This window comes from Planotetraspora thailandica (genome assembly GCF_016863335.1).
GTDB lineage: Bacteria > Actinomycetota > Actinomycetes > Streptosporangiales > Streptosporangiaceae > Planotetraspora > Planotetraspora thailandica.
The window spans coordinates 1-57,671 of the sequence record NZ_BOOR01000033.1; the positions used below are offsets into that span (position 1 = coordinate 1).

40 protein-coding genes (1 of these 40 running past the window's edge) are annotated in these 57,671 nt (G+C 65.9%); 18 read left to right on the forward strand and 22 right to left on the reverse strand.

What is annotated here, in order from left to right:
• The 5 genes from Pth03_RS22120 to Pth03_RS22140 form a co-directional block, all read left to right on the forward strand.
• Positions 1-318, forward strand: a 318-nt coding sequence (locus Pth03_RS22120) for a UTRA domain-containing protein (protein WP_203946262.1), incomplete at its 5' end; no start/stop codon positions are given.
• A gap of 6 nt (positions 319-324) precedes the next feature.
• Positions 325-1,050 carry a PP2C family protein-serine/threonine phosphatase gene (locus Pth03_RS22125; RefSeq protein WP_203946263.1) on the forward strand — a complete coding sequence of 242 codons (726 nt, stop codon included), beginning with the start codon at positions 325-327 and terminating at the stop codon, positions 1,048-1,050.
• Between the two features lie 157 nt (positions 1,051-1,207).
• Positions 1,208-1,759 carry an NUDIX domain-containing protein gene (locus Pth03_RS22130; RefSeq protein ID WP_203946264.1) on the forward strand — a complete coding sequence of 184 codons (552 nt, stop codon included), beginning with the start codon at positions 1,208-1,210 and terminating at the stop codon, positions 1,757-1,759.
• A gap of 849 nt (positions 1,760-2,608) precedes the next feature.
• Positions 2,609-4,462, forward strand: a complete 1,854-nt coding sequence (locus tag Pth03_RS22135) for an ATP-dependent nuclease (RefSeq protein WP_239119261.1) — start codon at positions 2,609-2,611, stop codon at positions 4,460-4,462.
• Positions 4,459-6,306 (forward strand): UvrD-helicase domain-containing protein, encoded by a 1,848-nt coding sequence (locus Pth03_RS22140; RefSeq protein ID WP_203946266.1) that lies wholly within the window; start codon positions 4,459-4,461, stop codon positions 6,304-6,306. Before Pth03_RS22135 ends, Pth03_RS22140 begins: the two co-directional genes overlap by 4 nt.
• 248 nt (positions 6,307-6,554) lie before the next feature.
• On the opposite strand, the gene Pth03_RS22145 is transcribed toward Pth03_RS22140, so the two are convergent.
• The 5 genes from Pth03_RS22145 to Pth03_RS22165 all read right to left on the reverse strand — a co-directional run bounded on the left by Pth03_RS22145 (position 6,555) and on the right by Pth03_RS22165 (position 11,192).
• Positions 6,555-7,103 (reverse strand): NUDIX domain-containing protein, encoded by a 549-nt coding sequence (locus tag Pth03_RS22145; protein ID WP_203946267.1) that lies wholly within the window; start codon positions 7,101-7,103, stop codon positions 6,555-6,557.
• A gap of 64 nt (positions 7,104-7,167) precedes the next feature.
• A complete protein-coding gene (locus Pth03_RS22150) occupies positions 7,168-8,613 on the reverse strand; it encodes a hypothetical protein (protein WP_203946268.1) in 1,446 nt (481 codons plus the stop codon).
• Positions 8,614-8,654: 41 nt separating this feature from the next.
• Positions 8,655-9,050 carry a hypothetical protein gene (locus Pth03_RS22155; RefSeq protein ID WP_203946269.1) on the reverse strand — a complete coding sequence of 132 codons (396 nt, stop codon included), beginning with the start codon at positions 9,048-9,050 and terminating at the stop codon, positions 8,655-8,657.
• A 43-nt stretch (positions 9,051-9,093) separates the two neighbouring features.
• Positions 9,094-9,456, reverse strand: a complete 363-nt coding sequence (locus Pth03_RS22160; RefSeq protein WP_203946270.1) for a DUF4913 domain-containing protein — start codon at positions 9,454-9,456, stop codon at positions 9,094-9,096.
• Complete coding sequence (locus Pth03_RS22165) at positions 9,453-11,192, reverse strand: type IV secretory system conjugative DNA transfer family protein (RefSeq protein ID WP_203946271.1); 1,740 nt, start codon at positions 11,190-11,192, stop codon at positions 9,453-9,455. The genes Pth03_RS22160 and Pth03_RS22165 overlap by 4 nt, the downstream gene beginning before the upstream one ends.
• 140 nt (positions 11,193-11,332) lie before the next feature.
• Between Pth03_RS22165 and Pth03_RS22170 the strand changes: the two genes are divergently transcribed.
• On the forward strand, positions 11,333-11,950 hold the full coding sequence (locus Pth03_RS22170) for a DUF6000 family protein (RefSeq protein WP_203946272.1): 618 nt from the start codon (positions 11,333-11,335) through the stop codon (positions 11,948-11,950).
• Between the two features lie 8 nt (positions 11,951-11,958).
• Here Pth03_RS22170 and Pth03_RS22175 read toward each other — a convergent pair whose 3' ends face one another.
• The 5 genes from Pth03_RS22175 to Pth03_RS22195 are packed head-to-tail and all read right to left on the reverse strand — an operon-like array spanning position 11,959 to position 16,938.
• The gene (locus Pth03_RS22175; RefSeq protein ID WP_239119263.1) at positions 11,959-13,377 is read right to left on the reverse strand and encodes a putative type IV secretion/conjugal transfer ATPase; all 1,419 of its coding nucleotides are present in this window, start codon (positions 13,375-13,377) and stop codon (positions 11,959-11,961) included.
• Positions 13,374-14,822: an SCO6880 family protein gene (locus tag Pth03_RS22180; RefSeq protein WP_203946273.1), complete on the reverse strand. Its 1,449-nt coding sequence runs from the start codon at positions 14,820-14,822 to the stop codon at positions 13,374-13,376. Before Pth03_RS22180 ends, Pth03_RS22175 begins: the two co-directional genes overlap by 4 nt.
• Entirely contained in the window at positions 14,819-16,027 is a 1,209-nt protein-coding gene (locus tag Pth03_RS22185; RefSeq protein ID WP_203946274.1) for a hypothetical protein, read from the reverse strand. The genes Pth03_RS22180 and Pth03_RS22185 overlap by 4 nt, the downstream gene beginning before the upstream one ends.
• A 6-nt stretch (positions 16,028-16,033) precedes the next feature.
• Positions 16,034-16,651 carry a DUF8175 domain-containg protein gene (locus Pth03_RS22190; protein WP_203946275.1) on the reverse strand — a complete coding sequence of 206 codons (618 nt, stop codon included), beginning with the start codon at positions 16,649-16,651 and terminating at the stop codon, positions 16,034-16,036.
• A complete protein-coding gene (locus Pth03_RS22195) occupies positions 16,648-16,938 on the reverse strand; it encodes a hypothetical protein (RefSeq protein ID WP_203946276.1) in 291 nt (96 codons plus the stop codon). Before Pth03_RS22195 ends, Pth03_RS22190 begins: the two co-directional genes overlap by 4 nt.
• Before the next feature lie 191 nt (positions 16,939-17,129).
• On the opposite strand from Pth03_RS22195, the gene Pth03_RS22200 reads away from it, so the two are divergent.
• From Pth03_RS22200 to Pth03_RS22210, 3 genes are read left to right on the forward strand one after another with little or no spacing between them, the layout of a single operon-like run.
• Entirely contained in the window at positions 17,130-17,408 is a 279-nt protein-coding gene (locus tag Pth03_RS22200; protein ID WP_203946277.1) for a helix-turn-helix domain-containing protein, read from the forward strand.
• A 15-nt stretch (positions 17,409-17,423) separates the two neighbouring features.
• Positions 17,424-18,344, forward strand: a complete 921-nt coding sequence (locus Pth03_RS22205; RefSeq protein WP_203946278.1) for a C40 family peptidase — start codon at positions 17,424-17,426, stop codon at positions 18,342-18,344.
• Positions 18,341-18,562, forward strand: coding sequence for a helix-turn-helix domain-containing protein (locus Pth03_RS22210; protein WP_203946279.1), 222 nt, complete (start codon positions 18,341-18,343; stop codon positions 18,560-18,562). Before Pth03_RS22205 ends, Pth03_RS22210 begins: the two co-directional genes overlap by 4 nt.
• A 54-nt stretch (positions 18,563-18,616) precedes the next feature.
• On the opposite strand, the gene Pth03_RS22215 is transcribed toward Pth03_RS22210, so the two are convergent.
• The 12 genes from Pth03_RS22215 to Pth03_RS22270 all read right to left on the reverse strand — a co-directional run bounded on the left by Pth03_RS22215 (position 18,617) and on the right by Pth03_RS22270 (position 33,009).
• Complete coding sequence (locus Pth03_RS22215) at positions 18,617-19,558, reverse strand: hypothetical protein (RefSeq protein ID WP_203946280.1); 942 nt, start codon at positions 19,556-19,558, stop codon at positions 18,617-18,619.
• A gap of 146 nt (positions 19,559-19,704) precedes the next feature.
• On the reverse strand, positions 19,705-24,444 hold the full coding sequence (locus Pth03_RS22220; RefSeq protein ID WP_203946281.1) for a PDDEXK-like endonuclease domain-containing protein: 4,740 nt from the start codon (positions 24,442-24,444) through the stop codon (positions 19,705-19,707).
• Between the two features lie 835 nt (positions 24,445-25,279).
• Positions 25,280-26,689: a hypothetical protein gene (locus Pth03_RS22225; protein WP_203946282.1), complete on the reverse strand. Its 1,410-nt coding sequence runs from the start codon at positions 26,687-26,689 to the stop codon at positions 25,280-25,282.
• 29 nt (positions 26,690-26,718) lie between these two features.
• On the reverse strand, positions 26,719-28,038 hold the full coding sequence (locus Pth03_RS22230) for a hypothetical protein (protein ID WP_203946283.1): 1,320 nt from the start codon (positions 28,036-28,038) through the stop codon (positions 26,719-26,721).
• Positions 28,039-28,662: 624 nt separating this feature from the next.
• On the reverse strand, positions 28,663-28,941 hold the full coding sequence (locus Pth03_RS42180; RefSeq protein ID WP_203946284.1) for a DUF3293 domain-containing protein: 279 nt from the start codon (positions 28,939-28,941) through the stop codon (positions 28,663-28,665).
• Positions 28,887-29,336, reverse strand: a complete 450-nt coding sequence (locus Pth03_RS22240) for a hypothetical protein (RefSeq protein ID WP_203946285.1) — start codon at positions 29,334-29,336, stop codon at positions 28,887-28,889. The genes Pth03_RS42180 and Pth03_RS22240 overlap by 55 nt, the downstream gene beginning before the upstream one ends.
• Positions 29,333-29,629: a hypothetical protein gene (locus Pth03_RS22245; RefSeq protein ID WP_203946286.1), complete on the reverse strand. Its 297-nt coding sequence runs from the start codon at positions 29,627-29,629 to the stop codon at positions 29,333-29,335. The genes Pth03_RS22240 and Pth03_RS22245 overlap by 4 nt, the downstream gene beginning before the upstream one ends.
• A gap of 169 nt (positions 29,630-29,798) precedes the next feature.
• Positions 29,799-30,194, reverse strand: coding sequence for a PASTA domain-containing protein (locus Pth03_RS22250; RefSeq protein WP_203946287.1), 396 nt, complete (start codon positions 30,192-30,194; stop codon positions 29,799-29,801).
• 161 nt (positions 30,195-30,355) lie between these two features.
• The gene (locus tag Pth03_RS22255) at positions 30,356-30,949 is read right to left on the reverse strand and encodes a hypothetical protein (protein ID WP_203946288.1); all 594 of its coding nucleotides are present in this window, start codon (positions 30,947-30,949) and stop codon (positions 30,356-30,358) included.
• 220 nt (positions 30,950-31,169) lie between these two features.
• Entirely contained in the window at positions 31,170-31,529 is a 360-nt protein-coding gene (locus Pth03_RS22260) for a beta/alpha barrel domain-containing protein (protein WP_203946289.1), read from the reverse strand.
• Positions 31,530-31,535: 6 nt separating this feature from the next.
• Positions 31,536-31,862, reverse strand: coding sequence for a DUF4190 domain-containing protein (locus Pth03_RS22265; protein WP_203946290.1), 327 nt, complete (start codon positions 31,860-31,862; stop codon positions 31,536-31,538).
• Positions 31,863-32,283: 421 nt separating this feature from the next.
• Positions 32,284-33,009: a hypothetical protein gene (locus Pth03_RS22270; protein WP_203946291.1), complete on the reverse strand. Its 726-nt coding sequence runs from the start codon at positions 33,007-33,009 to the stop codon at positions 32,284-32,286.
• Positions 33,010-33,514: 505 nt separating this feature from the next.
• Between Pth03_RS22270 and Pth03_RS22275 the strand changes: the two genes are divergently transcribed.
• From Pth03_RS22275 to Pth03_RS22315, 9 genes are all read left to right on the forward strand, one after another.
• Positions 33,515-35,464: an N-6 DNA methylase gene (locus Pth03_RS22275; protein WP_203946292.1), complete on the forward strand. Its 1,950-nt coding sequence runs from the start codon at positions 33,515-33,517 to the stop codon at positions 35,462-35,464.
• A gap of 130 nt (positions 35,465-35,594) precedes the next feature.
• Positions 35,595-37,145 (forward strand): serine/threonine-protein kinase, encoded by a 1,551-nt coding sequence (locus tag Pth03_RS22280; RefSeq protein ID WP_239119266.1) that lies wholly within the window; start codon positions 35,595-35,597, stop codon positions 37,143-37,145.
• Between the two features lie 336 nt (positions 37,146-37,481).
• Positions 37,482-40,991, forward strand: coding sequence for a helicase-related protein (locus Pth03_RS22285; protein WP_203946294.1), 3,510 nt, complete (start codon positions 37,482-37,484; stop codon positions 40,989-40,991).
• On the forward strand, positions 40,988-43,765 hold the full coding sequence (locus Pth03_RS22290; RefSeq protein ID WP_203946295.1) for a DUF1156 domain-containing protein: 2,778 nt from the start codon (positions 40,988-40,990) through the stop codon (positions 43,763-43,765). Before Pth03_RS22285 ends, Pth03_RS22290 begins: the two co-directional genes overlap by 4 nt.
• A 5-nt stretch (positions 43,766-43,770) precedes the next feature.
• Positions 43,771-47,160 (forward strand): Swt1 family HEPN domain-containing protein, encoded by a 3,390-nt coding sequence (locus tag Pth03_RS22295; RefSeq protein ID WP_203946296.1) that lies wholly within the window; start codon positions 43,771-43,773, stop codon positions 47,158-47,160.
• Positions 47,161-47,272: 112 nt separating this feature from the next.
• Positions 47,273-49,567, forward strand: a complete 2,295-nt coding sequence (locus Pth03_RS22300) for a hypothetical protein (RefSeq protein ID WP_203946297.1) — start codon at positions 47,273-47,275, stop codon at positions 49,565-49,567.
• Between the two features lie 213 nt (positions 49,568-49,780).
• Complete coding sequence (locus tag Pth03_RS22305; RefSeq protein WP_203946298.1) at positions 49,781-51,778, forward strand: GmrSD restriction endonuclease domain-containing protein; 1,998 nt, start codon at positions 49,781-49,783, stop codon at positions 51,776-51,778.
• 29 nt (positions 51,779-51,807) lie between these two features.
• Positions 51,808-55,170 (forward strand): hypothetical protein, encoded by a 3,363-nt coding sequence (locus Pth03_RS22310; protein ID WP_203946299.1) that lies wholly within the window; start codon positions 51,808-51,810, stop codon positions 55,168-55,170.
• Positions 55,167-57,671, forward strand: the 5' portion of a protein-coding gene (locus tag Pth03_RS22315) for a DEAD/DEAH box helicase family protein (protein ID WP_203946300.1). 2,157 nt of this gene lie beyond the right edge of the window; only the first 2,505 of its 4,662 coding nucleotides appear in the window; it begins with the start codon at positions 55,167-55,169; its stop codon lies off the right edge, out of view. The genes Pth03_RS22310 and Pth03_RS22315 overlap by 4 nt, the downstream gene beginning before the upstream one ends.

Genomic DNA, 57,671 nt, shown 5'->3' on the forward strand with positions numbered 1-57,671 from the left:
GCTCCTGAGGTCTCCTCCCAAGCCCTGGGCCCAGGAGACTGGCTGGTGCGGTTGGAGAAGGCCGGACACTGGCCTATCAGTTGGCTGGAGATTCACCGGGCGCGCATGCCCACCAAAGACGAGGCCGCTCTGCTGGAGATCCCGACCAGCCTCCCCGTTCTGGAGATCGTGCGTGTGGGCACGTCCGGTGGAGATGGGCAGCCGATTGAGGTGACGGAGTACATCGTGGCCAGCGACCGAGTCGAAACCGTTCACATCCTGCACCGCGACGAATCCGCACAAGCCCCGTGGCCTGACGACACCGAGACGGGCAGGTGACCGAAGATGACCATCGTCGTCGAGGCCGCAGCACGCACGCATGTCGGACTCGTGCGCAAGCGCAACGAGGACTGCCTCTACGCGGGTCGATCGCTGTTCGCGGTCGCCGATGGTCTGGGCGGCCATGTCTCAGGCGACACCGCCAGCGCCACCGTGATCGAAACCCTTGAACCGTACGATCGGCAGTTCGTTCCCGAGGACCTCCCCGACGTCTTGGGGCGGATGGTCAGCGTGGCCAACACAGCTCTACGCCGCCAAATCGAAACCGCCCCGGAACTGGCGGGCATGGCCACCACCTTGGTAGCCATGCTGCGGTCCGGAACGACGGCGGTCGTGGCGAACGTGGGCGACTCCCGCGCTTACCTACTGCGTGGTAGCCGCGACAGAGCATCCCGTCTCAACCAGATCACCGAGGATCACATCTACGGGAACCTGGTGGCTGCCGCGGGCAACGTACCGAACCTGCCCGCACGCCTGTCCCGCTTCCTCGACGGTCGAATTGATGGTCGATCCCCCGACCTGACCGCCTGCGACCTCCGCCCCGAGGACCGTTTCCTGTTGTGTTCGGATGGACTGAGCGCGGTTGTGCCCATTGAACTCATCCACGAGGCCATGAGAGCACCTACCGGTCCGGAAGAAACGGCTGATCGCCTCATCACTCTCGCCAACGATCGTGGGGGCCCGGACAACATCAGCGTGATCGTCATCGACGTACGAGCCAAGCCGATCTAGTCCTCGTGTCCCGCTCCGGGGACGCCATGCAGGCGTGAAATCGGATAGGCAGCGCCCGTACGTTGTCCGATGCCGATCGGGCCTCGATACGCGATCACCTGAAGCACCTGATGGCTGCAGGCGCTGTAGTGTTCGGAGGCGCCGATGAAGGAGACAGATGGCCTTCGATCCGCAGCTCAACCCGGCGGACGCTACCGCTGAGCTACCGTTCGCCCGCATCAGGTACAGAACCGCGTGTCTGCTCTTTTGCGGATCCGAGGTGGCGCTCATTCGTCGGCCCCGCCCTAGCGGTGATCACTACTCGATTCCCGGCGGGAACGTTGGCCATGGGGAGAACATCCATGACGCTCTCCAGCGGGAACTGGCCGAGGAACTGCACCTCGACCTTGATGACGCGGATGGCCTGCACCTCGCCTGGCTTCAGGACCAGATGGTCCACAGACCGGGGAACACCGCGGCCCCTCGCAAACTCCACCTGGTCTTCCGAGCGTTCATCAGTGAAGCGGTCCGGGGAGGCCTGGCCACCGTCGAACAAGATGACATCGAGGACGGCGACATCATCTGGCTCCACTACCGGGAACTCGCCGGCATCCACCTGTATCCCGATGTCGGTGTGAAGGCCGCGTCCCTTGCTTCGCCCCGGGCTGTCATTTTCGCGGCAGACGTCCTGCTTCCACCCCTCAACGACGACACGTTTCAGTGGAAGTAAGCCCAGAGACGTGCTGTAGCCCATCTGGGTTGCGGTGCACGACAGCCACGGTGCAGGGGCATCGACAAGGGGGTTGAGGAGTACGGCGCGGACCGGCTCCTTGGCGAGTTAGCCGACGAGGTGAAAGAGCGGCGGTATCGCCCCTGCCGGTGATTCCTGCGTGTGAAGCTCCGGGCCGCGAACCGCTGTCAAGCGCAGGCTGACTGCCGACCAACCGCCACAGTCCCCCACCAGTGGGAACGCTGGTGGCTGCAGGTCGTCCGCAAGGCGATCGCCGCTGACAACCTCGTCCACCACGGCCGACCTTGCCCATCCGGCGATGACCACACCCGTCTCGTGCACACAACACGCGCACGCAGGCTCCATGCCCGTCAACGCAACCCAGCACAGCAATCCCGCTCGCCCTCGCGGCTTGCTTGAGCCGGATGCCCGGAAACGGGCACGTCCGGTTCTGAGGGGGCCGTGGCGCAGCAATGCGCTCCGGCTACCCGGCGGATGGACGGGCGCAGCGCCCGACTACCGCTTACCGCTGATAACGGCGATCCGATGGCGGTTCAGGGCATCGGCGCTGACCACAACCTGAAATCAACCCTCAGCCGAACCACTCAGCCGACCAATCGAAGCTTGCGAAAGATCGAGGTTAAGGATGCCCTTTATATGAAAAGGTCGGGCACGAGATGGCCGAAATGAGCAATGAGCGAATGAAGGGAGTAAAGTTGCTCAGATGCGCCGTGGGGGAATTCCGACTGAATGTGCGGTCGTGAGGGGTGTGACGGCTTGTACTTGGGGCGTATAGAGGCTGCCGGGTTTCGATCGTTGCGCAGTGCAGAGCTTGACCTCCGGCCCGCTGTGACCGTCCTGGTGGGGGAGAACAACGGCGGCAAGAGCAACACGATCGATGTGCTGCGGCTGCTCACCGAACCACTCGAAGACGGACGGCCCCGGCGCTGGTGGACGTCGCGGGATGCGGCCGATGACCATGACGACCAGGTGAAGCTCACCGCTACCTACCGCGCCTTGACACCGGCGGAGGCCGGAACTTACCTTCAAGCACGCGTTCCCAGTCCCTTCGGGCCAGCAGATGAGTCGTGCGCACGATACGCCGTTGCCTACACCCCTCCCCCACCCGGATCTCGGTCAGGCCGTACGACATGGTCGGCCGGAGGTAAGGACGGCGATCCGGAACCGGAAGTGCGCCGGGGCATTCGGCACGTGTACCTGCCTCCGCTACGCGATGCCCAGCAGGAGCTCGCGTCGGGCTCGGGCCAGAGTCTGAGGCTGATTTTGGCCGCCACCCTCGGCGGAGACCCTGAGAAGATCGAGAAGTTCGAGATCGATTACCTCCAGTCCCTGCGCGAATTCGAGAAGCAGCAGGACGCAATTGCTGATGCCGAGAAGCGCATCAACCGCCCGCTTCAGCAGCTCACCGAAGGAGCACGGGCGCAGGGTATGAAGCTGCGGTTCGCCGAGCCGAAGCTGGAGGCGATCGCGCGAGCGTTGCGCGCCCGGATGAGCGACGCGGGCATGGCCCCGGAGGACGTCGCCAGATCCGGGCTCGGCTACGCCAACCTGCTCTACATCGCGACGGTGCTGACTGAGCTAGAGGCGGCGAAAGAGGCTGATCTGACCCTGCTCCTGGTGGAGGAGCCGGAGGCGCACCTTCATCCTCAGCTGCAGACGCTGCTGCTCAGGCTGCTCTACGACCGCGCGTATGCCTCTGCCAAGGGGCCGGAAGACCCAGGACAGCCGAGCGGAAGGATCCAGGTCGTCATCACGACGCATTCCCCCGTTCTGGCCTCAGTCGCACCAGTGGATGATCTGGTGATCCTTCGTGTCCACGAGACCGAAGTGGCTGCCGGGTCAGCGGACACCGGCACCCGTCGGCGGGAGACCGCCATCGTGCCCGTCTCCCGATTGGGGCTTTCGTCCTCCGAGTCCGCGAAGCTGAGCAGGTACCTCGACGTCACCAAGAGCACCATGTTGTTCGGCGACAGGGTGATTCTCGTGGAGGGCATCGCCGAAGCTCTCCTGCTGCCACCGTTCGCTGGCCGCGTGGTCGACGATTTGGGCCAGCGTCTTGTCGACCTCGACGAGGCCCAGGTTACGTCCCTGACCAGCGCCGCCACGTCCCGCTTTCGCGGAACCCCGATCGTGACCGTCGACGGAGTCGACTTCAAGCCGTTCCTGAAGATCCTTCTAGCTGGTCCCGACGGTCACCGCGTGGCCGACAAAGTGCTCGTGATCACTGACCAGGACCCCACGCGCCGACCTCGCGACGAAGACGATCCGGAGGAGACCAGAACCGGCTACAACCGCAAGGAGAGTTTGCTGCGGTACCTGAAAACTGATCTCAAGGTCCCTGACCGGCACTTCAAAATCGTCGAAGCCGTTCCCACCCTCGAGCCCCAGCTCTTCAGTGAGACTAACGCTCCGCTGCTCCGAGAGATCTTCCTCGGAATCAGGAAGCAATCCGGGAAGGTGTGGGACGACACCATCACGAGCCTTCCACCCGACGAGAGACCTGAAGAGTTCAACAAACTGTTCGCCCCGTATGCGAAGGGCGGCAAGAACCTGGCGAAGGGCGAATACAGCTATCGCCTGAGCGCGCGCCTCGCCGATCCGTCAGCACGCTTCGAGGTGCCGCCTTATCTGAGCGAAGGCCTGATCTGGCTCATGGACATCGATGGGCAGGTACGTGTATGACGTCCGCTCATCCCGTACTTAGTGACGAGCAGAAGGCTGCCGTCCAGGCCGAGGCCCCGTTCTTCCTGTATGCCTGCCCCGGCGCGGGCAAGACCCGAGTACTCGTGGCTCGCCACATGCGCACACCCGCAGGCTTTCAGCGTCGCGGACGAGCGTTGATCTCTTTCACCAACCGGGCGGCCGACGAGATCAAGGACCGCTGCGAGCGGCGTGAACTCCTGGCTCCCCCGCATTTCGTGGGCACGCTCGACGTGTTTCTCTGGCGCTTCTTGGTCCGGCCTTTCCTGCCCTGCGGCGACGATGAATGGCGGCGCCTCAACGACTGGTCCGAACTCGCCAGCCCTCCCAAGGTCTATCAGCGAGCCAGCCTAGGGGCATACGACTTCAGGTACGATCCAGCGACTCGTGGTGTGCGCGCATCCCTCCCCGACGCGGCACGACTCCTGAAGAACAGCCCGTACTCGCCAGACGCACACTGCATCGAGGCCGAGCGAGTGCGTCAACTGATGGTCGACAAGTACCGGGTGGTGACTGGGCTTGAGGTGCGTCTCATGGCGCTGGCCAACTCCAACGACGCGGCCGTCTCCGAGCTGCTGCGGAGCAGGTTTCACGAGATCGCCATCGACGAAGCCCAGGACTGTGATCAACTCGAACTCGAAATCCTCGGCAACCTGCATGACTACGGCGTCCCTCTCGTCGTCGTCGCGGACTCGCACCAGAGCATCTATGAGTACAAGGGCTGCGAGCCGGCTGACTTCGACGCCTTCACGCGGAAGTTTCCCGAGCCCCTGACTCTCACCGGCAACTTCCGCTCCAGCGGAGCGATCTGCCAGGCCGCTTCGACGATGCGGCGCCCGGATACACCGGCAGATCGCCCTCTAGGACCTTGGAGCGACGACCGTCACCCGGTGTTGCTCATTCCCTTCTCCAGCAGACAGGCCGACAAGCGTGCGACCGAGATCGGCGGTGCTGCCGACGCCCTATCGGTATTCCTGCAGCACGCCGGTCAGCTTCAGCCCCCCGCTGTCAGCAGTCTGTCCCTTGCCTATGTCGGTAAGGATGTTGCCCGCCACGGACGCCCCGCACCCCAGATTTCGAAGTCGAAAAGCTCCGGCATCCGCCTCGCATGGGCATGCGCGACGTTCCGCGAGCCAAGCGGGGACGCGCGTCAACTCGACGTCGCCGTCCGGATCGCTCTCCATTTGCTGTGCCAGCAGTGGTTTCCCGACGAGGCAGGGACCCTTGAAACCGTCCTGGGCAATCACGACATGCGCTTGCCCGATGCTCGCCGGCACGCCACGACCTTGCTATGCCAGCTCCCCGCCATCGACGACCGAATGGCCGCTGACTGGCTTCGTGAAGCCAAGAAGCTGATGAGCGAGTTGCCTCGGCCTACCGGCTCAGCCGCCGGCCAACCCTCTCAGCTCAAGCTCAAGTCCGATGAGCACCAGCAGCCCATCCGCGACCTCATCGACCCGCCTGCCGCTCTCGTCGAGGAGGACACGTCAGCTGTGGATGTGATCGCGTCGACCGTGCACAAGGCGAAGGGAGCAGAAGCCGACGCGGTCCTCATTACCCTTCCTGCGCCGAAAGCCGTCAACGAACTGATCGAGGCTTGGTCGGCCACGAGTACGTCGGAAACCCTCAGGACCTATTACGTGGCCTTCACTCGTGCCCGCCGTCTCGTGGGCTTCACCTACCCCTACGGATCCCATCAGAGCTTCACCGCACACCTTTCCAGCCTAGAAATACCATTCACCGAGTTGGGACTCACCGACCCGCTCGCGTCCCAGCCCAAGCGTGGACAGCGTCTGCTGGATCACGGACAGCAAGAGATCTTCTAGCGCGGAGGACTGCGTGACAGGTTGATCACGAAGGGCGCGTCTTCGGGAATAACGACAGCGAGGCCCCGTAGCACAGGCGACGTCAGCACCGCGCTCGGCCGTACGGCTGAGGTGGGGGAATTGCCGGTAATGGACAAACGACACACGACGGTGATCGTCCACATGGCCTGATCAGCGGACGTCACACCGTGTTGATCGGGCAAGGCGTGTGCACGGGAGGGCCGCGGCGGCCGCGATTGCGCACGCGATCAACCTTGAAGACGAGGAGTGGGATGCGACTTGTGCGAGCGCTCGGCTGCTAGCCGGTGCACGTGCGCCTGGATGCGCGCGCGTTCCTCGGGGAAGACGCTCTCCCATTCGTCGCTGAGCCCAAACCACCGCGGCGGCTGACCGCTCTCCCCCCTCAGTGGGACATTTCGGTCCATGATGGCGGCGTATGACAGGCCCAGCGTCTGCGCCCAATCGGAGCGGTAGGAGCGGATGGATACCGCCGCCGGGATGGGAAGCAGTTCGGCCCGCAGCCCGGTTTCTTCGACGAGTTCACGGCCTGCGGCGGCCCGCGGCGTCTCACCTGGCTCGACCTTGCCGCCAGGGGGTACCCATCCGCGCCAGCGATGCCTGACAAGCAGGACATTGCTGAAGTCGGGGTCCGTCACCCAGACCTCAGCCGCAAGGGGATCCATCGGTCCGCGACGTGCGTGCTCCAACCAGGCCCGAGCATCATCGAACTCCAGCGCAGCAAGATGAGCGTCAGCGACTGCCGCGTCCAAGGTCACATGCCTACGCACATCGTGCATAACTCGCCACTCCCTATGCCGCGGAGACACCCGCTATCGACGTCGTGGGGGATGCAGAACATCGTCATCGAGTTTTTCGGTGTTCTTTTGGACCTGATGTCTGCGCTGGCCCGCTCAGCCGAGAAGGCATGGTTGGCGTGGCCGGCAGGCCGAATCGGGCGTCGGACACGGCGGAGCGCGTAGCGGTCCAGTCCAGCCATCGTTCGGTTTTTGGTCGTTCGCGGACGATCTCACGGGTGGTTGGTGGGCGCCGTAGCTGCATTGAGTGAATTTCCGGCCACAGTTGGAGCCTCTGCTCGGAATCGGAGCTCAGAAAGATCGCCTCGCTGAGTGCCCACGACGTACGCGCTGTGGGTGCGGCGAGATCGAGGTAGGCGATCCGTAGCAGCTCTGTGTCGCCTCTACTCAGGCCGCCGCGCATGATGGCGCGGAGTGCCCCTGTTCGATCCTGCTCGGCTATGGTGCCGAGGGCCTCGGACGCGTGCAGGAGCGATCGGAGCATGGGAACCATGTGCGAGGTGTTCTGGGCGATCTCGGCGGGCTTCCTGATTGGGGAGGCGTGCTGCGGCACTGGGGTCCACAGCGGGTTGGTGTGCAGTAGACGGCCGAGGCGAACGATTACCTGTTCAAGGTGTTGTTGACGAACCGAGGAGGCGAAGCGGCCGGGGGAGAGGTGGCGGTGCCAGGCGTGACGTACGCCCTTCCATGCCGCGTGAGCCTGTTCGAATCCATCGGTCGCGTGCTGCAGGAGCATGCTGAGATCGTGTCGGCGGTCGGAGTTCAGTTCGTAGGCGCGGCGGGTGAGCTGGTTAAGGAGTCTGGCGCCGATGTGGGTGGTGATCGTGGCCGCCAGAGCCGTACGGGGCCATTCGGACGGTCCGTTCTCCAAATATTGGTAGCTCAGGGAGCGAAGAGCGTCCGTGCCGCTGATGATTCCTTGGCACAGCTCATCTGGGCTCTGCGGCAGGTGCGGGGTCGCCAGGGGCTGGGCGAGTTGATTGAGAGGTACGGCTCCCAGGGCGGCTGATCCGTCGAGTTGCGACGCCTCGATGATGGCGGGCGACGCCAGGAGGTGCGGAACGGCCTGGATGCCGAGGATGTGAATGGGACGGGTCCGCCTCAGGATCGCGGACAGCATCAAGGCGGTGTCTGCGACGTCCTTGAGTAGTTGATCACGTACGTGCTGGTCGGAGATGACGCTCGACCAGTCGGACCGGGCATGGGTCCTGCGGGGGGCGAAGTGCGTGGCGAGCAGGTCATCGGCCGCACCCCAGGCTGTCGCGGCGGCGGACAGATGCATCGGGATCGGGTGCTCATGCCGCCTGCCGGCGGATTCCACCAGGCTGAGCAGATGACTGGCATCGTGAAGTGGCCGGGCGAGTTGGGATGAGCCTCCGAAACCGCTTGCGCATCTGGCCAACGTGGCGGTGAGTGACGCGCCGGCCTGGTAGATCGCTGCCGAGTCGTGATCACGGTCTCCACTGTGAGTGTGTGCTGCGGCGATCTCCATATGGGCACGGGCGCCGTCGACGAAGTCCCCGAAGGTCGCGGTCATGATGCCAGCAGGTCCCGGAGACGTGCCGCACGCGCGGCGGCGTTCAGCAGGTTGAGCTGCGCGTCGCTGTCCGCGCCTTGTGTTGCGATGTTCAGGAGGACGTCGCAGATCAGCCCGCCCAGTTTGCTGACATCGGCAAGGTCGGGCACTGTCCCTACAGCGCGACGTCCGAGGCCGAGTTCTGGTTCGTACCACGAGCGGAGTTCGGCCAGGCCCTCCAGAGCTTCTTGATGGAGGCGAGCGTAAGAGGCGTACATGGCATGGTGGCCGCTCTCCTCGCCTTCCTGCATCGTTATGGCGATCGCTTCGAGCGCCTCGGCCGCCGCTGCGATTGCTTCCTCGGGCTCCTTGTAGCGCTGTTGGCTGAGTCGTTCGTAGGCGTAGTCGATCATCTTGCCCACTCCTTTCCTCGGCTGCGCTGCGTCGGTACGGATCTCACTGCGTTGCGAGGGGGCTTGCGTCGGAGACCACCCACCATCCCGGTGGGGCGGGCTCGACGGTGGCCAGGTGGGGTTCGAGGTGCTCGTCTTCGCTGCACTGGTAGAAAGGGCCGCGGGGGCCGAGCAGGATCGGCAGCTGGTGGTCGAGATGGTCGCGGTACCAGACGCCCATCCCGGTGCCGGCTTCCAGGCGCAATGCCTCCCAGGCGTGCCAGAGCGCGGTGAGCCGGGAGATCGCCTCCGCGTGCTTCCACCATTGGGCGCACCAGCGGAACTCGCCGCCGAGCGTCCGCCGGTACATAGGCACGAACCGATCGGTCACCCATTCTTCGACCGTCGCGTACACCGGGTCTGTCATCGTGCCGCCCCTTCCGCGATGAGCCCTTCGAGCTGGTCGCGGCAGGCCTGAATGCGGTCGGCGTCGCGGCTGCGGTACCAGGGGAGCAGCGAGATCAGGGCGGGGCGCCCGCCGGTGGCCAGCAGCAGCGCGGTTCCCGGCGGCAGGGCGCGGATGGCAGCCGGCTCCATGATGTCCTGCCGGCGCAGCGAGATCTGCTCCGATGCCCGGCCGTCCGCGTACGACACTGAGCGGACGGGCACGTCATGCTGGCCGACGAGTGTGGCGAGGTCGCGTGCGAGGCGTGGGGAGTCGACGCCGGCGCCGATGACCTTGCGGGTGGCCGCGCCCCACAGGGCGGCCATGCCCGCCTCGCCCCACACGGTCACGCCCTGCTCGTAGGACTGCAGGATCGTCACGGGGACGATGCCGCGTGAGCCGAAGTGGCTGTAGAGCTCGGGTAGGTCGGCGATGCGGCAGATGTTGGCGGCCTCGTCCAAGCAGACCACCATCGGCGGGTCGAGCCGGCCGCCGGCGCGCTCGGCTCGGCGTTCGGCGGCGCGCATCGCGGTGTCGGTGAGCGCGGCGATCAGCGGCGAGGCAGCCGATCGTGACTTGGACAGCAGGTAGAGGGCGTCGGTTCCGGCGGCGAAGGCTCTCGGGTCGAAGACCGGAAGTGTTGATGGCGTGACCCACGAGACGATGGCTTCGTCGCGCAGCGCCTTGGCCGCGGTTCTGGCTGTCTGGTAGATGCCGTCCCGTGTCTCGACCGCGCCGTTTTGCGCCCCACGCAGGGACGAGGCGAGCAGTGAGAACTCCGCGTCCTCCAGCAGCTCGGCCGGCGTCGGTACGGCCGGCGCGTCGAGCCATTTGGCGACGTCGCGCAAGGTGCGGCCGGAGTAGGCGGCGGCGAGGAACAGTGCGCAGAGCAGGTCTTGGGCGGCAGGTCCCCACAGGTCGCGCTTGGTGCCGTCGTCGACGGTGAGGACGAAGTGCCCGGCCAGGCGATGGGCCTCTTCCACAGTGGCCAGGCCCCGCAGCGGATCCCACCACCAAGACTGCGGCTGATAGGTGATGCGCTGCGGGTCGAACAGCCACACCGCGCCCTCCGCCGCGCGTAGTGCGGCGGTAGCCGCCCACAGGTCGGCCTTGTTGGAGGTGGCGATGACCGGTCCGGGCGCTGACAGCACGTACGGGATGCTCAAGCAGGTCGTCTTGCCCGAGCGGGGTGCCATGAACGCCACGATGGTGTCTTCCCAGGAGGCGTACAGCGTGGGCCCGCTGTGCATCAGGTCGCCGAGCGCCAGCCCGACGTCGCACGGCATCAGCGGCCCCTTGATATAGGGGCGCAGCTCAAGGGCCTTTCTCTCGGCTGCGTCCGGCTTCAGCGCGGCGAGCCCGGGGTTGTCCGCCAGCGCTGCCACCGGGTCCACTGGATCAGGGAGCCGGCCGACGACGAACCCCCACGCGCCCACGACGACCGTCAGCGCCCCGGTGATAAGGAGTGAGGCCACGACCACTACGGCGAGCGTGGGGGTGCCGGGCCATGCGGCAGCCGTACGGCCCTCGACCACCTCCAGCACGAAATCCGTGCCGAACTGGCCCACGTTGCCGCCGAACAGGCCGGCCGCGATCCGGGCGGCGACCCAGATCAAGCCGAAGAACGCCACGACACCCCATCCGGCCAGCAGCGCCACCCATGCCCCGGTCGCGCCGTGCGTCGTGAACCCGGGGCGCGGTCCCACGGCCCTGGTCATCGCGCGCTCCACCGGATGGCCTGGTCGGTTGCAGGAACATCCGCGTCCTGACCGACCTGTTCGGCCTGTCGCTCGTCAGAGCTGACTGACGCCGCAAAACCAGTTCGCACGCCTCCCATGCCGGCGGCGAAGATGTAATCATGACCACGGACCCGGACGAGGACCCCGAGATCAGGCGAGCCATCCAGCGCTATGTGGTCTGGGACCGTGACGAGCCCCGCTACCTCAAGCTCCTTGGCGGAAAGCTCCCGAAGCTCGACGATCGGTTCAAGATCGCCCTCGCCGATGACTCGCGTCAGATCAGCGACGGAGACCTCGACAAATTCCTGTGCAGTGACTGGCGACCTCGTCTCACCGCCGCTTGGCTGATCGGCCTCGACCGCCGCATCCGCTACCGCCAGGCCATTGGCAAGCTTCTTCTGGACAGCGAGGTCGTCTACGCGGGCCGGGGCTACTGTTTCGCCCTCGCTAACTTCGGACAACCCGAAGATGCTGAGATCCTCACCGCCTACCTCGAGCGCTACCTTCCGAGAACGGACTGCCACTACGACCAGCACTGGGCCATCGGCGCGCTCCTTCACCTTGACGACCAACTCGGCACTTACCGGGCCCACCGATTCCTCGCCACCGGCCTGTGGGAAGCGTCTGCGTTCTCCCGCCTGGACCCGGCCACTCACCACCGAGTGATGACCGAACTTTGCGATACCGCCAGCACGCTCGCTCAGGACAGGCCCGGTTCCGAAACCTTCCGTCCATGAATGCCGCCTCACCGGCCATCGCCCCTTGGGCTCAGAACCCACTGCCCAGCAACTGAGTCGAACTTCGGATCTGTGTTGTATAGCTGGTGCTCGACGCCGACGAGGGAGAGCTCGACCGGGATGCCGAGCCGATCGCCGGTCTTGATGAGGTACTTGCCCCGGCCCGGGTGCCGCGCGCCCGGCTGCCAGGAGTCCGGAGCGGACCAGGAGGCGACCAGCTCCTGCTCCGGCACGGTCAGGCGGGTGATCTCGCTGACGCGGACCAGCTCGCGCGGTGGCAGCCCGGCCAGCACGGTGATGGCGCTGCGGTCGATGAACCCGCGGGCCTTGGCCCGATCCTCCTCGGTCGGCAGCGCCTCCAGGTCGGCGAGCGAGTGGGTGATCATGATGGAGGCCATGCCTTTGGCGCGGTTGAGCCGGGTCAGGCTGTCGGCGTATTCGACCAAACCGGGCGCTCCGCGTAGCGCCCGCCACAGCTCGTCCATCACCGCCAGGTAGGAGTGTCCGGTGGTGCCGTCGGCCATGGCGAAGCCGTACGCCCAGGTGCACAGCATCGCGGCGGTCAGCAGTTTGTCGCCGGCCGCGCCGACCCGGGAGATGTCCACGGAGACGGCGGGTGCGGTCAGGTCGATGGGCCGGGTGGTCGGCCCGTCGAAGACGCCGGCGAGCGACCCGGTGCAGAGCAGTTCGAGGGTGAAAACAAGGTCGCGGACACGCTCCCGGTATCGCTCCGGGTGGTGGGTGCGGGCGGCCGATCGCAGCGCCTCGGGACCTTCTTCGAGTACGGCGAGGACGTCGGGCATGGTCGGCGCGGCGAGGCGTTCGTCGAGCAGGTCGATGGTCCGACCGAGGATGACCTCTTCGGCGTTGCTGATGGGGGCTTCGCGGATGAGCGTGCACAGCGCCATCAGCAGGGACAGCCGTCGTCCGCGCATCTCCCAGCGCATCCGCTCGGCCTCGGCACCATGAAGGCCGCGTACGGCAGAGCCGAGCGGGCCCGCGTCGAGCGGGTTGATCCGGTCCAGACCCCGGCCGACGTGGATGACCTGCCCGCCGATGTGCTCGACGAGCATGGTGTAGTCGGGTTTGGTGTCGCCGAGGATGAGCGCGGTCGAGCCGAACGCGATGGCGCCGATGATGAGCCGCTTGACCAGCGTGGATTTGCCGGTTCCCGGCTGGCCCAGGACGAACACGCCCGGGTTGGTGACGAGCCCGGCGCGCAGCCAGGCCAGCGGGTCGAGGCAAACGACCTCGCCGAAGAGTTGGTGACGGCCGATCGGCGTGCCGATGGCGGGAGAGCCCGAGCCGGCCACGAACGGGAACAGGCCGCACACCTGTGCGGTGGTCGCCTGGAACTCCGCGCCGGCCTCGATGTGCACCGCGCACCCGCCGTACGGCTCGCGCCAGCCGCGTGTGGGTGTCTTCACCAGGACCTCCTCGTGTGCTCGGCGGGGCACACGCCGCAGGGCAGGGTGGTGGCGAAGGCAGCTGCTTGACTGCCCCACAGGCGGCGCAGCCGGATGCGGGAGGCTTCGGCGGCGGCCTCGGTTACGGCGACCGCTCGGGGCAGGTCGTCTTCGTGCGTGACCGTGGTCGTGACGTACAGCGTCACCAGTGTGACCCCGGCCCCCGTGGCTTCTTCGGCGGCGGCTTGCCGGGCGCGGGCCTGGTCGTAGGCGTCGCGGGCGGTCTCGTCCCGGCCGGTGCGGCGGCGGTAGTGCTCGCGGAACGCTGCCGCGTTGACCTCGTCCTCGAGCACCCGCATGGCCTCGGCTGCGGGCAGCGGTCGGTACTGGAGGCTGACCCGCTTGGGGAATGGTCCTGGGGCGACCAGGCGGCTGAGCACGTCGGCGGGGACGTTCTGACGCGGTGCCTCGTGCCAGGCCCAGTTCACGCTGATACCGCTGTCATGCCGGTAGCGATCGGGGTGCTCCTCGGCCCCGATCGGACCGGCGTCCGCCCACGTGAGGTCGTCGGCTCGGGTGGTGTCGGCGCGCGCCGCGGGGTCGTACGCGGCGCGGACGATACCGGCCAGCTCACTCGCGGTTGCCGGGCCGGTAATGGTGACGCCGCACGAGCCGAGCGCCGAGGCCAAGGCTTCCATGGTGCGGCCGAGTTCGCCGATCGCCGTGCTCATGTCGCCCTGACCGGCGGGGGAGCGGGCCGGGTCGAAGGTCACGCTGACGTAGGTGTCCACGCGGGCGGCCGTACGCGGAGCCGTACCGACCAGCTGCCGCATGAGCAGCGATGCCGCCTCAGGGGCGTCGGAGGACAGCGCGCGGTCGATGGTGTCGGCCAGGGCGGAGCCCGGCTCGGGGGCGGTGTCGACGGTGACGGTGACCCAGCGGACAGCCGGCATGTGCCCGAGCGAGGCCAGCCATGTGCCCCAGTTGGCCACCCAGGTGTCGGCGTCCGAGCGCTCGGCGAGCCACGTGGAGGTCGGCGACACCTTCAGCGTCGCGGTGAACAGCCCGCTGCGCCGGTCCCACACGATCCCGTACGGCCGGCCGAAGGCATCCTCGGCCGACAGCAGGCGGGTCCCGGCCAGCACGCCGGGAAGCTGGAACGCGCGGGGATGCGCGACGACCACTCCCGCCCTGTAGCGGGTGTGGCCGCGAGCCTTGCCGTACGACCAGCGCACCCGGCGCATTATCAGGTGTGCGACGGGGACGCCGCTGACCCGGATCAGCACCAGCGCCCCGGCCACGGCGGCGGGTGGACCGGTATAAAGCGCCGCACGGGCGTTGATCGAGGTGGCAAGGACCAGTGTGGTGAGCGCGGCCAGCGCGACGAACGTCCCGGTCGTGCCCAGGCCGAGCAGGCCGAGGCCGCGCCGCCTGCGCCAGCCCCCGTAGGTGCGCACGTCGGTCATCGCTGGTGGTCCTCTCGCATCGAGTTGGCCGCGGTCTTCGCTCCGGACGCCAGGCCGCTTGCCACGGTCGCGGCTGCTGCCCCGGCCGGTCCCGCCGCGGTACCGGCCGCTGAGGCCGGCGACGCCGTAGGGGACGCCGTGGTTCCGTTTGCCGCTGATGAGCCTGCATTTGCGGCTGTCGCGGGGGCGGCGCCTGGCGGAGGAGCGGGTGGGGTGCCGCCTGCGGGTTTCCTGTCGCCCAGCTGTGACGACAGGAAACTCGCATGGCTGCTTGCGCCTGCGGGGGATGAGGCCGGGGCCGAGTTGCGGAATGCGCTGAAGGCGACCGCTCCGGCGATACCCGCGCCGAGGATGCCGCCGCCCCCGCCGGACGCTACGAGCGAGCCCGTGGTCCAAGTGAAGAACTTCATCAGCACCGGAAGCGCGATCAGCGACAGCAGCAGCATCGCGAAGCCCATGAGGGTCGTCCGCGTATCAGTGCCCTCGCCGATCATTGTGAACGTCGTCGCGTAGACGGCCGCCGCGGCAGGCTTGTAGAAGATGAGGGCGAGCATCCAGCCGGTCAGCTTGCGGAACCAGGGCTTGGTCAGCGTGGTCATGGACCCTGCGGCGGCCAGGGGGAGCAGGCCGGCGAGGATGACCAGCGCCGCCTGGCGGAAGAGCATGAGCACGGCCTGGACGGTGCCGACCAGGATCGCGATGATCCCCAGCACGATGACCGCCCCTGGTGCCGCGCCGCTCATGGTGAGGATCTTCGTCAAGCGTCTGCCGAAGTCGCCGTGGGAGGCAGCGTCGAGGACCCAGGCAGACCAGGCGTCGCCGGCTTTGACGAGCATCGAAGTGGTCAGCACCCCGATCGTCGAGGTCGCCGCGATGATGACCAAGCCCGAGCCGACGTCGACCAGGGGGCTTCCCTTGCGGGTCAGCGCCATTTTGCCGCCTGCGCTCAGAACGCCCAGCACGGCGATGGCGACCGCGATCGGCAGGGTCCACTGCCGCAGCCGGTCCACCGCGGACTCGGCGGCCAGATCGGGCGAGGGCACCTTGACCCACCAGGAGATGCTGTTGCCGACTACCCAGGCCACACCGTCCTGGATGGCCTTGGCGATTTCGCCGAGCACCCCGTTGGCGGCGCCTTCGGCCACCTTGCCCACGACATATTCGGTGAATGAGCAGGTAGGAGACAGCAAGCTTTCGCACGGCATGGCAGCTCACTCCTCGAAGAGCGTGTAGCCGTCGAGGGATGTGAGCGGGGCCGCCATCTTGCCCCAGTCGCCGTCCAACGGAGCCACCACGCGCCAGTCACCGTCGCGCCAGACGACCTGCACCCGGGTGCGGGCACGGACGGTGGTTCCGCGCGGGTCCGGGCCGGCGCTGACGAGGTCCACCGTGGCGGCGTCAGGCGTGTAGCTTTGCCAGCGGTAGGCCTCTTCGTCTACGTAGGCCTTGCCGAGCGGGCTGCCCGGAGGAAGGCCTGCCTCCTGCCTGTTCTGCTCGTATGTGGTCCGCGCCTGCTCCAGGAGTCGGTCGGCGTCCGGGCCGGTCACCTGTTCGGTGATGGTGGGCTCGAACACGGCTGGGCCCCATTGCGAGTTCGCCCGTACGGCAATGTGCAGGGCGGCGAGCAGGGCGCCTTGCTGGGTGTGGGAGAAACCCTGCGCGCGATCGTGGTCGAGTACGCGCGGGCCGTCGATGTCCGACAGCGGCAGCCGCACACCATGGAAGTCCTGCCAGGTGATATGAGCCTGCCGGGGCGAGGTGGTCGGGGTTGCCGGCGTACTGCAGGCGCAGGCGGTGAGCAGCGTCAGTACGAGGATCGGCGCCTTCATCGCAGGAACATTCCGACGATTCCGGACGCGGTCGCGGCCAGGCTGAGCCCGCCGAGCACCCAGGGGATGCCGGAGGCGCCGTCGGCGGCGAAGGAGGAGCGGTTCTTGCGGCCGATCGCCATCTGCGCACCGCAGATCAGCAGGCCCGCGACCCCGGCGACGATCACTCCCCACTTGCCCCAGCCGAGGATCGTCGTGATCGGCTTGTCCAGGCCCGGCGGTGCGATCGGGGCCGGATTCGGCACCGCCACAGCCGCGAGCATGTCGGCACCTGCGCTGACCAGCATGGATTGCCCTCCCTTTGCTGACGGGACATCGATCGATTGTCGCAATCTGTAGCGTGATCGTCACGCTAAGTGGGTATTCCAGAGCGCAAGCAGTCTCAAACAGCTGCATCCGTCTTCAGGCATTCACAATGCGTGCTGTCGCAGTCGCGTGGGGGAAACTGAACGGTGACCGCTGGCTACAAGGAGTGATGATGACCGAGCCGCTTGGCCGAGACCCCGACGTGCTGACCACCAAGGAACTGGCCGCCAAGCTCGGGCTCTCAGCCCAGACCGTCCGCCGCATGGCCAACGCCGGCCAGATCCCGGCGCTGCGGACCGGCAAGGACTACCGGTACTCCTGGAACGCGGTCCTCGACGTACTGCGACAGCCCCATCCGATAACGGGGGGTACCAACTATGACCAGAGCAAGCCGGGCGCCGGACGCCTGGCCACCCAGCACGCTCGCGACCAAGCTGGACAGGAGCTGTAACCACGGCCGGGCGCGGTGACCACGCGGCTGCTCGCAGCGGCCGCATGCCTGGTCATCGCGTTGCCTCTCGGGCTCGTCCTCGCGTTCACCGCGTTGCGCGGCTCCTTCGGCTGCGGCGCGAGCTCGGCGGGTGATATCCCGCCGGACTACCTGCGGCTGTATCAGCAGGCCGGACAGGAGTACGGCATTCCCTGGCAGGTGCTCGCCGGCATCAGCAAGGCCGAAAGCGATCACGGCCGGGGCGCGAGCGTCGGCATTCGTGACGGGGCGAACGAGGCCGGCGCGATGGGGCCGATGCAGTTCCTCGGCTCGACCTGGGCGACGTACGGCGTGGACGGTAACGGCGACGGGCGGATGGACGTCTACGATCCGGCCGATGCGATCCCATCGGCGGCTCGTTATCTCAAGGCGAGCGGTGCGCCGGGGGAGATGTATCGGGCGATCTGGCGCTACAACCACGCCGACTGGTACGTGCGCCGTGTCCTCGACTTCGCTCGCGGCTACTCCGGCTCTCCGGGAGTGGGGGAGGAGCTGTGTGCGCTTCCAGCCGCTCCGAATGCTGTCGCCTGGCGTGTCATCGCGTACACGCGGATGCAGCTCGGCAAGCCGTACGCGTGGGGCGCGGAGGGGCCGGGGGCGTTCGACTGTTCAGGGCTGACCATGCGCGCCTACCAGTACGCCGGGATTCTGCTTCCGCGCGTCGCCGCCGACCAGTGGCGCCAGGGGCCGGTGATTGGTCGCGGTCAGGAGCAGCCGGGCGACCTGGTCTTCATGCACCCGGGTCTGGCCGGTCCCGGGCATGTCGGGATCGTCGTCGCGGCCGGTCAGATGATCCACGCGCCGCGCACCGGAGACGTCGTGCGCTACGCGTCCTATTCCGCTCGTTCTGACGTGGTCGGGTTCACCCGGCCGGCTATCACATTGGAGAAGAGATGAAGACCCTCACCTTGGGAGAACTGCAGCAACTTCCAGCGACCGTCGACCTGCTGACAGCGGCACGAGCGCTTGGGGTCGGCCGCACCAAGGCGTATGAGCTCGCGAAGAAGGGCGAATTTCCCTGCCGCATCATCCGCGTCGGCGTCGCCTACCTGGTTCCAACAGCGGAACTGCTGAAGCTTCTCGGCATGGATGTCCCATGGTCAAATCGAGACTAAGCACCCGTACTTATCGTCCGAATCGACGGCCGGAGAGGGGCGTCGACCGCATGATCAGCAGACGGGTTTCCGGTATCGGGAGAGGCGCAGCTCGTACCCGGAGTCCTGGCCCGAGATGGTGAGTGCGGTGCCGCCGCTGGTCGTCGCGTTCCACAGCCAGGGCAGCACATGGCGGGTAGGGGATCCGTCTGGCAGGGCGCAGATGGCCTCGCGTAGCGACAGGCGGAGTTGCTGTAGGTCTTCCAGGGTGGTCGCCGAGTGGTTTAGCACGCGTTGCTGCGTGTCGCGGCCAGTTGCTTCGGCCAGTGCCATCGCCTCACTGAACGGATCGGCGGTCGTCTGGTTGTCGGCGGTTACGACGCTGGCTTCGACGCCTGGTAGTTGGTGATCGAGTTGTGTAGCGCGCCAAGCGGGCCAATCGGTTCCGATGCTGTCCAGCCCCGCCAGCAGGCCCTCGACGGTCCGCCGCTCGGTGTCATCGCCGTTCCCCCATACGTCGACGATCAAAGCGGAGACTTGAGCCCACGTGAGGTGAGCGAATCGCATCCGCTCCAGGGCGGCTGGTGCCGTGAGCGGCATCGGCGGAGTCAGGTAGGTGAGATCGATGCGGTTGGAGGCGTAGTGGTGGTCGGCGAGCATGAAGTAGCCGGACAGCTGTCCTCGGCGATGGCTTGAGATTTCGGTTTTCAGCTCGATCATCCATAACCGATGGTTCCAGAGCACGGCGTAGTCAGGGGCTCCGCCCTGCTCATTGTCATGCCGTCGTGGCAGGTCGAACTCGTCGACGAATATCGGCTGTGTGCCCCATCCCCCAGCGCCGAACGACAGCGCGTCCAACTCCTGGAGAAACCGGCCACCCCTCTCCGAAGGGCTGTTGCGGCTATTCCATCGCGGATAGGGGCCGCCGAGGATCAGCATCGTCAGCAGCCGCTGGCAGTATTCCTCCCGGCCAAGCCGCAGACGCCCCAACAGATGCAGAGGATCTTCGATCGTCACGACTGCAACGCTCTCATGGCCACTGCCCCGGTGCACAGCCACCGGTGCGCGTTGCGAAGTGCCCGCTCAAGCGTCGGTGAGCCTGGTCGAGCTGCGGTGCGCCAGACGATCGCACCGCAGCGCCGCTAGTCATTTGTGATGTTTCTTCAGTTCATCCGATGTGCTTGGTGGTATGCCTCTACCACGTCCTCCGGGAGACGGCCTCGCTCGCCGACGTTGTAGCCGTTTCGGCGGGCCCAGGTGCGGATCTGCGCATTCGGCGCGGTCATCGTCGTTGACCGCACCTTCACGACCTGCTCTTCGTGAGCGGCTTGCCTTGTGGTGCTTCGCCATGCCAGGGGCGGCGTGGTGGTTTCTTCCAAGTCGTGTGAATCGCCGTCTTCCAGACCGTCCCACCCGTCCTTTGCCGAGAGGGTCACCGCGCTCCAGGAGTTATCCGTTTCAGCCTCGCTTGCCTGTGTGACCTCGCCGGGCTGGATGCCGCGCCGAGCGAGTTCGGTCCACAGTGGCTCGAGCGCCGCCTCCGGGTCGAAGTAGAACTCGCTTTCTCGCACACGCCAGAACCGCCAGCCCGCCCGTTTGAGCTCCCGCTCGCGGTCGAGGTCGGCCTCGCGCTGCTCGGGTGTGCCGTGCCAGTTGTCGCCGTCGCATTCCACCGCGAGGCGTCCCTGCGCCCCGCTGACGACGAGGTCGATTCGGCGGCCGTTGACTTCGACTTGCGGAACCGCGTGGTATCCACGCTCACGGATGCGCAGAAATACCCGCTGCTCGAAGAGCGAGTCGAAATCGCGGTGCGGTTCGTCGGGGGTGACGTCAGACAGCGGTTGCGGCCCCAGGGCCGCCGGCGGGTTCAGCATGTAGGCGAGCAGCGAACGCCGCAGGCAGACGGGGGAAAGCAGGTCAGGACTGACCGAGTGGAACAGCCACATCTGATCCTTGGCCCGGCTGGCCGCGACGTTGAATCGACGCTGCCACTCCGTGCTAGTCACCGCCGACCGCTTTTCAGCGATCACCATGGAAAGGAAGACGACGTCGCGCTCGTCACCCTGGAAGTCGGGTGGTGTGCCCACCCGCAGCCGTCGCTTTTCCCAGTCCTTCGGGTCGAGCTGGTCGAGCAGCATGCCATGGATGAGTTGCACTTGTCCTGTGCCCTGCAGTACGACGACGCCAAAGGTCTTGTCGTCGTAGGTCGGGTCGGCCATGCATTCCTTGATCTGCTCGACGATGGCCTCGGCCTCCACGGCGTTCCGCAGACGGGTGGTCGTTCCCTCGGTGCTGGCACCAAGAACGCGCTCGACCTTGAGCGGTGGGAGCCTATCGGCGCCGAACTGCCGCAGCGGCACCAGCGGCTCGTCGGCGTAGAACTGCCGGGAGGAGAAGTCGATGATCTCCGGCATGCACCGGAAATGCTCCTTGAGGCGCAGCACCGATCCAAACCGTGTGGCCAGCAGGTCGAACATGCTCGACTTCGGGGTGAAGGCGTCCCGCAGGTAGGCCGGCATGTCAGGCATGTAAGTCGCGAGCTTGGCGAAGATGGGCTCGAGCTCCCCGTGACTGACGATTGAGGGCGCGCATTGTTTGTCGTCGCCGACGACGATCACGCGTGGTGCCAGCCACAGAAGGAACAGAGCTTCGATACTTGCCTGGCTTGCTTCGTCCACGATGACGACGTCGAAGGAGTCGCGGGCCGCCGGAATCGTCTCCAGCACCTGCTGGATCGGCATGATCCATGCTGGTACGGCATCGCGGGCGTGTGCCATTGCCTCTCGCGCGAGTCCCTGATACTTGGCGGCGTACCGCCCTGTTCCCTTGCCCAGCTTGGAGATGTGGTCCTGGTAGGCGCGCAGCGCCGTCGTCTGCCGGGAGTTCATCCGGCTCAGCGCCGCATCCCACGCCTGTTCGGCGGCGAGTTCGGCGGTGAGCCGCATCTGACGGGCGGTCGCCGCCTCGAGCTCGGACTCCAGCCGCTGCTCCAGGCCGGGCTGCCTCTGCTCCGTGAAGAACGTCTGCGCTTTCGCCCAAGCCCAGGCGCGCTCCCACGCCGAGAACTGCGGCTGCCACGTCTTGGCCTCGGCCAGCACCTTGAGCAGGGCCGGGTGGACAGCCCGGACCCGGGCCGCCAGCTCATCGCAGCGTCTCTGCTCAGTGAGCTCCCGGTGGGCGGTTGCCAGTGCGGCCTGGCAGAGCTGGTAGGTGTCGCCCTCGCGGACGGCCACCGCTCGGACGGCCTCGGTCAGTTCGGGAGCGGGGGTACCGAGCCGGGCCTGGTAGTCGAGGGTGGCGTGCAATTCCTCAAGAGTTGCGGTCGCCTTCTCTGCGTCGAGGCGGAGCCGTACGGCGCGCAGGGCGGACGTGTAGGACCACCAGTCGGTGGGCGTGCGGAGATTGATGTGCACCCCCGACCCGGCGAGCAGACGGACCGTTTCGGTGACAGCGACCGTGATATGTCGCACCACCGCGAGCCTGTCGAAGGCGTCGCCCAGCTGTGCCGCGATGACCTCCAACGGCTGATCCGGCGGAAATTCGACGCCCACCAGCAGCCAGCCACGCCGCAGTGTGTCCGAGACTTGCCGTCCTTCCACGTCGGCTATGACGATTTCCAGCAGTTCGGCATTGGTGGGGGAGATGCCGTCGACCGACACGGCGTCCAGGAATGGCTCTGCCGCCTTCTGCGCGGATGGCCGGAACGGGCCCCGCTTGAGCCGGTTCCCTGCAGCGAGGTGGTCACGCAGCGTCCGAATGGCCTCCCGGTACGCGCTCACCGTGGCGGGGTCGTCTAGAGGCGGATGGGTGACCGCCCGGAAGGCGATGCGCTCGATGGTCTCCCGCAGCACGGTGAGCCGGGTGGCGTGGGCGGCGATCTGCTCCCAAAGGGCGGCCCCCCGGCCGGCGAGGCCGTCGGCGAGAGCGCGCACGGCCCAGTCGTCGGGGGACCAGTCGCCGGCGTTCTCGGGGAGGCCGAGCCGGTGAAGGTTTGCCGCGACAGCGGACGCGATCTCCTCCAGCTGTGCGACGAGCGTGGGCTGAAGGTGGTCGAGCCGCGTGGAGATGTCGGTCTGTGCCTGCCGAGCCAGGGACTGCGCAGCGATCTCATCCGCGATCAGTGCCTTGACCTGCTCAGCGGTGGGTAGCGTGGCGACATCAGGGATGCGTTGGGCGGGCCGGGCCCTCCGCTGCGGCGTTTCGCCGGCGAGTAACTCGACGAGCTCCGCCGCATCACCGACCGTAATAGGCGGCGTGGGAGGCGCCGTGTTCGGCATCGGCACCGGCATCCACGAACACTTGGGCTCGTTACGTCTCAGGCGGCGGGCGATCTCGGAGAGTGTGCCCTGGTAGCCAGGGGCGATCTCGGGGTGGGAGTAAGTCTCCGACTCACGCAGCGCACGAATCCGCTCGGTCAGCTCGACGGTCGTACGGCGCGCCGATTCCAGCTCATTTCGCTTGTCGTTGATGCGCCTGCTCTGCAGTCTCGAGTCATACGAGGAGAACCTGTTGGACAGAGCCTTGACGCCGCCCTCCAACTCGGTGGAACCGCCACGACCCAGGTCGGTCATCGACACGCAGAGGCCGGTGATTTCCTGGGGCAATTTATCGCGGAGCACCCGCAGCGCCTGGGCCTTCTGGCTGGTGACCAGGACACGCTGGCCTTGTGCGAGCAGCGCCGACAGCAGGTTGGCGATGCTGTGCGTCTTGCCGGTGCCCGGCGGGCCCTGCACGACGACGCCGTTGTCCTTGCCCAATCGGGTCATGATCTGGCGCTGTTCGGGGTTGGCCGGCAGCGGGAATAGAGGGTCCTGCCCGAGCGCGTCTTCGCGGGCCCCACCCTGTTCGCGCAGAAACGCCATGCGCTCGGCCTGCTCCAGCGGCTGGACGAGCTGAGCGAGCCCGAGGGGCGCCTGGCCGTCCTGCCCGGTCAGCGTCTCCAGCATCTTGTCGTAGTAGGCGATCAGTGCTCCCTGGTCCCGCTTGCGCAGCACCAGCGCCGGAGCGAGCCGTATCTCCGCGAGCTTGCCGGTCTTTTCCGCGGGGGCCCAGTCGTGCCGGTAGACGGTCTGTGATTCCAGCCCCCGGTCGCACCAGGCCTGCAGCAAGTCGGCGACGGAGTTCTGCAGGGCAACACCCTCGCCCTCCCGGGCACGTTGGCGAAGCCGATCGGTGCGCTTGGGCGAGAATTCGGGCAGATCGGCGAGGAGTTCGCGATCCTGCAGGACGGCGGAGGTGTCACCCAGCACCACATCCACGCGCTCGGAGTCGGCGTCCACGTACAGGTGCACGCGGGTAACGAGCAGATGGTTGCGGACCCGCGTGCCATCGGCAGCAGTCCAGGAAAGCAGTCCAGTCGCGAGCACCAGCTCCCACTCGTCGTCCATCTGCGCCAACTGGTTGGCGATGGAGTAGAGATCGCGGTGCCAGCGTCGCTGGCGGACGCGCTCGCGCTCCAGATCGGCCCAAGCCTGCCAGCCGGGCAGCCACCTGTCGTACGCCTTCACGATTTCGGGCCGGTCGTCCGTGGTCTCTGGCCGCCACGACACGGTGCCGTCCTCGCGGGTCTCCTGAACGCGATCCGGGCCGGTCTGCGACAGCTCCGGAGCCAGCCGCTCAGCATCGGCGACCTCCTGTGGCTTCAACCAATCGTTCAGTTCGTTGGGTGGAGCAGGCGGTGGGATGGGCCGGACGTATTCGACGGTGAGAAGCACCTCGCCCAGACCTGCCTCGGCTCGCGCCGCAACCTCTTTAGGCAGGTCGGCCAGCCAGAGCACCTGTCCGTGCCTGTCGACCTCCCGTACGGGCGTGCGCCGCGCGGAGGCCAGGTTGCGGAGGAACTCGACCAAACGGGTCGTGGAACCGATCAGCTGGGGGTCGCGCGCACGCGATGCCACGCTCATGAAGGGTGGTCCTCCTTCGACGGCAGGGGGAGTGGGGGCTCTCGCCGTTGGGGGTGCGAGGATTGTCTGTGAACAGAGCTTACAACAAGAAGTTCCGTTGACTCATATCAATGCCTGCCTGTGCGCGATCGGCGATTATGCGGCGAGAGCTGGTGCGCTGTCCTTCCAACCGCGCAGCCTCATGCGGATGCCGATTTCGCGCCTTCGCGGTGAGGGGCCGCGACGTTGACATCGCATCAATTAGTGCAGCCTTGGGCCGGTGCCGAGTTCGGTAGGTCGGCAATCAGGGCGAGGACGCCGGTGGCAGGGTCATGGACCCAGCGGCCGCCGAGCGAGCCGAACTGCGGCAGGTTGTTTAGATAGTCGCAAAACTCCCATGTGGCGGGGCCGTCGGGTACGTGGTGTGCCAGGCGGGTCTCGACGCGTAGCACCGATTCCCAGGCTTTGGTGTCTCGGAGCGTCAGCCACACGCCGAGTTCACCGGCGACGGAGCCGATGCCGCCGGGCTACTCAACTGTCCACTCGGGCTCGACCCCCCAACGCGGTGACGACACGCCGTGGCAGGTCGCAAGAGCGTCGGATCCGGGCATGACAAGCACCTCCGGGGTGTCTTGGACCCCGGTATGCCACACCCCGGTGATCCGCGGTTCCCCGCGCATCTCGCGCGGGGCTGGCGTCACCCGGGGCACCCGCAGCGGGCGGGATGCCGTCGTGCAACGCCTCCGGATGCCGGTCGGCGCGCCGTACCCGGAATTGGGGTACGGCTGACGCCGTTGGTCGGTGGCATCGCGTGGTCGACGCATGTGCGGTCCCTTCCTGGCGAGGCTCTCGTCGTTCAGCCGCACGAGTTTGGCTCGGTTGGGGTCGGTGGTGACTCATCGTGTCCATCAGGGTGCGGTCGCCCCAGGGCAGCCAGGAAGCGGACGCCTTCGGCGTCGTGGAGGTCAAAGTTGATCTCTGGAGTGTTGACGTCGTACCACTTCTCGTCGTCCCCCAGATTGGTCGCGATCTCGGGATCTTCGCCCCAGGCGTGGCCGGCGAACCGGTCCTCTTCACCGCGGACGGCGGCCAGGATGCGGTCGCGGAACCTGTACGGGAGATGTGAGGCAGCGAATTCGGGGAGGGGAGTGCGGGAGAGGGTCATCTCCCGATCCCATGCCTCGTCGGAGTAGTCCTCCCACGCGATGTTGAGCCCGGGCCGGATCTCCGCGATGGCCTCGAAACCCCTTCCGCTGGAGTAGCCGCCGCCGTCGTAGTCGTAGGACACGGAGATGAATGTGCGGTTGGTGACAGGGGAGGGGACGCGGTAACGGCGTTCCACCGGAACGAGCGCCCAGTCATCGTCAACCTGGGCGGCGAAGTGGGGGACCCCGTTGATCCGGAACATCACAGGAACCAGGTTGCTGTCCAGCGGGCCGAGTAGATTCTGCTCCTCGTCGGTGAAGAAATCCTCGTTCAGCCAGCCGGCCAGATCGCGGTCGACATCGGCACTGAATCGGATCGCGTCGGCGACCGCGAACGGGGCATCGGTGGTGATGTCCACCGCCGCGTGCGGGTCGAACGTGAACAGGTCGGGGACAGCGCGGACGGCGAGGGCCAGCGGGTCGTCGCCCGCACCGAGCCGACCCAGCGCGGTGACGGTCTGCGTGCCGTCCTCCCCAATCTTGATCAGCTTCAGTTTCTCGTCGCGGACGCGTAGAGCGCACTCGCCGGCGCCTGCGACGTGGATGGTGAGGAACGAGTCGAGCGGCAGGGCGGAGACCTGCTCATTCCAGTTCTCCTCGAACAGTTCCGGGCCGTGGTAGGTCGCGATCAGCTGCCACGGCTCACCTTGTCCTTCTTCAAAAACTTCTGGCGGTACGGCGGCCAGCGCGTGGGGCTTGGGGCGGCCGTACTGGCGGCACATGAACGCTCGCTGGCCGTCATCGAGGCGGGTGTAGAAGGCCAGGCCGTGTTGACGGCCCCCGAGGCGGTCGTAGAGGGTCTCGGCGTGCCAGTTTCCGGCGTGCAGGGAGGCGATCAGCAGGAACAGCCGCGCGCGCCGCCTGTTGAGAGTCTGCACGGCAGGCCAGGGAAACTCTCTGTTCCACCTCACGTTGTAGGCGTGGACGAGACCGTCGAAGTCGTACGTGTCCTTGGGCTCGAGTTCCTCGTCATCGTCCTCGGCACCCTCGACCAGGTCATCTGGGTCTTCTGGCAGTTCTTCCGGTGCATCAGGGACGTGATTCGCCTCGGTGATGTCCATCGTGCTTTGCCCTTTGCCTTCAGAATCCGTCATTCCTCGATCACGCCCTCGTCCGGGCGGTCCAGGTAACCCCAGGCCGCCACGCGGCGGTCGAACTCCTCCGTGCTGCAGCGGGCGATGAGGACTTCGCCGCCTTCGTCCCAGGCGGCCCATGCGATGTGCAGGTCGCCGCGGATGTTTCCCGAGCCGGTCCACCAGTGGCTGTTGGAGATCGGGGAGCCGCCGTCGAAGCCGTAGGAATCCTCGGTGAAGTAGTTGCCGGGCATGGGCAATGGAGGGAACTCCTGGTGGGGATCCATCGGGACGAGGATCCAGCGACCGTCCACCTCTGCGGCCAGGTGCAGGATGTCGTTGATGTGGATCCGGACCGTGGTCAGCCCGTCGTACCAGCGGTAGGTGCGCTCGTCCTCGCGCGGCTCGGCACGCTTATGTCCGGCCTTGTAGTCATCCCAGTCCTCCTCGTCCCACTCCTCGTCATCCCAGTCATCGTCGTAGTCGTACAACTCCTCCACGCTGTAGAAGTCATCGACAACCGGTGTGATGAGGTCGGCGACGCGCTCGGCATCTCCGGCGGGGCACTTGATCTCCACCGCCGCCTCGGACGGAAAGGTCAGGAGATCCGGCACGTGGTCGAGGGCGACGGCCAGGGGGTCGGTGGGGACCGGGCCGAGATCGATGACCTCCACGGGGTCCTTCCCGCGCCGGCTGAGTAGTTCCAGGCGGCCGTCCCGGACATGCAGGACCCGCGAAATCCTCCTACCGAACATGCGCCAGGCGCGAACGCTGAGGAGAACCTGTTCGGTCTCACCGAGGGGGCGGCTGGGATACAGGCAGTCCGCGGCGAGCCGTTCCCGCTTCGGCGGAGCAGGAGGCCGGGGAGCGGGAGCCAGTACGGTAGGGGACGGGAGAGGCGGCGCGGCCGCCGGTGGCTTCTCGGATTCCCGTACAGCCGGCGTCACCGGTTCCCCTTCCCGTCCGGCGAATGCCGTGGGTTCCTGCCCGGCAGGCTGTTCAGCGGAGGTGTCCGACCGCCAGCCCGTCAGTGAGCAGGAGCCGTCGACGCAGGAGAACACGGCCAGGCAGTCGTAACTCCAGGCGTAGATCACGTCCTGGCCGGACCGGCGGCCCAGTTCGCAGGCCTCCTCGTGGGTCAGGCCGGTGACCGCGAATGCCGGGGTCATGTCGCCCGGCTTGCCGTACTCTGCCGGCCAAGAGCCGTCCGTGCCGATACCACCGACGATGTGGATGGGAGCTTCGCCGGGTGTGGGCCGTGCCCCCGAGGCGGTGCCGATGTCGGCCGATGTCACCGTGATCCAGTGGTCGTCGATGCGGATACGAATGGTCGTCATCGTTTTCCTTGTGAGAGGGGTCCGGGATCACGGACGAACGACGGTGCTGCTGCTCGGTGTACGAGCAGCAGGTGCCGCTGCGGAGGGTCGTGGCGTCCGTTGTGGCAGTACGTGCGGGTTCCGTAGCCGTATCCCCATGTCCTGCGCCTTGCTTTGAGATCGTGACGAGCGTATCGGTGCGAATCAGGCAACACAAGCAAATTTAATGTGAACGTCGTACACGTACGACTTGCTGCTAGGCGCAACGGCTCGACTGCGGTACGGCCTTCACGCCGTTGGTGATACCGGCGGAGGGATATCAGGGCGGCGGCCGAGGCCGTACCGGCTGGGCACGGTTTGCCGGACGCGCAGGGCACCTGCGGGTGCGCCCATCGGTCCATCGGCTCGGCCGCCGTGGCAGGTGTCGCAGCCGAGGGCGGCGTACAGGCAGGTGCGCTGGTCGTTCCAGTCATTGGCGTAACGCATCGCTCGGCCGGTCCACGGTCCGCCACCGTTTCGGCAGACGTCGCGGACTTCGCCCGTCATCACGCATGGACGCTGCGGCAGGTGGGTCACGGCGACCGTATCGCCAGCGGTGAGAGGTGTGCCCGTGGTGGTGCTCAGCGGCGTCAGCAGCCCGGGGGTTCAGCGCAGTACGGCCGACTGGTGGAACTGGCGGGCGAGACGGAGCACGCAGTTCTCCTCGGCTCCGACGATGATGACCACCTGCTCGGTCCAGGCGAGGTCGGGGTGGTGGCACGCGGCGTCGGTCAGGGCGTGCCAGCCGTGCTCGCGCAGGCGGGCCAGCAAATCCTGGTGCGCGGCCAGGTTGCGATCCAGGCGCCCAGGCCGCTGATCAGGCTGTCCTACTAGGGCGTCGAGATCCCGTCGGTAAAGCCAGCCGCGCGAGCGGCGGCCTTGCATGCCTCATCCAGGCACACGAGGTCCCACATCGGCAAGGAGTAATCGTCCGGCTTCCGCACCGCGTGGAATCCAACCCCGCCGTACGTAGTCAACGTGGCGTAGAGCCGCCCCCAGCCTTTCGCCTCATCGCTCTGGGCCTGGTCGGTGTCCCAGATGGTGTAGGCCACAGCGTTACACCAGGAGTAGGACACCTTGGGTTCGCCGTTGTACATACCGGCCATCACCGGGTTGGTTTGATCGCACTCATAACCGGCGTCTCGAAGCTTTTGGATGACGTCCACGGCGGACTGCGGTCGGCCGTACTGGTTGACGCCCGCAACGATCAGGATGCCCGTAATGATAATGGTGGCGACGAGGACGATAACGAAAAACGGCTTGTTCTTGATGTCGTTCACTTGTGCACGACCCTGCCGTCATCGGTCACGGTATGCGCGTTCAAGCAGCCCTGAACGGTGCCGTTCCACGCTCCAGACGTGCACCACTTCAGCAGGTAGTCGTTCTTCTCGGCGATGGTGAGCCCAGGCTGTTCGGTCACGGCCCAGACCGGGGTCGTCGTGCTGTAGTACATGGCGTTCGCCTTCTGAAGCTCCTCGTAGTTGTGGAGGGCGATGACGGTAGCCACGACGGCCCAGAGCGAGGCGAGCGCCAGGCCAACGGCCAGGGGGGAAGTTTTGGTCTTGCTGTTCACGTGTGGTGCCTTACGTGTTGTGCCGATGAGTCAGTTGTGAATCCGGTTGCGGCTAATGACCTGGCACCCGCTTGGATCGGTCCAACGGGTGAGCGGAGGCTTCCTTGAGTCCTGGGTGCGTCGACCGCAAGCCCGTCATCGAGTAAGAGGTGGGACCGGGTCCCTACGGCTATTCGCCATACTTCTTGGCGTAGAGCGTGATGAGCGTGTCCGTCGAGATCTTCCGGCCCGCGGCCGGCGTCTGCTTGGTGACGACCCAGTCGCGGTCAAGCACCTGGAAGCGGTTCTGGCCGGTCGCGTCCTTGTCGTTGAGGACGTAGAACCCGGCGGCCTGCAGTTCGTCCTGGGCGGCCTGCAGGTTCTTGCCGACCATGTCGGGGAGCGTCTTCTTCTCTGCTGCTGCGGGCTCGGCCGTCGGTGTCTCTGTTACGGCCTCGGTGACGGTGACCGCCGGAGCTGGCGGGGTCGCCGTGACTGTCACGACCGGTGCGGCAGTGCCGCTATTACCACCACATCCGGTAAGTGCGGCGGCGAGGACGGCGACGAGCAGATAATGGGCCCGCATGGGGGATCGCTCCTAGGTTGAGGATGGGCTGATGATGAGAGGGCTGACGAATACTACGGGCGCTCAGGGAATGACGTTCGGTTCGGCAACATCGCCCGTCAGTCGACGATTCGTCGCTGTCCACGGTGGCCTGAGTGAGCAGAAGCCCTGATCAGCCGCCATCACGGCACGATCTTGTTGAGGGCCGCCTGGTAGGCCTTGGCGTCCGATGGCGCTATCTCCTTCGACACGCGGACGACGACGTTGCCCTTGGCGTAGTCATACTCGGCAAACATGGGGCTGGACTTGGCAATCGACTGGATGTAGTCCGCGCGGGCCTTCGCTCCGGCGGCGTCAGGGAACACCTCGACCCCGCCGCCGAGGTCGACCGACCCCTTGTCGGCTCCGAGCACGTCAGAGGGCTTGATGCGCTTGTCGGTGAACGCGGCCTTGGCGATGTAACCGCCCGGACGCCCGAGCAGCTTGTTCGGGTCGTTGCGCTCGTTGTAGGTGACCGTGAGCTTGATCGGCAGCCCCTCGCCCGCGAGTGCCTTGATGACGGCAGCGGCATTCGTCGGCGCGGCCGTGGTGGTAACAGCGGCATTCGTCGGCGCGGCCGTGGTGGTAACAGCGGCATCCGTCGGCGCGGCCGTGGTGGTGGCAGCGGCGGGGACAGCGGCGGAGGCCGCAGTGCTGGCGGAGTTGGACTGCCCGCTGCTGCAGGCGGTGACTGCAGCAGCGGCGAGGGCGGCCGTCAGCAGAGGACGGGTACGCATCGGGGCGACTCCTGAGGTGGGGGATATGTAGTGGGACTGATCTTAAGAGGGAATAGCTGACGATGGACCGTTCCGTGAGGATCATCCTGAAGGCCCCGTATGTGGACTGCCTGCGCGAACACTTCCCCGGGCTGAGGAGGCTCGGCGAGGCCGGTCTCCTCCTCGGTCTGTCATGCCGCCAACGGACGGGCCGCGCCGGGCCATTCCTCACGAACCCGCCTCAACGCATGCCTGCGTGGGAACTGACCCGAGCAAGAGCAAGTACTTGCTGTGCGGCCCAAACGGCTGCGGGCCCTTTCACGGAAAACGCTCTGCTCAGAGTAGGCATGACCCAGCCGTAAACGTGGAACGTCACCCCAACTTTGGCGTCCGCGTTCTGCACCCACAACGAAACCGTGGTCGCATCGTCGCCGACGGATACCGTATTGGAGTCGGGAAGCGGGAGACGGGCCTCCTGCTTGATATCGAGATCCACGTTGTAGGTGACGTTCGTGGCGTTCTTCGCGCCGCCTGTACCGGTCGCCTCGAACGTCACCTTGCGGGCGCCGGACGCGGGATCGCAGGTGGTGAGTTGGCCCACGTCCGATCACAAAACTGCGGCGCTAGAGCTGCTCCCGCCGACCCCGGCCACAACACCGGCGAACATGAGGATCCAGTAGAGGATCCAGATGCCAGTGAGGAGCCATCCGAGGATCACGCCGGCGATTGCCATGCCGTGGCCGTCGGTGCGGTCACGCCGGATCTGCCCGAGCGCGACGTGGCCGAATACCACCGCAAGGATTGAGGTGAATCCGCAGGTGATGAATCCGGTCAAGCCGAGGATGAGACTGGCGATGGCCAGACCGTTGTTCCGATTCGGCGCAGGTGGAGCGTAGCCGTACTGCGGCTGGCCGTAAGGGGGCTGGGTAGTCATGTCGTGACTCCGGCGGAGAGCTAATGGGGGATAAGCGGTCTGTGAGGCGAATGATGCGTTTCAGTGGAGTGCCCGCCGTAGCGGGCGCTGATCAGATCGCTAAGTGCGCCTCTCGCTAGGGTGGCGCGCTACCGTGTGCTACTTCACCGTCCACTCAATCGGTGCGGAATCGAACGGGCCGTAGGTCACGTACTCGGGCTTCGAACCCTTTCGGGTCCCGAACGGGATCCAGCCACAGACGCACCGGTCGTTCTCCACTACGTGGCCGTTCGGGTATAGCGGGACATCAAACCACTCCGGAGACCAACTGCTCATCTCTTCGACGACGGTGTCATCGGCGTAGGAGAGGGGCCACGGATACCAGCTGACCTCGACCAGCGCGGGCGCATGCCTTGGAGGAGCGGGCCGATCGACCCATGGGTCATATACCGGTGCGCTCAAGCGTCCACCGTCCGTCGCCTTCGATCGTGACCAGGAAGGTGCTATCCGGAAGCGTGGTTTCGGCCTCCGACTTATCGATTTCGTTGGCCAGGAGGCTCTCGTTCCCGTCGCCGTCGTAGCCGTAGACGACGAAGTTGCCCTCGCCGGCGAACTTCGACGTGATCGTCTGAAACCCTGAACTGTTCGGGTCCAGGTAGACCACGTCGTCACCGGCACCGGCCAGACGTGGCTTGGTCCAGCGTCGCGCCGATGTAACTGGCTTGACGGCGATCGTCCAGGTGCCTTCCGCTTCGACCTTGAGCGCGACGGTTTCCTCCCCGTCGAGGTTCATCAGCCGCGTACCGCGGTGGTTGCCGATGTCGTTTGCGAGAAGGTCCCGCTCCTCGCCATCGGGACCGACGCCGTAGACGATGAAGTTGCTGGAGCCCCGCGCAGTGGAGGTGACCAGGCGGATGTCGCTGGTCGGTTGTATGCGGACGACCTTGCTGCCGGAGCCTTTGTACGTCTTCGCCTTGGGTTCCGGCTTTGGGGGTGATGAGGGTTCGGCTGTTTCTGTCGTCTGTTCGGGCGTCGGGGCTGCATCCTCGGTGGCCTGCGATCCGCTGCTCATCGTCGGCGCCGCCGTCGGTGTGGAAGGCGTGTCGACGATGGCGGCCACGGTGGCGATGCAACCGGCGAGTAGCACGAAAGGCATGCCGATCACCAACAGCCAAATTGCCGGCCCGCGCCTCTTCTTGGCGGATGGTCGGAACGTTCCAGGAGCTATGTTCGCGTGAGGTAGTGGTGGCTCGCCTACCTGGAAGTGCTGGTTTTGGGGGCCTGGCGACTGGGGGGATGTCATCGGTACTCCGGAGGGGCTGGCGGGGAACGTTCAAGGTCTGCCATTAGAGCACGTGTGAATCTAGTGCACAAGCAAGGTGTAGATATCATCCTCTATCGATCAACGAGGCGTTCCATGTGAATCGCCCTCGACGTAGCGCCACGCCCTCGACAGCTGCGGCTTCACATCCAAATCGCGCGGATCTTTCATGGTCTCGTGAGGGCGATGGTCATATAGTGAGTCGGATACACAGTGAATACGTCTAGACCACGGCATGGAGCTGTGAGGTAGCGCTCATGGCACGACGAACGGAGTCGGACTTGCCTTCCGAGCTGGAATCCTGGGTGCGTATGAGGTGTCCGCATATGGTCGGCGTATCCGGGGAGGATGCATGACCCGGAACGATGCGATGGTGGCCGCGAGTGACATCGCCCGGCTGGCCGACGTCGGACGTGCGGCGGTGAGCAACTGGCGCCGGCGCTATGAGGACTTTCCCACGCCCGCAGGCGGAACTGCGACCAGTCCTCTCTTCCTGTTGTCCGAGGTCGAGACCTGGCTGGCCCGTCATGGCAAGGGGTTCGACGTCTCTCTTGGCGATCGCATCTGGCAACGTCTGCGAGCGACGGGCGACGACCTCCGGCTTGGGGAAACAGTTGGCTCCATCGGAGCGTTCTTGCTCTACCTCCAGCGCGACCCCACTGGCTGGAGCTCGCTGACCGGTCAGGGTGACGAGACCCTCGCGGAGAAGATGCAGTCTGCGATCACTGCCGCGGTCCCCGAGCTACCCGGCGTTTTTTTCGCTGACATTGATCCTGTGATCATCCGGCAAGTGGCCGAGTTCGGTGCGGAACAGGGTCACTGCGCGGCATTCGACTTCATCTGCGACCGCTATGTCGATGCGCACTCCCGGCGTCTACTCGTCACCCCCCAGGATGTTGCCGACCTCATGATCGAGCTTGCAGACGTGGCAGGAGGCAGTGTGCTCGACCCCGCATGCGGCCTGGGCACGTTGCTGACCACTGTCGGCGATAGTGAGTTGCTCCTGGGCCAGGAGATCGGTCAGGCTCCGGCGCGGATCACAGCGGCCCGTCTGCTGCTACGCGGCCATGCAGTGGAGATCTCCGCCGCCGACTCGCTCCGCTCTGACGCGTTCCCGGGACGGCTGGTGGATGCGGTGGTGTGCAACCCCCCGTTCAGTGAGCGTGCATGGGGATATGAGGAGCTCGTCAGTGATCCGCGCTGGGAGTACGGCCTGCCGCCGCGTGGTGAGCCCGAACTCGCGTGGTTGCAGCACTGCCTGGCTCACGTTCACCCCGGCAGGCGTGTCGTGATCATGATGCCGGCAGTCGCCGCCAGCCGTCGGTCGGGCCGAAGGATACGAGCTAATCTTCTACGCTCTGGAGCGCTCAGGGCGGTGATCACCGTGACCGCCGGAGCCGGCGCCTCCAGTCAGGCGCCCGACCTATGGGTGCTCAGGCGGCCCGTCCCCAGCGAACGCCCGCCGTTCCACGTGCTCATGGTGGATGCTTCGACAGAATTGTCCATAGCGGCTCCGGCTTGGGCCGCATTCTCGAAGGATTCCGAAGGAACGCCAGACCTTCCGGAGCGATGCCGCGCCCTACCGCTTCTTGACCTGCTTGACGACGATGTCGACATAAGCCCGTCCCGCCACGTCGGACCAACCACCGGCCACGGGGAGGCATTCACGTCGATCAAGGAACGCGCGTTGTCTGTGTTGGGTCGTGTCGGGAAGATCGTGCCTGATCTCGCCCCGGCCACGGCACATAGAGATGTCCCGATGACGACGATCGGCGAGCTGGTCAAGACGGGAGCGATCACCCTGCACCAGGCTCCCTTGAAGACCGACACCAGCAGCGGTGATCTTCCCGCGCTGACCGCCAAGGACGTCCGGGTCGGCCGGCCGCCTACTGGCAGGGGGGCTGCGGGGCCGGGAGCGATCACCACACGTCCGGGCGACGTGGTGGTTCCCGCTCTGGTCAGTGAGACCGTAGCCCGTGTACTAGAGGAAGGGGGCGCAGTGCTCGGTCCCCAGCTCTACCTGTTCCGCGTCGATCGGACGCGGGTCGATCCCTACTTCCTGGCCGGGTTCATCCGCACTGCGGGGAGTGCCGGCACCGCTCGCGCGTCATCTGCCTCGACCCGGATCGATCCGCGGCGTGCCCCCATTCCTCGCGTGCCTCTTGAGGATCAGCAACGGTACGGCGAGGCGTTCCGGAGGCTGGGAGCACTGGAGGATGCGCTTCGAGAGGTCCGTAGCCTGGGGGAGAGCCTGGTACGGCTCGGTTTCGACAGCCTGGCCGACGGATCCCTACAACCCTAGGAGCGGATGTCCGGGCTCGTCGAAGGACACAACCGCAGGCCTCCTGCTCCGCGTCACCCGTACAAACACGATCATCTCGTCTGCGCTTCAGGTGTACCTTTGCCCCATAACCGGCTCGCTGGAGGGGCGCGTGTCTACGGAGCGGACGATCATCTGCGGCCGTTACGAGTTGGACGCCCTTCCCATCGGCCAGGGCGGCATGGGCGCCGTCTACGCGGGCTACGACCAGAAACTCGACCGCAGGGTCGCCGTCAAGCTGATCCGCTTCCCCCTTGGGGTGCAGGACGAGGCCTTGGAGCAGCGTTTCCGCCACGAGGCACGGATCATGGCGAAGTTGGAACATCCCGGAACGCCGGCCATCTACGACGCCGACGTGTACGAGGATGCCGGCGGCGTACTGCGACCGTTCATGGTGATGCAGTACATCGAGGGCGCCACCGTGGACGACATCGTGGCCGAGCATGGTCCGCTCCCCGTGCCGTGGGCCGTCGCCATCGCCGCCCAGGTCGCCGCCGTACTGCAGGCGGCACACCACCGGGGCGTTTTCCATCGCGACCTCAAGCCGTCCAACCTGATGCTCGGCTCTGACGGTGGCGTCAAGGTGCTCGACTTCGGCCTGGCCATGTTCCATGATCCGGAGCTGGCCAAGCTCACCCGTACCGGGACTGTGCTCGGGACGCCCGCTTACATGTCCCCTGAGCAGATCCGGGCGGCCACCGTGGGGCCGCAGAGCGACTTCTATGCCCTTGGCCTGGTCCTGCATGAGATCCTCACCGGGCGTCGGCTCTTCGACGGTCCGACCGAGTTCGCCATCTTCGAGCGACAGGTGAACGAGGCTCCCCGCTCGATCCGAGAGGTGCGTCCCGACGTGCCGGAGGAGCTCGACCGGGTGGTCCTCCGGTTGCTGGCCAAGCGGGCGGAAGACCGGCCTGCGCATGCCGAGGAGATCTATTCGGCGCTGGTGGCGTTCGCGCCCCGGCTTGTTCCGATGCCCGGATACGTGACGCCGACGCTGAGTTCGCTGCGCATGTACGCGGGTGTGATCGGGCGAATCATCGACGATGTGCCGAGCCCTGTATCACCGGTGTCGGCTCCTGAGCCGCCCCAGCCCCATGATGTGGAGTTCAGCCGCGGCGACATCGCCCGGGCCCGTGATGAGGCCGCCTCTCTGGCTGGACAGTCCCGGTACGGCCAGGCGATTGAGGTGCTCAGCGCCGTCGTCGCGCCCGCGAGCCGTGTGCTGGGCCGGGTCGACGACGACGTGACCGCGCTCCGGTTGCACCTGGCCGAAGTGCTGTTCGAGGGCAACGATTACCGCCGGGCGGCCACGGTTTTCGGCGAGCTCTACCGGGACCTGGCTATCAGGTACGGCCCGCGCGACGAGCGGGTCCTGCACTGCCGTCGGCAGGAGGCCACATGTCAGGCCCTTCTGGGGGAGACCACTGAGGCATTGGCTGGCTTGCGCCGCCTGCTGGACGACGAGGAAGACCTCTACGGCAGCCTGGACCCTCGACCGCTGGAGCTTCGGCGACAGATCGGCCTGCTGGAGCTGGGCATGGGCGACACCGGACGTGCCCGTGAAACACTCTCCGGCCTCCTGGAAGACCTCACTCGGGTGTACGGCGCCGAGCATCAGGAAGCGAGTCGGGTGCGGGCTAGCCTCTCGCGACTGTCCATGTGATGCGCGCGGCGGACTCGGTGAACTGAGTACACGCCAAGAAGTCTTGTGTGTAAGGCAAAGTCGGAGTAAAGTGATCGCGGGCTGAGGGGATTTAACCCCTAAATCCAGACGTACCGCTGTTCATTCCTGCTACTGGCTGCGCTGTGTCGGACGATCGTTGGCGTCGATTACTCACCGATTCCTCTTGGTCGCACATTGCTGCGGAATGGTCGGAATGTCAGTATTCCATGGGCTCTTCAGCCAAAATCAACGCTTCATTCACTGACTTGAGGTTGATCAGGAAGGATCATCGCAAACTGTGATAAATCGGCATCGCTTGCTTCCCGGTTGCGCCCGATGAGCGGCGTCAGGCTCGAAGACCTGACGCCGGGCGCCGTCGTGGGCGGAGTGACGCCGAGCGGTGACGTGTCTGTCGTCGCGGTCAAGTGGTACGGCTCGAACGCGGTCAACCTCACCTACCGGACCGACAGCGGCGTGGCCGACCAGCTTCTCTACCGCGATCACGAGTCCCGGCTAGTCCTGCGCAAGAAATCGGCTGCCTACGCCTTTGACGGCGAGGGCGCGCTCTTCAAGCTGGCCGCCGAGGCACTGCGCATCCGCATGGCCGCGCGTTTGGACCCGATGCTCGCCGTCACCACGAGCGACCTCGAGCCGCTGCCGCACCAGATCCAGGCGGTCTATGGCGAGCTGCTCGACCGGTCCCCGCTGCGCTTCGTTCTGGCCGACGACCCGGGCGCCGGGAAGACCATCATGGCCGGGCTCTACATCAAAGAGCTGATGCTCCGGGGCGACCTGGAACGTTGCATGATCGTCGCCCCCGGTGGCCTGGTCGAGCAGTGGCAGGAGGAATTGCTCGAAAAGTTCGGCCTGCGCTTCACCCTGCTCACCCGCCAGCTCGTCGAGGAGCAGCTCGACCAGACCGCGTTCGAGCGCCATCCGCTGCTGATCGCCCGGATGGACCAGCTCTCCCGGAGCGACGAGTTGCAGGAGCAGCTCAGCCAGAGCGACTGGGACCTCGTCGTGGTCGACGAGGCGCACCGCATGTCCGCCCGATACTTCGGCGAGGAGCTGAAGAAGACCAAGCGCTACCAGCTCGGGGAACTTCTCGGCCGCCATGCCCGGCACCTGCTGCTGATGACCGCGACCCCGCACGCTGGCAGTGAGGCCGACTTCCAGCTCTTCATGGGCCTGCTCGACTCCGACCGGTTCGAGGGTAAATACCGCGAGGGCATCAGCTCCAACGACACCGACGGTCTCATGCGGCGCATGGTGAAGGAAGACCTGCTCACCTTCGAAGGCAAGCCGCTGTTTCCCGAGCGCCGCGCCTACACCGTCCCCTACGAGCTCTCCGACGCTGAGCGCGAGCTCTACGAGGTCGTCACCGAGTATGTCCGTGAGCAGATGGGCAAGGCCCAGCAGCTCGCCGCGCAGGGGGAGGGGCGCCGCGGCAATACGGTCGGCTTCGCGCTCACGGTCCTCCAGCGCCGCCTCGCCTCCAGCCCCGAGGCGATCCTCAAATCGCTCGAACGCCGCCACAAGCGCCTCCAGCAGCTGCGCCACGAGCTGTCCACCGGCGGCCACGAGCCGGATGGTCGCCTGAAGCTGCGCCTGGCCGTACTGCTCGGCAAGGACGTCACCGACCTGGACACCGAGCTTGACGACATGCCCAGCACCGAGGTCGAGGAGCTCGAAGACGACGTCGTCGACGCCGCGACCACGGCCCAGACCGTCGCCGAGCTCGACAAGGAGATCGGCATCCTCGCCGACCTGGTCGAGGTCGCCCGCCGCGTGCGAAACCTCGGCACCGACCGCAAGTGGACCGAGCTGTCGGAGCTGCTGCAAAGCCATGCTCTGATCCGCGACACTGACGGTGGCCCACGTAAGCTGATCGTCTTCACCGAGCACAAGGACACGCTCGAATACCTGGTCGACCGCATTCGGGGTCTCATCGGCCGCGATGAAGCCGTGGTCGCGATCCACGGCGGCGTCTCCCGCGACCAGCGACGCCGCATCAAGGAGCTGTTCACCCAGGACAAGGACTGTCAGGTCCTGGTCGCCACGGACGCGGCGGGGGAGGGCCTCAACCTCCAGCGCGCCCATCTCATGGTGAACTACGACCTCCCCTGGAACCCGAACCGGATCGAGCAGCGCTTCGGCCGCATCCACCGCATCGGCCAGACCGAGGTCTGCCACCTGTGGAACCTCGTCGCCGTCGACACCCGAGAGGGCGCTGTATTCGTCCGCCTCCTCGACAAAATCGACGAGCAGCGCCGCGCGTACAAGGGGAAGGTCTTCGACGTCCTCGGCGAGGCGTTCCAGGGTGAGCCGCTGCGCAAGCTCCTCATGGAGGCCATCCAGTACGGCGACCGGCCGGAAGTCCGCGACCGGCTCAACCAGGTCATCGACGCCTCCGTCGGTGAGGGCCTCGACAAGCTGATGGCCGAGCGGTCGCTGGCGCACCACAAGCTCGACGAGAGCGATGTGGCCGCGTGGCGGCTGCGCATGGAGGAGGCCCGCGCCCGCCGCCTGCAGCCGCACTACGTCAAGGCGTTCTTCCTCGCGGCATTCAAGCTGCTCGGCGGGCGCATCTCTGAACGGGAGTCGGGCCGCTACGAGATCACGCACGTGCCGGGCGACCTGGTCGAGCACGATCGCCAGATCAGGGTGGGCGTCCCGGTCCTGCGCCGCTACGAGCGCGTCACGTTCGACCGCGACCTGGTCCGGCCGCCCGGCCGGCCCCGCGCCGGCCTGCTCGCCCCCGGCCACCCACTGCTCGACGCGGTGGTCTCGCTGGTCATCGAGCGGTACGGCACGCAGCTCAAACAGGGCGCTGTGCTGGTCGACCGGCGCGACGTCGGAGAGGAGCCGCACCTGCTGGTCGCGGTCTCCCAGGAGGTCGCCGACGGCGACGCACGCGTCATCGCCAAACGCTTCGACTTCGTCGAGATCGGCCCAGCCTCGGCCCGTACGGCCGGGGCCGCGCCGTACCTGGACTACGCGCCCGCGACTGAGCAGGAGCGTGCGGCTGTCGGTGCGGTGCTGGACCAGGACTGGCTGGCCGGCGGTGTGGAGGACGTCGCCGTCGCGTGGGCGGTCGAGCACGGGCTCGCCACGTTCATCGGCGAGCTCCGCGAGCGCCTCGCCGCCCAGACCGCGCGGACGCGCTCTCTGGTACGGCAGCGCCTACTCCAGGAGATCAACTACTGGGACACCCGGCACGCCGACCTGCTCGACGCCGAGCTGGCGGGCAAGGTGCTGAAGCTCCGCCCGGAGACTGCCGAGAAGCGCGCCCGGGCGCTGGAGGCCCGGCTGGAGCGCAGGATGGCCGACCTCGACCGGGCCCAACTGCTCCAGGTCAAGGCGCCATCGGTGGCCGGGGCCGCGCTGGTCGTGCCGCAGGGCCTGCTGGACCGGCTGATGGGCCTGCGTGATGGCCCGGTGGAGGCGTACGCGCGTGAGACGGCGGCCGTGGAGCGCCGCGCAGTCGACCGCGTGCTGGCCGAGGAGCGCAAGCTCGGCCGGCTCCCGGAAGAGATGCCGCACAACAACCCCGGCTTCGACGTGAGGTCGCGGACCGTCGACGACCACTGGATCTTCATCGAAATCAAAGGCCGTGTAAACGATGCAAAGGACTTCCACGTCACACGAACGGAAGTCCTGACAGGTAAGAACTCGGGCTCCAACTTCCGGCTTGCGCTCGTCAGCGTGCATCCGGACGGACCGGAGCGTGACGAGGTGCGGTACGTAGCCGATCCCTTCAGGGATGTGGACTTTGGCGATTTCTCCGCCACTGACCTGGTTGGCGACTGGAACAAGGAATGGGCACGAGGAGGAGCACCGGTATGAGTACTGAGACCGGAACGGGTGGATACCGGCGCAAACTGATCGAGGTGGCGCTGCCGCTTGAGGAGATCAACAAGCAGTCGGCTCGTGAGAAGTCGATCAGGCACGGTCACCCGTCCACACTCCACCTGTGGTGGGCCCGCCGGCCACTTGCCGCCTGCCGGGCTGTGCTCTTCGCCCAGCTCGTGGACGACCCCTCGTCGCATCGTGACAAGTTCCGTAGCGACGAAGACGTGGCTCTTGAGCGCAAGCGCCTCTTCAACATCATTGAGCGCCTGGTCGACTGGGACAACATCAACGACAAGGCGCTCTATAAGCAGGCGTACGAGGAGATCCTGAAGTCCTGCGACGGCAATCCCCCGCCAATCCTCGATCCCTTTGCTGGAGGCGGTTCGATCCCGCTGGAAGCGCAGCGCCTTGGCTTGGAGACGCACGCCTCCGACCTGAACCCGGTCGCGGTGCTCATCAACAAGGCACTTATCGAGATCCCACCGAAGTGGGCGGGCCAGCCTCCGGTGTTTCCCGGTGCGGCCGAATCCCGGATGGGAGAGTGGCCCGGCGCATCTGGTCTCGCCGAGGACGTTCGCCGTTACGGCCAGTGGATGTGCGACGAGGCCGAGAAGCGCATAGGTCACCTCTATCCCAAGGCGAAGCTGGGGGATGGCACTGAGGGCAACGTCATCGCCTGGATCTGGGCCCGAACGGTCACCTGTCCGAACCCTGCTTGCGGCGGCACCATGCCGCTAGTTCGCTCCTTCTGGCTCGGTAAGAAGAAGGGCAAAGAGCGCTACGTTGAGCCGATCGTTGAGGGCAAGCGCGTCCGCTTCGAGATTCGGGGACCCAAGGGACAGGCTCGTGAAGGCACGGTCGGCCGTACTGGTGCCGTGTGCATGATCTGCAACGACCCCGTACCACTTACGTATATACGGGATGAAGGAAAGGCTAAAAGGATTGGGGCGCAGCTTATGGCCGTCGCTGCGGAGGGCCCAAGGATGCGTCACTACCTTCCTCCTACCGAAGAACATGAGCGAGTTGCTTACGTGCCTCGCCCTGATGACGTACCTGAGGGTGAACTTCCGGAGCAGGCCCTTGGTTTTCGCGTCCAAGGCTACGGGATGACCGCGTGGGCAGACCTATTCACCAATCGCCAGCTCGTCGGGCTGACGACGTTTAGCGACCTTGTTAGCGATGCTCGGGGAAGGGTTCTAGCCGATTTCCTCGCGGTCGGACTTCAGCATGATGACGCCGCTCTCTCTAGTGCTCAAGCGTACGCTGATTCAGTGGCCACCTACCTGGCATTAGGGATGAGCAAGATTACGGATATAAGCAATACTCTTTGCAGATGGAAGCCCACAATGGACCAGGCGATCGGAATGTTTGGACGCCAGGCGATTCCGATGGTTTGGGACTATGCAGAAACTCAGCCTTTCGGCTCTGCAGCGGGGGCATTCCTAGTTAGTTTGACGAATCTCATCAAACCTTTGGAGGCGGCTCCAGTTAGTGGAGCGTCAGAGGTTAGACAAATCAGTGCCTCATCGCGCTCCTATGATGGTGTACTAGTCTCCACTGACCCGCCATACTACGATAATGTGGGATATGCAGATTTATCCGACTTCTTTTACGTTTGGCTGCGCCGTTCGCTTAGGTCTGCATTCCCTGATCTCTTGGGGACGATGCTAACACCAAAGGCCGATGAGCTCGTAGCTGATCCGTTCCGCCGGGGCGGAAGGGATGAGGCGAACCGATTCTTTGAGCAGGGATTCCAACGGGTCTTCGAAAACGTTCGGGCGGGCGCTCTAAATGCTTATCCGATGACGGTTTTCTATGCTTTCAAACAATCTGAGAGTGACGATGGCGGCGAGGCCTCGACAGGATGGGAGACTCTGCTTGAAGGAATGGTTCGGTCAGGATGGACGGTCACCGCTACGTGGCCAATTCGGACCGAGTTGGGCAACAGGATGCGTAGCTTCGACAGCAATGCACTGGCCTCCTCGGTGGTCCTGGCATGCCGGCCTCGCTTCGAGGGCGCGGCGAAGATTGATCGACGAGGGCTGATTAACGCGCTCAAGGCAGAACTTCCGGATGCTTTACGTGATCTTCAGCAGGGCGGCATCGCTCCCGTGGACCTTGCACAGGCTGCCATTGGGCCGGGTATGGCCGTATTCTCCCGGTATGCGCGGGTGACCGAGTCGGATGGCTCACCAATGGGTGTTCGTGCGGCGCTCGTCCTCATTAACCAGATCCTTGCCGAAGTCCTGTCGGAACAGGAGGGGGACTTCGATTCCGATACTCGCTTTTGCATCAAGTGGTTCGAGACCCACGGCTTCGACGAGGGGAAGTTCGGCCAGGCCGAGACGTTGTCCAAGGCCATGGATACATCTGTCGCTGGTCTTGACCGCTCTGGGGTGCTGAAAGCGCGAGCCGGTGTTGTGCAGCTCTTCAGTTCGAGCGAGCTTCCTGCTAGCTACGACCCACAGGCTGATGACCGGATCTCAGTGTGGGAAGTCGTGATGCATCTCGCCAAGCGGCTCGACGAGCAGGGTATCGAAGCCGCTGGGCAACTCATGGCCGCCGCGAAGCGTCGCATCGATCTCGACACCGCCAAGGAACTCGCCTACCTGCTCTATTCGATCTGTGAGCGGCGCAACTGGGCCCAGACCGCGCTGCTCTTCAACGGGCTCGGCACGGCCTGGCCGGAGATCGAGAAGGCGTCCCGCTATGCCGCACCGATCAGTAACGCGCAGCAAACCCTCGACCTCACCCCCGAAGAGGACTGACGACAATGGCATTCAGCAACAGGGACAGGATCGGCCGCGGGCTGGAGATCCTCGGGGCGGGGCTGGAGCCTTTCGTCGACATGATGATGGACATGGCCATGCCCGGCAGCAAGGACTGGGTGGAGGTCCTCCAGGCCCGGGACGCGGCCAAGCACGGGACGAACAAGGTCTACGAGAAGACCGACGTACGGTTCCTGCTCCGAGTCATCGTCGAGGAGTGGCGCGTTTTCAAGGACCGGCTTTCCCGGGTGGAGCAAAACTTCGCCGGCGAGCTCAAGGAGGTCGGCAACAAGTGGGCGCACACGAAGCCGTTCTCCGCTGACGACACCTACCGGGCGCTCGACACGATGGAGCGGCTGCTCACCGCCGTCGGCGCGATGGACCGGGCAGAGGAGGTGCGCAAGCTGCGGCTGGACCACCAGCGCAGCGTCTATGACAGCGAGACCCGCAAGGCAACCAGCGTGGTCACCTCGATGCCCATCATCGATGCGAACGGCCTCAAGCCGTGGCGCGAAATCGTCAATCCGCATCCGGATGTGGCCGCGGGCAAGTTGGACGCCGCCGAGTTCGCCGCCGACCTCCACATGGTGTCGATCGGGGAGAGCACCAGCGAGGAGTACACCGATCCGATCCAGTTCTTCCGCCGCACCTACCTCACCGAGGGTCTGCAAGATCTCGTTCGCAGGGCCGTCTCCCGGGTAGGCGGGGACATGAACGCCACCCCGGTCTGGAACCTGCAGACCAACTTCGGCGGCGGCAAGACTCACTCCATGCTTGCCCTGTGGCACATCTTCTCCGGCACGCCCATGCACGAGTTCCCGCAGGAGGTCGTCGACCTGTTGCGGGACGCCGACACCAGCGCGGTCGGTGGGAGGGTCAGTCGGGCTGCGCTCGTGGGCAACCACATCGATCCGGCGGCGGGTGTGACGCATGACGATGGCATCCACACGCACACACTCTGGGGTGAGCTCGCCTGGCAACTCGGCGGCCGGGAGGCGTACGAGATTGTCCGGGTGGCCGACGAGGCGCACACGAACCCGGGGGACGCGCTGCGGCAGCTCCTTGCGGCCTATTCGCCTTGTCTGATCCTCATCGATGAGTGGGTTGCGTACGCCCGAGTACTCTTCGGCCGCGATGACCTCGCAGCCGGGACCTTCGACACTCAGTTCACGTTCGCCCAGACCATCACCGAGGCGGCGAAAGCAGTCCCCGGAGCGCTACTCGTCGTTTCCATTCCCGCTTCGAGCCGCGGCGAGACGGAGAATGGGATCATGGGGAGCGCATTGGAGGTCGGCGGTGTCAACGGTCAGGCAGCGCTGGACCGCCTCCAGAACGTCATCCGCCGCGTTGCGCAGCAGTGGCAGCCAGCCCGGGCGCACGAGTCGTTCGAGATCGTACGGCGGCGTTTGTTCGAGGAACCCGACGCCAAAGCCAAGGCCGAGATCGGGGCGATCGCCAAGCAGTTCTGGAAGTTCTACAACGACCACAAGGGTGAGTTCCCCCGGGAGTGCTCGGAGACGTCGTACGAGCAGCGGATCGTCAACGCTTATCCCATCCATCCTGAGTTGTTCGACCGCCTGTATGAGGACTGGTCGACGCTGGACAGGTTCCAGCGGACTCGTGGTGTGCTGCGGCTGATGAGCACGGTGATCCACAAGCTCTGGGTGGCGCAGGATGCCGGGCCTCTGATCATGCCGGGATCGGTCCCGCTTAACGACCCAGCGGTGGCGAGCGAGCTCACGCAGTACCTCCAGGACAACTGGAAGACCGTGCTGGAAACCGATGTCGACAGCGAGACAGCGACCCCGGTGCAGATCGACAAGGAACGCACCGTCTTCGGCAAGCGGGCGTTGACGCGGCGCCTTGCCAGAACGCTGTTCCTCGGGGCCGCACCGACGCTGACTAAGCAGCACAAGGGCATCGAACAGCAGAACCTCTGGCTTGGTGTGGCGATCCCCGGCGACGTCGTCGGCAACTTCGGCTCTGCACTGCACGTCCTCACCGATCGGGCGACCTTCCTCTATGTGGACGGTGCTCGTTACTGGTACGACACGCAGGCGTCCGTCACTCGCACCGCGAAGGACTATGCCGAGCGGCTGTACAAGGAGGACGTGTGGCTGGAGATCGTCAAGCGGCTGCGCTCCAAGGAGCCCAAGGTCCGCGGCGACTTCGCGGCGGTCCATGTCACTGACGACAGCCAGGATGTGCCTGACAGCGGTGACGCCCGGTTGATGATCGTGCATCCGAAGTTCGTGCACGCCAAAGGGGACGACAATTCTTCGGCCCGCGTCTTCGCACAGAACGTGCTCGACGCTCGGGGATCCTCGCAGCGGATCAATCGGAACATGCTCGTTTTCCTGGCCGGAGACGCCAAGCGGATGGAGGAGCTTGGCGAAGTTGTCCGGGAGTATCTGGCCTGGGACAACATCGCCGGGCGGAAGGAGGAATTGGACCTCACGGTTCAGCAGTCCAAGCAGGTGGATACCCGGTTGACCAACGCCGACGAGACCGTCGATCTGCGCATCCGCGAGACGTATCACTGGGCGTTCGTGCCCGATCAGCAGCCGGGTGCGCATATCACCTTGCAGACGGAGAAGGCCGATGGCAGCAAGGAGAGGCTTGCTGAGCGGGTCAGCGCCAAACTGAGGCAGCGTGACGCGCTTCGGACCGTGCAGGCGGCCTCCGTCATCCGGGGCAACCTGGACGGGCCGTTGGCCAGCGTCTGGGAGAGGGGCCACATCTCCGTCGAGGAGCTGTGGAGCTACTACTGCAGGTACCCGTATCTGCCCAGGCTGCGCGACCGGGGCGTGCTCGACAGCGGCATTCTCGCCGGGCTGGACGAGTTCGACTGGGAGGCCACCGGCTTCGCCCTCGCCACAGGCTACGACGGCACGCGCTTCGAGGGCCTGGCTGTGCCGCCGACAGGCCGGTTCGGGCAGATCACGGACGGCACGCTGCTTGTCAGGCCTGACTTGGCGATCGCCCAGCGGGAGGCAGAGCAAGTGCCGGCTGGCAGAGGTGCCGGAGGTGCCGGTGGCGGTAATGCGGGCGGTGGGGACGGCTCAGGCAGCGGCGGTGGTGATGGGCAGACCGGCGGGTCCACCGGCCAGACGGGCGACGGCCAGCCGGGTGGTGGAGACGTCACGCCGCCCGGTCCGAAGAACGTCCGGTTCTTCGGCGCGGTCAAGCTCAACCCCGAACTGCCGCAGAAGAGCTTCACCAAGATCTACACCGAGCTCGTCCAGCACCTGAGTGCGGTCGACGGCGTCGAGCTGGAGCTCGCCATCGAGATCAGGGCGAAGCGGGCCGACGGATTCCCCGAGGACAAGGTCCGCATCGTCTCCGAGAACGCCAAGGTGCTGAAGTTCGACCAGTTCGGCTTCGAGGATCGGTGAACTGGCACGGGCCGGCGTGATCCGGCCCGTGTCCGATCGCCCGTACCCGTCTAGCGCCGCAACCGGCACGTTGAGACCTTGGTGAGGATGAATGGTGCAAGACACTCGCCGAGTGCAGACCGCAGTGCTCGGCAGCCCTGACTCCGACCGTGGCTTGTCGCTGCCGACCGAGCGCAAGGAAGCGGAAGCGTACCTGTCCAGGTACCGAGGGCGAAAGTTCTACTGCGGTGTACTGATCGGCGGCTGCGGTTGGCGGCTGATGGACAAGCTCTACGGTGACCGGGTCTGTCACTTCGCGCATTTCCCCGACACCAAGGGGATGGCCCCCGAATGTGAGCGCCGTTACCTCGGCGCGGACAGTGCCGACCATCTCTTCATCCATCGAGGTCTGAGCTCGGGCCTGACCGAGCTGCCCCGCTTCGAGGGACGGCTCGAGGCTGGACGGTGCATTGATCTACTCGTCCGTCGTCGTCAGACCAAGTCCGCCATCAAGGTCCAGTTCGTCAACCTTTCTGCCGATGAATGGGAGCAACAGGACGACGTGCTGCGCGCCCAGTTCGGGCACGTCGACTGGATGCTCGGCCCCACTGCGACCAGAACCAGCAGGTATCTGCTTGAGCGTGACGGCTATGCGCTGCGGGTCCGATGCGAGGAGGGGAAAGGAGGCGCACGCGTCGTCAAGGTCGGCACGGAGACCAGCGATGGCGACCTTGAGTGGAGCAGCCTGGACGACTGCGAGATCACCGCGAAGGGAGTCGTGACACCACTCCTGCGCAAGGTTCGGGCCAGCCGGCGACCTCCCGCCGAAAGGACGACTCCAGCTCTCCCGGGATTCCCTTTGGCAGTCAAGGACATCATCGTCCGGCCACGGGAGAGCACCACCAAGGCGATCAGCGGCCCCGGTATCCCGCCGAACTCATATGCCGTCCCTGCCGACGTGACAGTAGTCGGGATTGTAGAAGTCACTGCTCGAATCATGATCCCCGACGGTGTCGACTTGGTAGCGGAGGCCCCGCATCAGCTGGTTGAACCCGCCACGATCGATGCGAGGGTTCTCGAAGGCCAGCCCAGACCAGCATGGACGATCTTCAGTGCGGGGCTTGTCCAGATTGGAGAGCCTGAGGAGCGGGCTGCCGGACTGCCCAGTGTGTCTGTTGGAGCTGCCGAGCTAGCGACGAAGCCAGTCGAGGGACCAGTATCTGCGACGACCTCCGTAGTCCGAGAGACCGCAGATGGGGAGGAGGTGCTCCGAGGGAAGCTCAATACACTGATCGATGCCCTTCGTAAGGCTTACAGAGACGACAATCAGCAGCTCTTTATGGAGTTGCTCGAGGCGGACGCGGAACTACTTTCCACCAAGGCGGTCTTGGGGCCAAGATTTTGGCGCGAGAGCGGGAAGATCGACGAGTATCGCCGACGCTTGACGGCGGGTACGGCTAGCCCCGCGGAGGTCTGGTGGACTGTTCGAAATAAGGCACTCGATCTCGATAAGAAGATCCAGAAGGCCAAGGCCGAGAACGACATACGTGCTGTCCGCGGATACATTGGCGAGCTCAGAGAGATCTTGGCGTCAGCGCCCGGTGCCCTCGATCACAAGTATGAACGTAGAGTGCTTGATGATCACGAGGCGTGGCTGAACGCCCTTCCTGTCCAGGAACTACCCGAGCCTCTTACTTCTTCACGTTCGCCTCGCCCGGATGAGCGCACCGCCGATGTCGCGGCCACCATGGAAGATCGCAGGCGGCTGCGAAGCCTCGTCGACAGACTTCAGAATGCGCAGCGAGTTGGCACAGTTGAAGGTGCTCAAGTTCTTCTTGATGAGGCGATGCGCATCCTTCAGCAATTGCCTGATGAAAGGCTTTCTTATGAGCGTAACCGTCTCCACATGGCCGTTGAGTGGTTGGCGGGATCTAGCCAAGAGCTTGTAACAGATGAGCCCTCTCGTCGGATGGAATTAGGCAACCTTGCTGAAGACTCACTCGTTTCTTCGAAAACGAGGGCGGCGGGGCGATTGGCTGAGCGCATTCGGTATGTCTTGACTCAGGTGGCCCGTCAGCAGGTTACGATTACGTGGGAACTCCTATCGAATTTTAGAGGTTACGGGGCGCCGACGCCTTCGGAGGAGGCCGACCTGTGGATTCATGTACTCATCCTCTTGGATAAATCCACGATTACCACGCAACCGATGCTGTCCGCATTGATCACGACAAGCGGTGGGGATGTGAATCCCAGGTTCCCCCAGGTTTTGACAGGACTGGGGTTTCAGGTGCCCCAGACTGCCAAGGCTTTTGAGCTGGCGTGGTTACGGGAGGTGGAGCGCACACATGCCTTCTACGGGAAGCCGCCATGCCTGATGCCTCCAAGTCTTCTGCTCCGAAAAGCAACTCGCGATGAGCAGCCCCCGTGACTGCGAGTCGCCTAAAGAAGATTGGCGCCACGAGACTTCTGGCCCAACTACGAGCGGCGATGGCACGCGGGGCTTCTCACTACGGTGATGAGCTGCGCTAGCTGTGATCACCACTTTCTGTAATCAAGCATGAGGTCAGATCGATTCATTAAGGAGCCGGAAGCAACGGCTGATCACGTACTGTCAGGCCCCCAACTGATCCACGGAGCTCGCATGCCGGTTGAGAAGGCAGAAAAAGACGTCCAGACCCTGGTGGGCCAGATCTCGAGCAAGGAGATCCTCCTGCCCGAGATCCAGCGCGGCTACGTCTGGAAGCCGACTCAGGTCGCAAAGCTGGTGGAGTCGCTCTACCGCGGTTATCCGACTGGGTCGCTGCTGTTCTGGAAGACGAACGAGGCACCGGCCACCCGCCGGGTGGCGATCGGTGAAACGCAGGACAAGCCCGCCGTCCAGCCGCTGTACCTGCTCGATGGGCAGCAGCGCCTCACCTCGTTGCACCGGGTGCTCAACGACCATCGGGAAGCGCAGATTGTGTTCAACGTCGAGACCGAGGCGTTCCAGAACCAGAGCGCAGCTACCGAGAAGGACCCGCGGTGGATCAAGGTCTATGAAATCGTCCGGCCCGGGGCTAAACAGTTTCCCCTCGTCGGCAGGCTTCACGAGGCTGTTCCCTCGCTCGACCCAGATCTCATCGGGGAGCGCGTGGGCAGGCTCGCAGCGATCCGCTCCAGGGCGTTCCACATGGAGATCCTCACTGACTTTCCATACGACGAGATCGCGCAGATCTTCGTCCGGGTCAACAGCGGGCGCCCGCTTAAGACGAGTGACCTCGCGTTGGCCACGCTTTCGGCCCGCTGGCCGGGGACGCTGGAGAAACTGGAGGCCGAGGCCAGGGAGTGGGCCAAGAAGCACTACCAGGATCTCGATATAACGTTCCTCACTCGTGCGCTGACGGGCACGGTGCTGGGCCGCGGCCTGTCCACGTGGTCACACGGGCGGCTGATCGCGGCAAGCGATGAGGAACTTGAGGCCGGCTGGGCCACCGTCCAGCGGGGCCTGCGTCACCTCATCCCACTGCTCCGCGAGAATCTCAAGGTCAGCAACAGCAACCTCATCCCCTCGCACGTCGCGCTGCTTCCGCTCATCGTGCTGCTCGGCGAGCGCCCGGACGAGCCAATGGACGAGGACACGGCCAACGGCATCATCTACTGGTTCCTGCTCGCCAACATCCGCAACCGCTACAGCAGTTCAGCTGACACCCGACTGGGTCAGGACATTCCCGCCGCGCGCGAGAGTGAGCCGGTCAAGCAGCTGCTGGGCAACCTCGGCGTCCGAGGCGCGCGCATCGAGGTGACTCCTCAGGATCTGGTCGGCCGCACAGTCGGCAGCCCGTACTTCTTCCTCAGCTACCTCGGCGCCAAGCACGCCGGCGCACACGACTGGTGGTACGGCACCGAGATCTCCGCTACGGCTGAATCCGGCCAGAAGCTCGAATACCACCATATCCATCCGCAGGCCACCCTGAAGAATCACCCCGGCAGCTACAGCAAGACCGAGATCAATGACCTGGCCAACCTGGCGTTCATCTCCGGTACGGCGAATCGAAGGATCAGCGACCGGTCTCCGAGCGACTACTTCACCGACCAGAAGCAGCCGCTGACCAAGGCGGAGTTGGCCGCGCACTTCGTGCCTTACGACGAGCACCTGCGGCACGCCGACGCCTACCGGGACTTCCTGAACGCACGTCGGGCGCTGCTGGCCGACGCGATGTCCGCACTGATCGACCGCTACCGGCCGAAGTGGCTGGACGAGGACGTGACCGCGGCGGATCCCCTCGCGGGTTGTGCTCTGGAGTTCCAGCTCTTCCAGAGCTCGTGGGACTCCAGTCAGATCGTGGCCAGGGCCACCGGAGAGGGCTTCGAATGGACCGGCTCGCTCGGCCTGGCCGAACTCGAAGCCGCCATCGAGGCCGCCGACGGCGGATTGGACAGCGACATCGAAATATCGAAGGAGATCGTCCCAATCCGCGTCGAGAGCGACACCCTCACGATTCCGATCGGGCCGTTCCTCGTGTCGGGGACCATCGAGTCCTGGCGCAAGACGCTGGATCGCGAGAAGGGCGACGCCCAGCCGCTGTCACAGTGTCCCGGTGTCGAACCTCGTCCTTGGGAAGTCGAGCCGATCCCCTTCCCCGTCACCAACATCGAATGATCCACCTCTAGGAAATAGTGGTACTTGTCATGACTGATCGCGTCGAGTCTGAAATGGCGGAGGCTGAAGACGGAAGTCCTGCCAGGAAGGTCGGCGCTACCGAGCTGCTCAACCGCCGGGAGGCGGCATGGTCCAGACGGCTGCGTGGCTCCTCCCTGGTCGCTGAGGTCGACATCAAGGACGGGCACAGCGAGCAGGTCGCCTCGGTCCTCGGCAGGGTCTACGCGAAGTGGCTCGCCAGCGGGCGTAAGCCGCACACCTTCTTCACGCGATGGCCTGCCTGCGTGGCCGTGGCCATGACGGCCGTCGCCGCCCGCCATTACCGGCGCGGGGAGTTCTGGCGAGATCTCTGGACCGCCGTCGGATACCGGGGGCTGCCTGAGGAACAGTCCACCTGGGGTAAGGGCTTCGCCAACGCGGTCGACGCCCTTGGCATGCCGACGTTCCAGGGCATGCCGATGCCGTACGTCGGCCCGATCCTCATGCACACGGGCATTCCCACGTACTGCCTGGAGGACTATTTCCGCCTCATCGCCCATCGCAGAGCGAGCGACCGGGGGCTCGACGCCGAGGCGTTCCTTGCCTGGGCAACGGCGCCCGGGACTGAACACCGGCTCGACAACCTCGATGTGCCGGCCCGCAGGTTCCTGCAGCACGGCACGGAGTTCGCGTTGGACTTCGTGGAGCGCACCTTCGACCTGCTCGACCGGCTCAGGGATCCGGCTCCGGACCTCGATGGCGTTGCGCTGCCACCCCGGGTGCTGGCCCGCGCCCAGGAACTGGCGGCCGAGCGACAGCTCGACCTCAGCGTTCCGAGCTCATCGGGGGAGAGCCGCACCAGGGCGGAACGGCCCCGGATCGCGCTCGATCCGTTCGGTCGTGGCGTCGAGGTAATCCTGCCTGCGGTCGGTGACACCCCTGACGGTCTGGCGACATGGACCGTGACAGCCGACGGCGTCACCAGCACCGTGCGCAGCCGTGCCCAGTGGGTGGGGGTGGCCGAGGCCGCGCCCGCCACGAACTTCAGCCTGCTCAAGCCGGTGCGGACCGTTGTCGTCGCGCTGGCGGGCTGGCAGCACCAAACCGAGCTGCAGGTGATTGACCCGGCTGCGCCCATGCTGGTGTTCGCTGAGGATGGCAGACGGCTTCCCGCGACGATGCCACTGCCGCCGGACGTGGTCTGGGTCGTCTATCCCGGCGAGCACGAGCTCACAACGGACGGCCCGCTTGCCGTGACCATCGAGGGACAGTTGCCGCTGGGCTGGACAGGCTGGCGGCTGCGGCAAGTTTCATTGGAAGGCGTCCGGTCGCTCGGGCTGACCGAGCTTCCCGGCAGCCGCAGGCCCGTCCGCGGCTATACGCGTCCGCGGATCGTGACGGGTGATCCCGTCGCCGGTGTGACCACGCCGTACGGGAGTCCCGTCTACGCGCGGATGCCGGAGGTCTGGCTTCCAGGCCAGGAGGGAGCCGAGACGACCTGGCAGGTCGACGTCCGCCGGGTCGGAAGCGACGAGGCGGTCATGTCCGGCAGCCACACGATCAGCGGCCCCTTGTCGATCACCGAGATCGAAGACGCGTTCCCCAGCCGCCCGGTCTTGGGAGCCTTCGACATCGTGGTCCGCGGACCGCTGGGCCGCGGGGCAAAGCGGACGGTCTTCGTCGCGGAAGGGCTTGGCGCCCGATTCACTCCGCGGGTGCGCCTCTTCGGCGCGGCCGGGCTCGCCCAGGGGAAGGCGGAGCTCACCGCGGCAGTCGGGGCGCAGGCAGCGCCACGGGCCATCTCCTACGGCTCCGCTGAGCTGGCGGCGATCGCCGAGTACCGGACTGGTGAGCAGACGGAGCCGCTGGTCGTCACACCGCCTCGCGTCGAGGTCATGCATGAGCGAGAGGCCGAGCCGCCCATCTGGCGGGCTGGACCGCTGCGCATACCCGCCGACTCGTTCGCCGATGCACCGGGAGCCCTGCTCGTCCGCGTGCCCGAGACACGTTCCGCGCTGCCCTCGTTGCACGTCGTCGTCGGGGGCAATGTTGTACAGGACCTGCCGGCGAGCGGGCGGCCGCAGGAGGGGACGGCCCGGTTCGACCTCGTGAAGATCGCCGACACCGTTGCCGAACACAAGCAGGCCGACCTTCTCCTTGAGGTCGGCAGCGACGTCATCCGTGTTGGGAGCGTACGGCCGCGCCAGCTCGCATACGGGGCTGAACGCGAGGGAGATCACCTCCGGCTCATCAACCATGTGCCGGTGGACGGGCTCACGGCGGGCATCTATCCGACCACCGCGCCTTGGCGCGAGCCGATAGTCGAGCCGGTAGGTGCTGACGGGTCGGTCCCGTTACCTGTCGAGTTGCGCGATGCCGGGCCGCTGCTGGTGCTGTTGCAGGTGGACGACCCGTGGGTGCCCGTGGAGTGGCCACGCTGGCCCAAGCAGTACCTCATGGTGGGCGGAGACGGACACGTCATCTCCGATGACCCGGAGGAGACGGCGCTGTCGCGCTTCATCTCGGGAGAAGGCGACTTTCCCCACGAAGTCGACGGCCTGTGGCGTGTCTGGACGATGATCGACCTGGCTGAACGGTTGCGGCCCGCCTCCGATCTGCAGCGGTTCATCATGACCTGTTCGCGACCGATCCAGCGGCGTCCTTTCGACGCCCTGACCGCGCTGGTCGGGTTGGGCCTGAAGCCCGCGCGCACTCTGGCCTGCATCATCTCCTCGGGGTTGGCCGCGACAGCCGTACCGGACCTGGCGAACGCGGACGCGGCGAGGAGGATGTGGCCGGTCGTCCCGGCGGTCGCCGCGCTCGCGGGCGGTTTGCAGGACGAGGATTGTTTCGCCGCAGCCGAGCGGCAGTGTGGCGAGGCATTCAGGGAGATCGTGGTCGATGGCGTCGATTCGTTCGCCGGCGTGGGCCGCTTCGGGGCAGACGCCGACCGGCTGGTCCACATGACGCCTCAGCAGATTGAAGGCATTTGGCGCGCTGCCAACGTCGTCCCGCGGGCTCTTCTCGACGCCGATACCCGTGCGTCGGCGGCACGGCGGCTGTTCGACGCGCGCGGCGAGGAGGCCGCGCGAGAGGTCGGCAGCGTGGCCTTGTACGCCGTCAAGACCGCCGAGGCTGTGCTGCGCCGGCTCGAGCGGTTAGACCTCCTTCCGCAGCTTGACCAGCGCAGGAATCCGGACGGACGAGCAGGGTGGCGCAGCCTCCCTGCTGCGTCGATCGCCTTCGCGATGGTCGCCCGGCTTGCCGCCCGGGGCGACGCGCAGTGCCGTACGGCGGAGCAAACCTTCCGGGCCGACTGGACGCGACTGGCGGCCATCGCTCCCGATCTCGTGACCATTGATCTCGTGCTGGCCGAGCTGTTGGTCGGCCAGGCGGAGACGGAGATGCAGTGACCCATACTTTGGACGCGTTGTCCACCAGCGGGCTGATCGTCGAGAGCTACCGCCGTTACCTGCGCTCCCTGTTACCGGTCCGCGAGCCCCGCATCGCCGAGGCACTGGCCGCGGAGATCACCCGCAGCCCCATGCTCACCAAGGGGCCGCTGCTGGAGGCCACGCCGCCGTACGCGACGGGGGCGACCCCACGTCAACTCATCACGGAGGGTGTGCTCGACCCGGCGTTCGCAGCGCTGGGCGGGCCGGAGCAGCCGCTGGATCGGCCCCTGTACAGGCATCAGGAGCAGGCTCTGCGGAAGGCGACGCGCGGGCGGAACATCGTGGTCGCCACGGGTACCGGCTCCGGCAAGACCGAGAGCTTCTTGCTGCCGATCCTGAATTCCCTCCTCGCCGAGCATTCGCGCGGTGAGCTCGGCCCTGGCGTACGGGCTCTGCTCCTCTACCCGATGAACGCGCTGGCCAACGACCAGCTAAAGCGCCTCCGGCAGCTTCTCGCGCAGGTCCCGCAAATCACATTTGGCCGCTACACCGGCGACACGCCAGGAAGCGCCCGCGTAGCCGCGGAGACGTTCGAGGCGCTCAATCCGGGTGCGCAGCGGTTGCCGAACGAGTTGCTCAGTCGTGACGAGATGCGGGCCGCCCCACCCCACATCCTGCTGACGAACTACGCGATGCTCGAGTACCTGTTGCTCCGCCCGGCCGACCTGGATCTGTTCGAGGGGCGGAGCTGGCGGTTCATCGCGCTGGATGAGGCCCACGTCTACGATGGCGCCAAGGCCGCTGAACTCGCCATGCTGCTGCGCCGCCTGCACGATCGTGTCGCACCGGACGAGCCCCTGCAGTGCATCGCCACGAGTGCGACCGTGGGCGACAACCCCACGGCCGTCACCGACTTCGCCACCAAGCTGTTCGACGCGTCATTTGAGTGGGTTCCCGAGGACGTCTCTCGGCAGGACCTCGTGCGTGCCAGCCGGGTGCAGTTCCCGGTGGCGCCGTTTTGGGGGCCGCTGCCGGCCGAGCTTTACCGGCAGCTCGCCCAGGCGGAGGACCCCGGCTCGGAGATCTTGGTGCTGGCCAAGGAACGCGGCTTCGTCGGCGACGACCCTGGCGTCGTCCTCGCCCACGAGCAGGGTATGGCCGACTTGCGTGAGCGTCTCGCCGCAGGCCCTCAGATGTTCGGAGAGCTGGCGCACCTGGTGTTCGACCCCGCGGACCGGCCGGAGGAGTCGCTCGCAGCCGTGGTCGCCGTCGGCAGCAAGGTGCGTGACCACTCGGGCTCGCCGGTTCTGTCGGCCCGATATCACCTTTTCGCGCGGGCGACCGAGGGCGCCTTCACCTGCCTCACCGGCAGCGGCCCGCACGTGTCGCTGGGCCGCCGCGAGATCTGCGGCACCTGCCACGGCGCTGTGTTCGAGTTCGGCGCCTGCAAACGCTGCGGCGCCGTCCACCTGGTCGGGGCGGTACGGCACGCCGACGGTGGTTATGTCTTCGCGCCGAGGGTCAGACAGGACGAGCAGCGAGTATGGCTGCTTCTGGGTGACGCCCCGGTGGTCGCCGACGAGGATGACGAGGACATCGAAGGCACGCCCGAGATCAGGGCCGACATGGCCTATCTGTGCCCCACCTGTGGCGCACTGCACGCTGGGTCCCAGCATCCGCTGGGCTGCTGGCGGCAAGATTGTTCTGAGACCTCGCTCTGGCCGGTCCGCAGAATCAGCACACGCCACGACTCGCCACAGGGTTGCGGCGTCTGCGGCGCGCGAGGTGCAGGCTCGGTCAGGCTCTTCGAGAGCGGCAGTGACGCGGCGGTAGCCGTATTGGCAACCGCCCTCTATCAAGCGCTGCCGCCGGCCAGCAAGGACGAGATCGCCGATCAACCTGGAGAGGGCCGCAAGCTGCTGTCCTTCAGCGACAGCAGGCAGGCCGCAGCGTTTTTCGCCCCATACTTCGAGTCGAGCTACGCGAGCATCCAGCATCGGCGGCTCATCCTGGAAGGATTGCAGGCGGCAAACCGCGACGGCGAGGCGGTCAGCGTGGCGGACCTGACGTTCCACGTCGCCAAGGCCGCCGCCCGTGTACACGTCTTCGAGCGGCGGATGACGCGCCAGCAGCGCGAACGCGAGGTCGCACTGTGGATCATGCAGGAACTCGTCGCCATGGACGATCGCCAGTCCATGGAAGGGCTGGGCCTGATCCGTGTTGACCTGGACCGCGAGTCCCGGTGGCCGGCCCCGGCAGGGTTGAAAGCCCTCGGGCTGTCCGACGACGAATGCTGGGGACTGCTGTCGGAACTGCTTCGCACACTGCGCCAGTCCGGGGTGCTCCACATGCCCGATGAGGTCGATCCGCGAGATGAGGCATTCGCCCCGCGGCTCGGGCCACTCTACGTTCGCGAGGATGGATCGGAGCCGACCAGGAAGGTGCTCAGCTGGTTGCCCACACGCGGTGTCAACCGGCGCCTGGACTATGTCCAGCGGGTGCTCGCAGCGCTTGGGTCC

Coding starts and splice junctions, on each gene's coding strand:
- Pth03_RS22185 (WP_203946274.1), bottom strand. CDS start 16,027: ATGCCGTGCGAAAGCTTGCTGTCTCCTACCTGCTCATTCACCGAATAT.
- Pth03_RS22220 (WP_203946281.1), bottom strand. CDS start 24,444: ATGAGCGTGGCATCGCGTGCGCGCGACCCCCAGCTGATCGGTTCCACG.
- Pth03_RS22155 (WP_203946269.1), bottom strand. CDS start 9,050: ATGATCGACTACGCCTACGAACGACTCAGCCAACAGCGCTACAAGGAG.
- Pth03_RS22250 (WP_203946287.1), bottom strand. CDS start 30,194: ATGCGGGCCCATTATCTGCTCGTCGCCGTCCTCGCCGCCGCACTTACC.
- Pth03_RS22165 (WP_203946271.1), bottom strand. CDS start 11,192: ATGACCAGGGCCGTGGGACCGCGCCCCGGGTTCACGACGCACGGCGCG.
- Pth03_RS22190 (WP_203946275.1), bottom strand. CDS start 16,651: ATGAAGGCGCCGATCCTCGTACTGACGCTGCTCACCGCCTGCGCCTGC.
- Pth03_RS22170 (WP_203946272.1), top strand. CDS start 11,333: ATGACCACGGACCCGGACGAGGACCCCGAGATCAGGCGAGCCATCCAG.
- Pth03_RS22180 (WP_203946273.1), bottom strand. CDS start 14,822: ATGACCGACGTGCGCACCTACGGGGGCTGGCGCAGGCGGCGCGGCCTC.
- Pth03_RS22310 (WP_203946299.1), top strand. CDS start 51,808: ATGACTGATCGCGTCGAGTCTGAAATGGCGGAGGCTGAAGACGGAAGT.
- Pth03_RS22225 (WP_203946282.1), bottom strand. CDS start 26,689: ATGGACATCACCGAGGCGAATCACGTCCCTGATGCACCGGAAGAACTG.
- Pth03_RS22265 (WP_203946290.1), bottom strand. CDS start 31,862: ATGACTACCCAGCCCCCTTACGGCCAGCCGCAGTACGGCTACGCTCCA.
- Pth03_RS22195 (WP_203946276.1), bottom strand. CDS start 16,938: ATGCTGGTCAGCGCAGGTGCCGACATGCTCGCGGCTGTGGCGGTGCCG.
- Pth03_RS22140 (WP_203946266.1), top strand. CDS start 4,459: ATGACGTCCGCTCATCCCGTACTTAGTGACGAGCAGAAGGCTGCCGTC.
- Pth03_RS22285 (WP_203946294.1), top strand. CDS start 37,482: ATGAGCGGCGTCAGGCTCGAAGACCTGACGCCGGGCGCCGTCGTGGGC.
- Pth03_RS22305 (WP_203946298.1), top strand. CDS start 49,781: ATGCCGGTTGAGAAGGCAGAAAAAGACGTCCAGACCCTGGTGGGCCAG.
- Pth03_RS22200 (WP_203946277.1), top strand. CDS start 17,130: ATGACCGAGCCGCTTGGCCGAGACCCCGACGTGCTGACCACCAAGGAA.
- Pth03_RS22150 (WP_203946268.1), bottom strand. CDS start 8,613: ATGGAGATCGCCGCAGCACACACTCACAGTGGAGACCGTGATCACGAC.
- Pth03_RS22290 (WP_203946295.1), top strand. CDS start 40,988: ATGAGTACTGAGACCGGAACGGGTGGATACCGGCGCAAACTGATCGAG.
- Pth03_RS22295 (WP_203946296.1), top strand. CDS start 43,771: ATGGCATTCAGCAACAGGGACAGGATCGGCCGCGGGCTGGAGATCCTC.
- Pth03_RS22160 (WP_203946270.1), bottom strand. CDS start 9,456: ATGACAGACCCGGTGTACGCGACGGTCGAAGAATGGGTGACCGATCGG.
- Pth03_RS22255 (WP_203946288.1), bottom strand. CDS start 30,949: ATGCGTACCCGTCCTCTGCTGACGGCCGCCCTCGCCGCTGCTGCAGTC.
- Pth03_RS42180 (WP_203946284.1), bottom strand. CDS start 28,941: ATGCAAGGCCGCCGCTCGCGCGGCTGGCTTTACCGACGGGATCTCGAC.
- Pth03_RS22125 (WP_203946263.1), top strand. CDS start 325: ATGACCATCGTCGTCGAGGCCGCAGCACGCACGCATGTCGGACTCGTG.
- Pth03_RS22210 (WP_203946279.1), top strand. CDS start 18,341: ATGAAGACCCTCACCTTGGGAGAACTGCAGCAACTTCCAGCGACCGTC.
- Pth03_RS22145 (WP_203946267.1), bottom strand. CDS start 7,103: ATGCACGATGTGCGTAGGCATGTGACCTTGGACGCGGCAGTCGCTGAC.
- Pth03_RS22230 (WP_203946283.1), bottom strand. CDS start 28,038: ATGACGACCATTCGTATCCGCATCGACGACCACTGGATCACGGTGACA.
- Pth03_RS22275 (WP_203946292.1), top strand. CDS start 33,515: ATGACCCGGAACGATGCGATGGTGGCCGCGAGTGACATCGCCCGGCTG.
- Pth03_RS22130 (WP_203946264.1), top strand. CDS start 1,208: ATGGCCTTCGATCCGCAGCTCAACCCGGCGGACGCTACCGCTGAGCTA.